The sequence below is a fragment of the Streptomyces sp. A012304 genome, from assembly GCF_026008495.1.
Classification (GTDB): Bacteria; Actinomycetota; Actinomycetes; order Streptomycetales; family Streptomycetaceae; genus Streptomyces.
Window position 1 is genome coordinate 57,672 of sequence record NZ_BQUN01000098.1, and the last position, 56,686, is coordinate 114,357.

Below are 56,686 nucleotides of genomic sequence, written 5' to 3' on the forward strand. Positions count from 1 at the left end.
TCCGCATGGTCCCGGACGGCCTGCTCTGCGGCTGCGGCAGCCAGGGCTGCTGGGAGCAGTACGCCTCCGGCCGCGCCCTCGTCCGGTACGCCAAACAGCGCGCCAACGCCACCCCGGAGCGCGCCGAGATCCTGCTGGGCCTCGGCGACGGCACCCCCGACGGCATCGAGGGCAAGCACATCTCCATGGCCGCCCGCCAGGGCGACCCGGTCGCCGTCGACTCCTACCGCGAGCTCGCCCGCTGGGCCGGGGCCGGCCTCGCCGACCTCGCCTCCCTCTTCGACCCGTCCGCCTTCATCGTCGGCGGCGGCCTCTCCGACGAGGGCGACCTGGTCCTCGACCCGATCCGCAAGTCGTACAAGCGCTGGCTGGTCGGTGGCAACTGGCGCCCGGTCGCGGACGTGATCGCCGCGCAGCTCGGCAACAAGGCGGGCCTGGTGGGCGCGGCCGACCTGGCCCGCGAACCCGACCCGATCATGTGATCGAAGGGGCGCGGGGGAGCGCGCGACAAGCCGCCCACAACCGGCAGTCGCGTACAAACCTCGCGCCCCCTGTCAGGGGCGTACATTGACCCCCATGACGCCGCTCCCCAACTCCCGCACCGAGCCCGACGGTTCGGCCGTCGTCCGCGTCCTGAGCTACAACATCCGCTCGATGCGCGACGACACCTCCGCCCTCGCCCGCGTCATCACCTCCTGCGCACCCGATCTGGTGCTCGTCCAGGAAGCCCCCCGTTTCTTCCGCTGGCGCAAGAAGCTCGCCCGACTCGCGGCCGCCTCCGGGCAGGTGATCCTCACCGGTGGGGGCACGGCCGCCGGTCCCGCCGTGCTCTGCTCGCTGCGGGCGACCGTCGAGCGTGCCGAGGACGTGCTGCTGCCCCTCACACCGGGGCTGCACCGCCGGGGGTTCGCCACCGCCGTCGTCCGCTTCGCCGGGGTCCGCCTCGGCGTCGTCAGCTGCCATCTGAGCCTGGACCGGGCCGAGCGGTACGAGCAGGGCGGCATGCTCCTCGACCGGCTCGCCGGGATGGGGGTCGACCACGCCGTGGCGGGCGGCGACATCAACGAGGGGCCGGCCGGACGCACCTTCGCCCGTCTGGCCGCCGCCCTCCAGGACTGCCGGGCGACCGCTCCCTGGGGCGCCGACCTCACCTTTCCGTCCTCCGGCCCGGACCGCCGGATCGACGCGATCTTCGCGACGAAGGGGGTGGAGGTCCTGGGCTGCGGAGTCCCGGCCGGGCAGCCCGGGATCACCCGGTCCGACCTCGGGGCGGCCACGGACCACCTGCCGGTACTGGCCGCCCTCAGAGTGCCCGTGGGGTAGGGCGCTGCGCGGAGGGCCCCCGTGCGGACGGCCCGGTGCGGGCCGCCGTCAGACCACCGCGCCCCGGCCCGGGTCGTCGTCGTCCTCGTCGTCCGGGCGCATGCGCGTCACCAGGGTGACGAAGCCGCCGAGGAAACCGCCGATGCCGACGGTCGCCAGCCACCACGTCATCTCCCAGCCGAGCACCACCGCCAGCAGGAGCAGCACGGGACCGCCGAGCACCCCGAGCCAGGCGAACTTGGCGGTCGTGTCGGCGGGCGGCAGCGGCGGCGGCTCCGGCGGGACGAAGTGGCCCTCGTCGCCGTCGTCGAAGTCCGTCTCGGACGGCTCGGGCGGCGAGTAGTCACGCGGGCCGACGCCGGGCGCGAAGGAGACGGAGCTGCCGAGCGGCTTGACCGGCTTCTTCTCCTCCGGGTCCCCGGAGTCCTCGGCCGGTCCGGACCCGGCGGCCCCCTCGTCGTTGGTGTCGGCCTCCAGCAGCGCCAGGTCCTCGACCGACTTGAACGGCTTGGCGCCGGGCGGGTCCGCCGGCTCCTCGCCGTACCCCGCGACGATCGCCGCCCACGCGGCCTCCTCGTCGAAGGGCACGCTCTGTTCCTCGGGCTCGTCGCGGTGCTCGCGATGCGCGCGGATCTCCCGGTCCTCCCGGTCCTGGTGGTGCCCCCGGTCCTCGCGGTCCTCGCGGTCCTCCCGGTCCTCGCGGTCCTCCCGCTCCTCGCGGTCCTCGCGCTCGGAGTCGTGCTCAGCCACCTGCCGTCGTCCCTTCCTTGCCGACACTGGGTGCGAGCCGGCCGATGAACGCGAGACTCTCCGCGAAGATCCGGTCCGCGTCGTGGTCCAACGTCGCCACGTGGTAGCTCTGTTCCAGCAGGATCTCGGTCACGTCCGTCGACGACACCCGGCCGAGGGTCCGCTCGGAGTCCACCGCCGGAACCACATGGTCGCGCGTGCTGCGCAGCAGCAACAACGGCTGGGTCACCTGCGGCAGCTCACTGTCGACCAGCCGAAGGAAGGCCCGCAGCGAGTACGCCGCGTGCAGCGGCACCCGCTCGTACCCGGTCTCCAGGGCGCCCTCCAGCGCGATGTCGCTCACGATGCCCTTCGTGGACCGCAGGACATGGCGGGCCACCGGAAGGGCGTAGGCGGCCAGGCCGTGCACCTTGTTCGCCGGGTTCACCACCACGACGCCCTCGACGTCCCGCGCGTGCTTCGCGGCGAGCCGCAGTGCCAGGGCGCCGCCCATCGACAGCCCGGCCACGAACACGCGCGCGCACCGCTGGCGCAGGGCGCGCAGCTCACGGTCCACCTCCGCGTACCAGTCGGGCCAGCCGGTGACCGCCAGGTCCTCCCAGCGCGTGCCGTGCCCCGGCAGCAGCGGGAGGGACACGGTCAGGCCGTGTTCGGCCAGGTACCGCGCCCAGGGGCGCAGCGACTGGGGGGAACCGGTGAAGCCGTGGCAGAGGAGGACCCCGACCTCGCCGCCCTCATGGCGGTACGGCTCGGCTCCAGGAAGGACCGGCACCTTCGGTCTCCTGTCTTCGTCATGTCTCGATGGGAGGGACGTGTGGTTCACGGTACGCGACGGCACTGACACCGACCAGGGCCGTCGGAGCCTTCGGCGCCGCTCCGGGTTAAGGTCTGATCGACACATAGGAGGCACTCGGTTGTTGTACGGCGCGATGAAGGTTTCCGTCGGCGGGCCACTGAAGATGATCTTCAGGCCCTGGGTGGAAGGCCTGGAGAACGTTCCCGCCGAGGGCCCCGCGATCCTGGCGAGCAACCACCTCTCCTTCTCCGACTCGTTCTTCCTGCCCGCGGTCCTCGACCGCAAGGTCACCTTCATCGCGAAGGCCGAGTACTTCACCACGCCCGGTGTGAAGGGCCGGCTGACGGCGGCCTTCTTCAAGGGCGTCGGCCAGCTCCCCGTGGACCGCTCCGGCGCGCGCGGCGCGGGCGAGGCCGCGATCAAGAGCGGTATAGAGGTGCTGGAGCGGGGTGAGCTGTTCGGCATCTACCCGGAGGGCACCCGCTCGCCCGACGGCCGGCTCTACCGTGGCAAGCCCGGCGGCCTCGCGCGCGTGGCCCTGGCCACCGGCGCGCCCGTGATACCCGTCGCCATGATCGACACCGAGAAGATCCAGCCGCCCGGCAAGGTGATGCCGAAGGTCATGCGGCCCGGCATCCGCATCGGCGAGCCGCTGGACTTCAGCCGCTACCAGGGCATGGACCACGACCGCTTCGTGCTGCGCGCCCTGACCGACGAGGTCATGTACGAGATCATGAAACTCTCGGGCCAGGAGTACGTCGACATGTACGCGACCGCCGCCAAGCGGCAGATCGCGGAGGCGGCGAAGGCCGAGAAGGAGGCGGGCAGGGCCGCCCGGGAGGCGGAGAAGGCCGCGCAGGCGGCGCTCGCCAAGGCGGAGAAGGACCAGGCCGACAAGGAGAGGTCCGAGTCCTAGACGGGCGGGGACGGGGATCAGGGGGGGCGGGGTACATGGCCAGGCGCGAGAAGGTCATGCGGATGTCGGTCGAGCTGCCGCTGTGGCGTGCGCTGACCGCCTACCGGGTGCTGACCATGCTGTACGCGGTCGGCCTGTTCGTTGCCGCCTACGACGACTACGACCGGCCCGGTGTCGCCGTGGCCTACTACGTCGTCCTGTGCGGATGGACGCTCGCCACCCTGCCCCGCGTACAGAACGCGACCGCCTGCACCAAGCGCTTCCTCGCCATCGACCTCGCCGTCGCGCTCACCGGCATCGTCCTGACCCCGCTGGTCGTCAACGACGAGCACATCCTGGCCGGCGGCCCCACCCTGCCGTCGATATGGACGGCGGGTTCGGTCCTGGCGTACGCCATCAAGGGCGGCTGGCGCTGGGCCGCGTTCGCCTCCACGCCGGTCGCCGTCGCCAACCTGATCGAGCGCGGCCACCCCGCCCGCGACACCGTCCACAACGTGATCCTCGTCTGGGTCGCCTCCATCGCCATCGGCTATGTCGTCGAGGTGGCACGCGCCTCCGAGCGCACCCTCGCCCGCGCCCTGGAGATCGAGGCCGCGACCCGGGAGCGGGAGCGGCTGGCCCGGGACATCCACGACAGCGTGCTCCAGGTGCTGGCCATGGTGCAGCGGCGCGGCGCGGTCCTCGGCGGCGAGGCGGCCGAGCTCGGCCGGATGGCCGGCGAGCAGGAGGTGGCCCTGCGCACCCTGGTCTCCGGCGGGCTGCTGCCGGTCTCCCGGGTGTCGGAGGACGCCGCCGAGGGCGCCGTCGTGCGCGCGGTGGAGGAGACCGACGAGGACGACCCGGACGGGCCGGCGGACCTGCGTCCGCTGCTCGCGCCGTTCGCCGCCGCCCGGGTCAGCCTCGCCGAGCCCGGCGCCCCGGTGCTGCTGCCCCCCGCCGCCGCCCGTGAGCTGGCCGCGGCGGTCGGGGCCGCGCTGGACAACGTGCGCCGGCACGCCGGGGAGGAGGCCCGGGCCTGGATCCTGGTCGAGGACGAGCCCGACGCGGTGATCGTCACCGTGCGGGACGACGGGCCCGGCATCCCGGAGGGGCGGCTCGCCCAGGCCGAGGGTGAGGGGCGGCTCGGGGTCGCCCTGTCGATCCGGGGCCGGCTGCGCGACCTCGGCGGCAGCGCCGAACTGATCTCGACGCCGGGCCAGGGCACGGAGGTCGAGCTGACCGTACCGAAGGACGACGCGAAGCGGGGGAAGGCAGGACTGCGATGAACGAGGAACAGGTGGGGACAGCGGGGACGCGCGGCCCGATCAAGGTGATGGTGGTCGACGACCACCCCATGTGGCGGGACGCGGTCGCCCGGGACCTGGCCGAGTCCGGCCTCGACGTGGTCGCCACCGCGGGCGACGGCGAGCAGGCCGTGCGCCGCGCCAGGGCCACCACGCCCGATGTGCTCGTGCTCGACCTGAACCTGCCCGCCAAGCCGGGCGTGCAGGTCTGCAAGGAGGTCGTCGCCGCGAACCCCGCCGTGCGCGTGCTGGTGCTCTCCGCGAGCGGTGAGCACGCCGACGTCCTGGAGGCCGTGAAGTCCGGCGCCACCGGCTACCTGCTGAAGTCGGCCTCCACCGAGGAACTGCTCGACGCGGTGCGCCGTACGGCCGTCGGCGACCCGGTGTTCACCCCGGGCCTGGCCGGTCTGGTCCTCGGCGAGTACCGCCGCCTGGCCTCCGAGCCGGCGCCCGCCGCCGACACCGACGAACCCGGCGCGCCCCGGCTGACGGACCGGGAGACCGAGGTGCTGCGCCTGGTCGCCAAGGGCCTGAGCTACAAGCAGATCGCCGAACGGCTGGTCATCTCCCACCGCACGGTCCAGAACCACGTCCAGAACACGCTCGGCAAGCTCCAGCTGCACAACCGGGTGGAACTGGTCCGGTACGCGATAGAGCGCGGCCTCGACGACGAGTAACACCCCAGCCGTTCACCGGAATTGTGCCGACCCGCCCATATCGGTGTGAGCTGGATCACGATTACCGTGTGTCTTCGTCGGACCACTGCGGCGAAGGGACATGTCCATGCGCGTCGGAGTACTGACCGGAGGCGGCGACTGCCCCGGCCTCAACGCCGTCATCCGGGCCGTCGTCCGCAAAGGAGTGCAGGAGTACGGCCACGACTTCGTCGGCTACCGGGACGGCTGGCGGGGTCCGCTCGAGGGGACGTCGGTCCCGCTCGACATCCCGGCCGTGCGCGGCATCCTGCCCCGCGGCGGCACCGTCCTCGGCTCCTCGCGGACCAACCCGCTCAAGGTCGAGGACGGCATCCGCCGCATCAGGAAGAACCTGGCCCGGCAGCAGATCGACGCGCTCGTCGCGATCGGCGGCGAGGACACGCTCGGCGTCGCCGCCCGCCTGTCCGACGAGCACGGCGTGCCCTGTGTGGGCGTGCCGAAGACCATCGACAACGACCTGTCCGCCACCGACTACACCTTCGGCTTCGACACCGCGGTCGGCATCGCCACCGAGGCCATCGACCGCCTGCACACCACCGCCGAGTCACATATGCGCGTCCTCGTCGTCGAGGTGATGGGCCGGCACGCCGGCTGGATCGCCCTGCACTCGGGCCTGGCCGGCGGTGCCAACGTCATCCTCATCCCCGAGCAGCGCTTCGACGTCGAGCAGGTGTGCGCCTGGGTGACCTCCCGGTTCCGGGCGTCGTACGCGCCGATCGTGGTGGTCGCGGAGGGCGCGATGCCGAAGGACGGCGACATGGTCCTCAAGGACGAGTCGCTGGACGCCTTCGGGCACGTCCGGCTCTCCGGCGTCGGCGAGTGGCTGGCCAAGCAGATCGAGAAGCGCACCGGCAAGGAGGCCCGCACCACGGTGCTCGGCCATGTGCAGCGCGGCGGCACCCCGAGCGCCTTCGACCGCTGGCTCGCCACCCGCTTCGGCCTGCATGCGATCGACGCCGTCCACGAGCGCGACTTCGGCACGATGGTCGCGCTGCGCGGAACGGACATCGTCCGCGTACCGCTCGCCCGGGCCACGGCCCGGCTCAAGACCGTGGACCCGAGGCTGTACGCGGAGGTCGGCGTGTTCTTCGGCTGACGGCGCCCCTCAATCCGACAACGTGCCGGCGCCGAGCAGGGAACCGACCAGCTCCCGCACCACGGCCGCCCCGTTCAGAGTCAGCACCGACTCCGGATGGAACTGCACCCCCGCGAAGCCCGGGCCGCGCAGCGCGTGCACCTCCCCGTTCGCGGCCCGGCTCACCTCGATGCCGTGCGCGGCCAGCTCGGCCAGGGCGTCGTCGTCGCAGCGCGCCGTGAAGCTGTTGTAGAAGCCGACGGTCTCCTCCCGCCCGAACAGGTCGATCACCGTCTGCGCCCCCTGGTACGGCACCTCCTTGCGGACGATGTCCAGCCCCAGCTCCGTCGCGATCAGCTCGTGCCCGAGGCAGACGCCCAGCACGCCCTGCCGGTGCTCCCGGACGATCCGCGCCGTCAGCTCCCGCAGGAACCGCATCTTCGGATCGGCGAGGTCGGACGGGTCACCGGGACCCGGCCCGAGGACGATCACCCCCTCGTGCGCGAGCACCGCCTCCCGCAGCCCCGGCTCGTCGTACCGCCGTACGGTGACCGTGAGCCCCGACGACCGCAGGACGTGCGCGAGCATCGCCGTGAAGGTGTCCTCGCCGTCCACCACCAGGGCGTGCCCGGTCAGCTCCCGCGAGCGCTCCTGCATCCGCAGCCAGAACGGCGCCAGCGACGCCCTGCGCCCATCCAGCGCCGCCCGCACCCGGGGGTCGTCGGCCAGCCGCGGGCGGGTGTGGTGCGCACGGGGCCCGCCCGGCCGTACGCCGAGCGCCGCCAGCACGCCCGCCGCCTTCGCGTGCGTCTCCGCGACCTCGCCCGCCGGGTCCGAGCCGCGCACCAGCGTGGCGCCGACCGGCACCCGCAGCCGTCCGGCCGCGTCGATGTCGGCGGTGCGGATGAGGATGGGGGAGTCGAGGGTCTGCGCCCCGCCCGAGTCGGTGCCGAGCAGCGCCAGCGCACCGGCGTAGTAGCCGCGCCCGCCGACCTCGTGCCGCTCGATGACCCGGCAGGCGTTCTGCACCGGCGAACCGGTGACGGTCGCGGCGAACATGGTCTCCCGCAGGACCTCCCGCATGTCCAGCGAGGACTTGCCGCGCAGCTCGTACTCGGTGTGCGCGAGGTGCGCCATCTCCTTCAGCCGCGGCCCGACCACCACCCCGCCCATGTCGCCGACGGTGCACATCATCTTGAGCTCCTCGTCGACGACCATCGACAGCTCCTCGATCTCCTTGCCGTCGGCGAGGAAGTCCAGCAGGTGCTCCGGTGTCGGCCCGCCGTCCGGATAGCGGTAGGTGCCGCTGATCGGGTTCATGACGACGGTGCCGCCGGACATCCGCACATGCACCTCAGGGCTCGCCCCGACCAGCGTGCGCTCCCCGGTGTGCACCACGAACGTCCAGTACGCGCCCCGCTCACCCTCCAGCAGCCGCCGGAACAGCGCCAGCGCGTCGGCCCGCCCGAACCCGTGGATCCGCCCCTGGTACGTCCGCCGGACGACGAAGTTGGCACCCTCGCCGCGTCCGATCTCGTCCCGCAGCACCCGGCCGACGATCCGCGCGTACTCCTCGTCGTCGACGTCGAAGCCGCCGCCGTCGACGCGCACGTCATGGGCGGGCAGTTGCTCCAGCGCCGCGGCGAGCGGGATCTCGTACCGCTCCTCGGGGGTCAGGACGGCCAGCGGTGTGCCGTCGTCGCGGACGTCGAAGCCGCGCTCGCGGATCTGGCGGAACGGCACGAGCGCGAGGCCCTCGTCGGGCAGGTCGGCGAGGCGGTCGCGGGTCGTGACCGGGCCGAGGAGCACCTCGACCGTGTGCTCGTCGTGGCCGGGCGTGCGGCGGCGGAGCAGGGCGAAGGGGCGGGGGTCGTGCAGCAGGTCGTACAGACGCATGGGGTCCGTGTCCTTCTCGATGAGGAGGAACGACCCCGACGAACGCCGAAGGCCGCCCCTCGGGCGGCCTTCGCGAAGTCGTACGTACGCGCAGTCAGTGGGCCGCCGGATGAGCGGTCCACCACCAGTTCTGGGTCGAATGCGCGAACATGCGACGCACATTACCCCACAGGCCCCACGTCCACAGGTGAGCGGCGCTCTGTCTCACCTGTCGAGCGACGGGAAAATCCCGCGACACGACCCCGTAACCTGGGTGCGTGACCGTGAACGCTAAGACCAGCGCGAATGCTGGCAACACCTGGCGAGACCTGCCCGCGGCGCAGCAGCCCGAGTACCCCGACCCCGAGGCTCTGCGCGCCGTCATCGCGGAGCTCGAGTCGTATCCGCCGCTCGTTTTCGCGGGCGAGTGCGACCAGCTGCGCGCCCGGATGGCGGCCGTCGCCAAGGGCGAGGCGTTCCTCCTGCAGGGCGGCGACTGTGCCGAGGCCTTCGACGCGGTGTCCGCCGACCACATTCGCAACAAGCTGAAGACCCTCCTCCAGATGGGCGCCGTGCTGACGTACGCCGCCTCCGTGCCGGTGGTGAAGGTCGGCCGGATCGCCGGCCAGTACTCCAAGCCCCGCTCCAAGCCGACCGAGACCCGCGACGGCGTGACGCTCCCGACCTACCGGGGCGACTCCGTCAACGGCTTCGAGTTCACCGAGGCGGCCCGGGTCCCGGACCCCGAGCGCCTGAAGCGGATGTACCACGCGTCCGCCTCGACGCTGAACCTGGTGCGCGCCTTCACCACCGGCGGTTACGCCGACCTGCGCCAGGTGCACGCCTGGAACCAGGACTTCGTGAAGTCCTCCCCGTCCGGCCAGCGCTACGAGCAGCTCGCGCGTGAGATCGACAGCGCGCTGAACTTCATGCACGCCTGCGGGACCGACCCGGAGGAGTTCAAGACCGTCGAGTTCTACTCCTCGCACGAGGCGCTGCTGCTCGACTACGAGTCCGCCCTGACCAGGGTCGACTCCCGCACCGGCCGGCTGTACGACGTGTCGGCGCACATGGTGTGGATCGGTGAGCGCACCCGGCAGCTGGACCACGCCCATGTCGAGTTCGCCTCGAAGATCCGCAACCCGATCGGCATCAAGCTCGGCCCGACGACGACGGCCGAGGAGGCGCTGCAGTACATCGAGCGCCTCGACCCCGACCGGGAGCCGGGCCGGCTGACCTTCATCGTCCGTATGGGCGCCGACAAGGTCCGCGACAAGCTGCCCGAGCTGGTCGAGAAGGTCACCGCGTCGGGTGCGACGGTGGCCTGGGTGACCGACCCGATGCACGGCAACACCTTCGAGGCGGCCTCGGGTCACAAGACCCGCCGTTTCGACGACGTGCTCGACGAGGTCAAGGGCTTCTTCGAGGTCCACAAGGCCCTCGGCACCCACCCCGGCGGCATCCACGTGGAGCTGACCGGTGACGACGTCACCGAATGCGTGGGCGGCGGCGACGAGATCTTCGTCGACGACCTGCACCAGCGCTACGAGACGGCCTGCGACCCTCGGCTCAACCGCAGCCAGTCGCTCGACCTGGCCTTCCTCGTCGCGGAGATGTACCGGGATCAGTAACCGCTGGTAACGGCTGTGGGGCGCGGATCACATACGATCCGCGCCCCTCTCCACTTTTGCGGGTTCTGTGCGACGGGTAAGGTTAGGTTAGCCTCACCGATCAACGGGGTGGCCATACTTGTCGCTCCCGTCGGAGGTGAATCCGCGTGTACGTCTGCAGCTGCTTCGGAGTGACCGAAGCGCAGGTCAAGCAGCACGCGGACAACGGTGCGTGCACGCCCCGCCAGATAGCCTCCGCCTGCAAGGCGGGCACGGACTGCGGGTCGTGCGTACGCCGTATCCAGGCGATCCTCGGCCGGGGTGCCTGCCCGCGCCGTGAGCTGGCCGACCAGGGCCGGCCCGTCCTCTCCGAGCTGGACGAAGCCGCGTAGTCCCGCGACCCGGCTCGCCCCCGCTCAGCTCTCCGGCTGCTCGATCAGCTGGGCGATGTACAGCGCCTCGCCGAGTTTCTCCAGCAGCTCCAGCTGGGTGTCGAGGTAGTCGATGTGGTGCTCTTCGTCCTCGAGGATCGACTCGAAGATGTTCGCGGACGTGATGTCGCCCTTCTCGCGCATCACCTTGATCCCGCGCTTGAGGCGGTCGATCGCCTCCACCTCGATCTGCCGGTCGGCCTCGAACATCTCCCTGACCGTCTGGCCCACGCGCACATGGAACAGCCGCTGGTAGTTCGGCAGGCCCTCCAGGAACAGGATCCGGTCGGTGAGCACCTCCGCGTGCTTCATCTCGTCGAACGACTCGTGCCGCGTGTACTTGGCGAGCTTCGTCCAGCCGTAGTTCTCCTGCATCTTGGCGTGCAGGAAGTACTGGTTGATCGCGGTGAGCTCGCCGGTGAGCTGCTCGTTGAGGAATTCGATGACCTCGGGATCGCCCTGCATCGCAGAGGCTCCTTCCACGTGGGGAATCGGGGAGGTTGCCGCCGCATGATTTCACCGGCGCCGAAGATCGTCCAGTAAGTGCGTACTTAGTAAGTTAGTCCATGCTTAGTGGCAGTTGCCCGTTTCGGGACATGCCCGGTCATGTGCATCGCCCCGGGTCTGTCAGGATGGAGTCATGGGTCATCCGGTGGAGCGAGCAACAGGAGAAGCAGCAGCGTCCGAGCTTCCGCCGGGGCAGCGACTGCAGCGGGGCTGGCCCGTCACGCACTACGGCCCGGTGCCCAAATTCCGGCCCGAACGCTGGGACTTCAGGGTATTCGGCGCCACCGCCGACGGCGAGAAGCACAGCTGGACCCACGCGGAATTCACAAGCCTCCCCCACACCACCGTCGTGGCCGATCTGCACTGCGTGACGAAGTTCAGCATGCTCGGCGCCGAGTGGGGTGGGATCCCGGCCCGCACCATCCTGGAGATCGCTCCGCCCGCGGACGACGTCACCCATGTGATGGTGTGGGCGGAGTACGGCTTCAGCTCCAATCTGCGCCTGTCCGACTTCACCTCCGAGCGCACCCTCTTCGCCACCCACAAGGACGGCGAACTGCTCACCGCCGAGCACGGCTTCCCGCTCCGCCTGGTCGTCCCCCACCTCTACGCCTGGAAGGGGCCGAAGTGGGTCCGGGGTGTGGAGTACATGACCGCCGATCGCCGCGGCTTCTGGGAGGAGCGCGGCTACCACAACATCGGCGACCCCTGGAGGGAACAGCGCTACTCGTACCAGGAGGAGCCCGGGGAGGGCCCCGAGCTCTGACTCCCGCTGTCCGCGCCGCTCTGCCCGGTTCTATCCGTCCCGGAGTTTCTTCAGCCGCTCCACGTCCGCCGAGTGCCCCTCCTTGCCGCCGGGCGTCTCGATGATCAGCGGGACTCCCGCGGTCGCCGGGTGGGTCATCAGGGCGCGGAACGGGTCCTCACCGATATGGCCGGCGCCGATGTTCTCGTGCCGGTCCTTGTGGGCGCCGACCACGTCCTTGGAGTCGTTGGCGTGGATCAGCTTCAGCCGCCCCTCACCGACGGTGTCCACCAGCAGGTCCAGGGTCCGGTGCATGCCGGACGGGCCGGTCAGGTCGTGCCCGGCGGCGAAGACATGGCAGGTGTCCAGGCAGACGCCGAGCTTGGGATGCGCGTCCAGCGCCTCGAAGTACGGGCCGAAGTCCCAGGTCCGGGAGCACAGGGAGGCGCCCTGCCCGGCCGTGGACTCCAGCAGCAGGAACGGATCGTCGTCGTGGGTCAGCTCGTCCAGCAGCGGCAGCAGGTACTCCCGGACCTGCTTCAGCGCCACCGACCGCTCCCGCCCGCCCGTCGCGCTCCCGGTGTGCACCACCACGCCCAGCGCGCCGATCGCCCGCCCCCGCCGCAGCGAGTGCCGCAGCGACTCCACCGACCGCTCCACCGTCGCCTCGGTGTGCGAGCCGAAGTTGATCAGATACGGCGCGTGCACGTACGCCGGGATCGACTGCGCCGCGCACGCCTCCCGGAACGCCTCGTCCTGCCGCGGATTCCCGGCGGGGGTGGCCCAGCCGCGCGGGTTGGCGACGAAGACCTGGACCGTCTCGGCCTTGAGGTCGCGCGCGTACGACAGCCCCACGGAGTGCAGACCGCCGGCCACGGGGACATGGCCGCCGACGGGGTTGCGGGAGGGGAAGGGGTGCTCAGGACTCACCCGTTCAGGGTGTCATGGCCGCGAGGGTGCCCGGTCACCGGATGGTGATCGTGATCGTCGACCCCTTGGGCGCCGTCTCGCCGCCCTCCACGGACTGGCCCTCCACGGTGTCGCCGAACAGCCCGAGCAGTCCGCGGTCCTCCTTGACCTTGAAGCCGGCCTCCTCCAGCAGCTTCTTGGCGTCGTCGACGCTCGCCCCGACCACGTCCGGGACCTCGGCCGTCTCCGGGCCCTTGGACAGCGTCAGCGTCACCGTGTCCCCGGCGGCGGCCTGCTGGTCCGGACCCGGCGACTGGGCGGCGACCTGCCCCTTGTCGAACTCGGAGTTGACCTCCTGCGCGGAGACCGTCACCTTGAGGCCGGCCTCCACCAGCTCGGCCCGGGCGTCGTCGAGGTCGTCGCCGGTGACGTCCGGGACGTCCACCGGCCGGCCCTTGCTGACGATCAGGGCGACCGCCGTGCCCGCGCGCCGCTCCGTGCCCGCCTCGGGGTTGCTGCTGATCACGGCACCCTTGGCGACGTCCTGGCTGAACGCCTCGGTGACCAGGCCCGGCGAGAGGGCGTCCTCCTTCAGCTGCGCCTTGGCCTTGGCCAGCGGGGTGCCCTTCAGATAGGGCACCTTCACCGTCTCGGGGCCGTCGGAGATGACAAGGGTCACCGCGTCGTGCTTGCGGATGCGGCTGCCCGGCTCGGGGTCGGTGCTGATGACCGTGCCCCGCTGCACGGTGTCGCTGTAGGCGTGCTCGATCCCGCCGAGCTCCAGCCCGGCCGCCGCCAGCCGCTTCTCGGCCTGCGCCTGGGTCTGCGTCAGCACCGCCGGCACCTTGGTGAACTGGCCGGAGTTGATGTACCAGACGCCCGCGCCGACGCCGAGCGCCAGCAGGACGGCGGCGACGATCGCGAGCAGCCCGCGGCGGGGCCGCGCCGACGAGCGGCGCCGGGACGGCACGGGAGGCTCCGCCTCGAACCGGGAGGTCCGGTGCAGCGGTGCCCGGTCGTCGTCCTCCTCGTCCTCGTTGACGGGCAGCGGCCGGGGCACGGTCAGCGAGCGCGGAATCACACTGGTGCGGTCCTCGGCGTTGTCGTGCGCCGCGGAGAGCGCCTGCGGCGGCAGCGCGTCCAGCTGCTCCTCGCCGAGCGCGCCCCGCGCCCGGCGCGCCTGGGCGAGCAGCGCCACGGCGTCGTGCGGGCGGACGTCCGGGGTGCGGGCGGTGGCCGAGGCGACCAGCTCGTCCAGCTCGTACGGCAGACCGGGCACGACGGCGGACGGCGGGGGCATGTCCTCGTGGAGGTGCTTGTAGAGCACGATCGCGGGGTTGTCGCCCTCGTGCGGCTTGTCGCCGGTGAGCATCTCGTAGAGCATCACCCCGCACGCGTACACGTCCACGCGCGCGTCGGCGGCGCCCTGCTGTTCTATCTGCTCCGGGGCCAGGTAGGAGACGGTGCCCAGCACGGCCCCGGTGGTGTTGGTGACGGTGTCCACGGACCGTACGAGCCCGAAGTCGGCGACCTTGACCCGCCCGTCGTCCCCTATCAGCACGTTCTCGGGCTTCATGTCCCGGTGCACGAAACCGGCGCGGTGCGCGGCACCTAGCGCGGCGAGCACCGGCTCCAGGATGTCCAGCGCGGCCCGCGGTTGCAGCGCCCCGCGCTCGCGCAGCACGTCACGCAGGGTGCAGCCGGCGACGTACTCCATGGCCAGGTACACGTACGACCCGTCGGTGCCCTGGTCGAAGACCTGCACGACATTGGGGTGCGCCAGGCGGGCGACGGACTTCGCCTCCCGGATGAAACGTTCGACGAACGAGGCGTCGGCCGCGAGCGTCGGATGCATCACCTTGAGCGCGAGGACGCGGTCGAGGCGGGTGTCCACGGCCCGGTAGACCGTGGCCATCCCGCCGACCGCGATCCGCGCCTCCACGCGATAACGCCCGTCGAGCACCTGCCCGACCAGAGGGTCCTGAAGGGTCGTGTCCACGCGGCGAGTCTACGAGCCACCGCCGACACCCCCACCGCTCCCACCACAGTTGGAGCGGGACTGAAGCGGAGCTGTGACGCAGGGCACGGGGCGAAGCGCGGCGGTGGAACGGCAGGGGGGGGCCGTCCGCGGTCAGAAGGCAGGGCGCTCGGGGTCCAGCGCCGCACGGCCCTCCGCGGGAGACGACGCCTCGGCGAAGTACCTCCGGGGGATCCGGCCCGCCAGCCGGGCCAGCCGCCCCGCCTCGACCCCGAACCGCATGGCCGACGCCATCCGCTCAGGGTCCGCCGCCCGCGTCACCGCCGACGCCAGCATCACCCCGTCGCACCCCAGCTCCATCGCCAGCGCCACGTCCGACGCCGTACCGGCCCCCGCGTCCAGGATCACCGGCACGCGCGCGTGCTCCACGATCAGCTCGAAGTTGTGCGGGTTGCGGATCCCGAGCCCCGACCCGATCGGCGACCCCAGCGGCATGACCGCCGCGCAGCCCACGTCCTCCAGCTTCCGCGCCAGCACCGGATCGTCGTTGGTGTACGGCAGCACCGTGAACCCGTCGTCGACCAGCGTCTCCGCAGCGTCCAGCAGCTCGACCGGGTCCGGCAGCAGCGTCCGCTCGTCGGCGATGACCTCCAGCTTGACCAGGTCGGTCTCCAGCGCCTCCCGCGCCAGCCGCGCCGTCAGCACCGCCTCCCCGGCCGTGAAGCACCCCGCCGTGTTCGGCAGCACCCGGATGCCCAGCCGGCGCAGCACCGACAGCACCGACCCGCGCACCGAGGGATCGACCCGCCGCATCGCGACCGTCGTCAGCTCGGTCCCGGAGGCGACCAGCGCCCGCTCCAGCGTCTCCAGGCTGGGCGCACCGCCCGTACCCATGATCAGGCGGGACGAGAACGTCGTACCGCCGAGGACGAAGGGATCGTCGGCCATGGCTCAGCCTCCCTGGACGGCGGTGAGGACTTCCACGCGGTCGCCCTCGCTGAGGGCCGTGGCGGACCACCGCGCGCGCGGGACGACGGTTTCGTTGAGCGCGGCGGCCACCCCGGAGGGCGCGGCGGTCAGGGACCGGACGACGGCGTCGAGGGCGGTACCGGCCGCCACCTGGCGCCGCTCACCGTTGACGGAGATGTTCATGCGGGCTGCTCCGAGAGTGCGGCGGCGGCGAAGCGCCGGGGCGTGAAGGGACGGGCCTCGTCGGGGAGTTCACCGGTGGCCAGGACATGGGCCATCGCGTCACCGGTCACGGGGGTGAGCAGCACACCGTTGCGGTAGTGGCCGGTCGCCAGCAGCAGCCCCTCCAGCTCGGTCGGGCCGAGCAGCGGCGCGTTGTCCGGCGACCCCGGACGCAGGCCCGCTCGGGTCTCGGCCAGCGGCAGCTCGGTGATGCCGGGGACCAGCTCGTGCGCGTCGCGCAGCAGCTCGTAGACGCCGCCCGCCGTCACGGTGGTGTCCCAGCCCAGTTCCTCGCTGGTCGCGCCGACGACCAGCTCGCCGTTCTCCCGGGGCACCATGTAGACCTGGCCGCCGCGCACGACGGCCCGTACGGTGCGGCTCAGGAACGGCGCGTACCGCTGCGGCACGGTCAGCCGCAGCACCTGCCCCTTCACCGGCCGTACCGGCGGCAGCACCTCGTCCGGGACGCCCGCGAGCCGCCCGCTGAGGCTGCCGGCCGCGAGCACCACCTGCCCCGCCGACGGCGCCGTGCCCGCGCGCGTGAGGACCCCCACGGCCCGGCCGGCGACCATCGACAGCCGCTCGGCCCACGTGCGGTGGAAGACGACGCCCGCCCGCTCGCACGCGGCCACCAGCGCCCCCGCCAGCCGGCGCGGATCGATCTGGTGGTCGCCGTCCACCCGCAGCCCGCCGCGCACCCCGGGAGCGAGCATCGGCTCGAGCCGTCGGCACTCCCGCCCGGACAGCCACTCCGACTCCAGCCCCGACCGCTGTTGCAGGGCGTGCAGGTCACGCAGGTGCGCGCGGTCGTCGGCGTCCAGCGCGACCGCGAGCGTGCCGCAGCGCCGGTAGCCGAGATCGTGGCCCGTGACCTCGGTCAGCTCGGCCACGAAGTCCGGGTAGCGGCGCGCCGAGGCGAGGTTGAGCCCGAGCAGCGTCTGCTCGCCGTGGTGGAGTTCGGTGACGGCGGCCAGCATCCCGGCCGCCACCCGCGCGGCCCCGCCGCCCGGTTCGGGGTCCACCACCGCTGTGGTGAACCCGCGCTGCGCGGCCCGCCACGCCGTGACCAGGCCGATGATCCCGCCCCCGACGACGAGGACGTCTGACGTACGTGAGGACATGGGCGTCCAGCCCCTCCCTTCGCCGGCATGACCCGGATCAGGTTCGTACGGTCGGAGGCCGCCAGCCTCCCTCTCAGCCCGGTGCGTCCGGGCTCCCGCGAGTGCTCTACGTTGGCCACCCTAGCCCTTGGTTCCGCGCCTCTGTAAGGGAGCCTTGCCCGTGGCCCGTTCGCTCGACGGTCTCGTCCTCGTCCCTGTCGCCGACCAGGCGCCAGGCCAGGTCGGCACCCGCACCCGCTTCACGTACCACGAGCGGGACGGTGTGATCTGGGCCGACTACGCGGGCGGCGACGTCGTACGCGGGCACCTGGTGGGTACCCGGGAGGGGGACCGGCTGGACTTCCGGTACGTCCAGCTCGGGCCCGACGGGACGACGTCCGGCGGGCACTGCGTGTCGACGGTCGTGGAACTGCCCGACGGCCGGGTGCGCCTGGACGAGACGTGGGAGTGGGAGTCGCGGCCCGGCCACGGGACCAGCGTTGTGGAGCAGGTCACGGAGCACGACGGCTGACTGACAATCCGTCAGTTGTCTATGGTGATCAGGTGAGCGAGCAGACCCAGGAAGCAGGCAGGTCACCCGGGCGGCGCGTGGTCGTCGCGGGCGCGGGCATGGCCGGGGTGCAGACCGCGGTCGCCCTGCGCGAGCTGGGCTTCGACGGCACGGTGACCGTGATCGGAGCCGAACCCCACCAGCCCTACGACCGGCCCCCGCTGTCCAAAGCCGTCCTGCTCGGCAAGGCCGAGGGCTCCGCCTTCGACGTCGACTTCGAGGGCCTCGGCATCGAGCTTCACCTCGGCCGCGAGGTCGTCGGCCTGCGCCCCGCCGACCACCTGCTGGACACCGAGTCCGGGCCCGTCCCGTACGACGTCCTGGTCGTCGCCACCGGCGCCGAGCCGATCCGGCTGCCCGGCTCCGAGGGCGTGCCCGGCGTCCACCTGCTGCGCACCCTCGACGACGCCGAACGGCTGCGGCCCGTGCTCGCCCGCCAGCACGACATCGTGGTCGTCGGCGCCGGCTGGATCGGCGCCGAGTTCGCCACGGCCGCCCGCGAGGCCGGCTGCGCGGTCACCGTCGTCGAGGCCGCCGACCGGCCGCTGGCCGGCGCGCTGCCCGCCGAGGTCGCCGCCCCGATGGCCGCCTGGTACGCCGACAGCGGCGCCGTGCTGCGCACCGACGCGCGCGTGGCCCGTGTCGAGCCCGGCGCGGTCATCCTCTCCGACGGCTCGCTGCTGCCCGCGGGCGCCGTCGTCGTCGGCATCGGCGCCCGCCCCGCCACGGCCTGGCTGGCCGGCTCCGGCGTCCGGCTGGGCGCCGAGGGCGAGGTCGTGGCCGACGCCCATCTGCGCACCTCGGTGCCGGACGTGTACGCGGTCGGCGACTGCGCCTCCTTCCCCTCGGGGCGCTACGGCGAGCGGCTCCTCGTCCACCACTGGGACAACGCCCTCCAGGGCCCGCGCACGGTCGCCGCGAACATCCTCGCCGAGACCACCGGGGCGCCGCCCGCCGTCTACGACCCGGTGCCCTACTTCTGGTCCGAGCAGTTCGGCCGCTTCGTGCAGTACGCCGGCCACCACATCGGCGCCGACACGACCCTGTGGCGCGGCGACCCCTCGGGGCCGGCCTGGACGGTCTGCTGGCTGCGCGGGGACCGCCTGGTCGCCCTGCTGGCGGTGGGCCGCCCCCGGGACCTCGCGCAGGGCCGCCGGCTGATCGAGGCGGGCACCCCGATGGACCCGCGGCTCCTCGTGGACCCGGCCAGACCCCTGAAGGCGGCGACGGCGCAGCGTCCCACCGGGTGACGCCCACACCTGGGCCGCGGCGGTGTCGTCCGGGGCGCGCGGGGCCGCGTCCGGGGCGCCCGGCTTCCGAGTGTCAGTGGCAGATGGCAGGCTTGTTCTCGTGACCGAGATTGACGCAAAGATCGATGCTCTCGTCCCCGCCTGGCTCACCCTGCCCGACATCGCCGAACAGCTCGGTGTCGAGGTGACGCGCGTCCGGCAGCTGGTCAAGGAGGGCCAGCTCATCGCCGTACGCCGTGGCGAGAACCGCGCGCTGCACGTCCCCGCCGCCTTCATCGACGGGGACAAGGTCGTCAAGGGCCTGTCCGGGACCCTGACCCTGCTGCGGGACGACGGCTTCACGGACGAAGAGATGCTGGAATGGCTCTTCACCCCCGACCCCTCCCTCCCCGGCACTCCGGCTCAGGCCCTGAGCGAGAATCGCGGCACAGAGGTGAAGCGCCGCGCCCAGGCGCTCGCCGTCTGACCCGCACCACCGACAACCACCCGGTGTACGGCCGCGGCGCGCCGCGGCCGTACACCACCGCCCCGGGGGGACCCACGCATGCCCGACACCGCCCGTGCCCGTCTCGCCGACGCGCGCCTGTACCTCTGCACGGACGCCCGTAAGCGCCAGGGCGACCTCCCGGAGTTCCTGGACGCGGTCCTCGCGGGCGGCGTCGACATCGTCCAGCTGCGCGACAAGGGCATGGAGGCCGCCGAGGAGCTGGACCACCTGAAGGTGTTCGCCGACGCCTGCGCCCGGCACGGCAGGCTCCTCGCGGTCAACGACCGCGCCGACGTGGCGCACGCCGCCGGTTCCGACGTCCTGCACCTCGGCCAGGGCGACCTGCCGGTCCCCGCGGCCCGCGCCGTCCTGGGCGAGGACGTCCTGATCGGCCGCTCCACGCACACCGAGGCGGAGGCGGCCGCCGCGGCCGTCCAGGAGGGCGTGGACTACTTCTGCACCGGCCCGTGCTGGCCCACCCCCACCAAGCCCGGCCGTCCCGCCCCCGGACTCGGCCTGGTCCGCTTCACGGCGTCCCTCGGCACCGACCGTCCCTGGTTCGCCATCGGCGGCATCGACCTCGGCAACCTCGACGAGGTGCTGGAGGCCGGTGCCCGCCGCGTCGTGGTGGTCCGGGCGATCACCGAGGCCGACGACCCGGGCGCCGCGGCGGCCGAGCTCGCCAAGCGGCTCAGTCCGTGAGCGGAGCCGACCGGGCGTGAGCCGGGCGTCCAAGGAGTGGACAGCAAGCCGACAATTCGGGCAAATATCCGAGATCTGGTTGGGGGACCGCCGACCCCTGGCTAACCTGCGGGTATGGCCCTCGGAACCGCATCCACCAGGACCGACCGTGCCCGCACGGTCCGCGACATCCTGGCCGCCGGCAAGACGACGTACTCGTTCGAGTTCTACGCGCCGAAGACCCCCCAGGGTGAGCGGAGTCTGTGGAATGCCCTGCGCAGGGTCGAGGCGGTGGCCCCCGACTTCGTCTCCGTGACCTACGGCGCCGGCGGCTCCACCCGGGCCACCACGGTCAAGGAGACGCAGCAGATCGTCGCCGACACCACCCTCACCCCGGTCGCGCACCTCACGGCCGTCGACCACTCCATCGCCGAGCTGCGCAACATCATCGGCCAGTACGCCGACGCAGGGATCCGCAACATGCTCGCCGTGCGTGGCGACCCGCCCGGCGACCCGATGGGCGAGTGGGTGCCGCATCCGCGGGGCCTGACCTACGCCGCCGAGCTCGTCCGGCTCATCAAGGAGTCGGGCGACTTCTGTGTCGGTGTCGCCGCCTTCCCCGAGATGCACCCGCGCTCCAGCGACTGGGACAGGGACGTCGCGCACTTCGTGGACAAGTGCCGGGCGGGCGCCGACTACGCCATCACACAGATGTTCTTCCAGCCCGAGTCCTATCTGCGGCTGCGCGACCGGGTGGTGGCGGCGGGCTGCGCGACCCCGGTCATTCCCGAGGTCCTGCCGGTCACCAGCGTGAAGATGCTCGAGCGGCTGCCCCAGCTCAGCAACGCCCACTTCCCGCCCGAGCTGAAAGAGCGGATCCTCACAGCCAAAGACGATCCGGCCGCTGTACGCTCCATTGGCATCGACTTCGCCACGGAGTTCTGCGCTCGGCTGCTCGCCGAGGGAGTGCCCGGACTGCACTTCATCACGCTCAACAACTCCACGGCGACGCTGGAAATCTACGAGAACCTGGGCCTGCACCACCCGCCGCAGGCCTAGACCGGTCGCACGGACATACGACACACTGCGTAGCGGCCACTGGGAGAGGGGCGTACATGGGCTGGACGGTCCTCTACATCGCGTTCGGCATCGTCGCGTTGTGGCTGCTCGGCGAGGTGCTGTTGCAGTACAAGGCGCGCCTGCGCTGGCGGCTGCTGGCGTTCGCCGGCTTCGTCGGTGTCGTGCTCGGTGTCCTGATTCCGTCGGTCCCGGTCATCGCGCTGGGCGCCGCCGCCTTCGCGGTCGGCCAGACCTACGTCACGCTGTCCTTCCGTCGCGGCTTCGCGGCGGGCTGGGCCGTCAGCCGCCCCGGTGCCGACGCCCTCAAACGCCGTCGGGGCAAGGCCGAACGCCAGGACCCGGCCCTGGAGGTCTCCGGTCTGGAGGCCTCCGGCAGCGGATTCGCCGACGACGCCCCCGACGCCTTCGGCCCGGACACCGCCACTCCGTTCGCGGCCGACCTGCCGTCCTACGAACCGGACAAGGACGTCTTCGACGACGACCGCGACGACGTCTTCACCCCGGCGCAGCGCACCGGCACCCCCGCGGAGACCACCGCCGTCTACGAGCCGCAGCCCCTGCCCGACGACACCGGCTCCTACGGCATATACGGCGACGACTCCGCGTACGCCCCCGCCGGCCAGCCCCACGACCAGTACGCGACGGCCGCCCAGGGCGCGGACCAGGGCTACGGGTACGACGGCTACTCCGGCTACAGCCAGCAGCAGTACGGCTACGACGCCTCGGGCGAGCAGCAGTACGCCGCCTACTCCGACCCGTACATCGGCACCCAGACCTACGGCGGCGGCTCCGACTACGGGCAGCAGTACGGCCAGCAGGGCTACGGGCAGGACCAGTACGCCACCGGCGGCTACGGCGAGACCCCGGCCGGCGGGGTCTGGGTCCCGCAGCAGCGCACCACCGACGACTTCGGCAACGACCTCCCGCACGAGCAGCCGTACCCCTACCAGGGCGGCGACGGGCAGCAGGGGCACGGGGCCGACGACCAGTACCGCTTCTGACGGACCGTGCGGCGGCGCCCCGGGCTCACTGCGAGCCGCGGAACTCCGGTCCCTCCACGATCAGCCCGGCCACCAGCGCGCCCGACATGCCCGCGTGCGGCAGACCGCCGCCCGGATGGGACCAGCCGCCCACACTGAACAGCCCGGGCAGGCCGGTGGAGTTCGACGGATGCAGCAGCCGGCCCCCGGCCGCGGCCAGCGCCGGCGCCGGCACGGACCCTCCCGGGGCGCCGGTCTCCCGCGCGATGTCGCCGGGGGCGCGCACCTCATGCCACAGCAGACGCTCCCGCAGGTCGGGAAGGACGCGCTCCGCGACGGAGACCACCGCGTCCACCCGGTCGGCCGGTATCCGCGCCCCGGCCGGCACGACCGCGCTGAGCGTGACCGCCTCATGGCCGGTGTCCGGGACCAGCCGCGGATCGTCGGGCCGCAGCACCGTGACCGTCGGTGCCGCCGCCCCCGCCGGTGCCGCGCCGAACAGGCCCTCCAGCTCGCCCTCGCGGTCCTGGGTGTGCACCACCGTGCGGTGCGCGGTCCCCTCCGGCCGGGCGCCGCGCAGGGCGAGCAGCACCGTCAGCCGGCTCGGCAGCCCCTGCTGTGGCGCCACCTCGCCCTCGCCGCGCGCCCCGGCCCGACCTCCCAAGGTGCCGGGGGCGACCACGAAGTCGGCCTCTGCCACCGCGCCGTCCGCGAACTCCACGCCCGCCGCCCGGCCGTCCTTCTCCAGGACCCGCACGGCCTCGGCGCCGAAGACGAACTCGACCCGGCGCGCCAGACAGCGCTCGTACACCGCGCGGGCCAGCTCCCGCATCCCACCACGCACGCACCACACCCCGAAGGCGTGCTCCATGTACGGCAGCACGGCGGCGCTCGCCGGAGCGGTGCGGGGATCCAGGCCGTACGCGAGCGCGTGGCTCTCCAGGAGCGCGGCGAGCCGCGGGTCGCGCAGCTCCCAGGCGCCGATCTCGGCGAGTGTCCCGGCCCGGCGGGTGCGCAGCAGCCGCTTGTGCGGCACCGACGGGTAGGGCTCACGCTCGGCCAGCACCGACCAGTTGGGCCACAGGGGTTCCTCCAGGAGCGGCCGGCGCGTCCGGTCCCAGGCCTCCCGGGCCCGGACCAGGACGTCCCCCCAGCGCTGCCCGGCGCCGGCTCCGAGCGCCTCGTCCAGGGCCGCGACGACCCCCGCACGGGAGGCGTTCGGCAGGGACACCTCGGTGCCGTCCGCGAACACATGGTGTGACGACGGGTCGACCTGGACCAGCTCGACGCACTCCTCCAGCGGCTCCTTGCCCGTCTTGATGAACAGATCGCGCCAGACCGCGGGCAGGGGCAGCAGGCCGGGTCCCGTGTCGAAGGCGAAGCCCTCCCGCTCGAAGCGGCGCACCGCACCGCCGTACGTCTCCGTACGCTCGTACACCGCCACCCGGTGGCCCGCGACGGCCAGCCGGGCGGCGGCCGCCAGCGCGCCCATCCCGGCGCCGATCACCGCAATCCGTGCCATGCCTGCGACTTTATCGGCCGCCACTGACAGTGACGCCGCCAGCCCGGCGGCGGGCGGCGGGACCGACGTCCTGGGGGAGAGCGCGGACACCCTGAGTACCTGTACCTAAGCGGCCAGATGAGTACGCGCGCGGATGGGGAGGTGCCCGCGCGAACGGGAGAGTGGAGGCACGGGAAGGGGCGCGGCACCGGCACCGCCGACACGGGGCGGCGGAACGGCGCCGGCTCTGGACCGCTCCTTCCGCCGGCCCGGTCGGCGGAAGCGAGACACGGGGGGAACCCTGGGGGGAACGACCGGACGGGGGACCGACGGGGGAACGGGGGAAACGGGGGATCAGGGAACGGGGGAGCACGCGGAAGCGCCGGCTCGGGGTGGCCCACGGGGGACGTGGCCACCGCGGACCGGCGCTTCCGCACGCGGCGGGGCGGGCTCGGCGTATCGCTCGCCATGGTGGATCGACTCCGGCGCTTTCGCGCACGCGCGGGGCGGGTCGTTCGCCCGCCCGGGTGCTCAGGGGCGGCCGCTCACCCGGCCCTGCAACAGCCGGGACAGCGCCGCGTGCACGTCGTCCAGGGACCGTTCCGGCTGGAAGGCCTGCCAGTCCAGGGCGGCCACCAGGACCATGCCGACCAGCGCCGCGGCGGTCAGCTGGACGTCGATCTCGTCGCTGAACTCGCCACCTTCGATGCCCTCGCGCAGCACCCCCTCGACGACGGCCACCGCCTCCTGCCGCACCATCATCAGCGTGGACTGCCAGGCCCGGTTGGTGCGCCACAGCTCGGCCACGTACAGCTGGGTGAAGGCCGGGTAGCGGTCGATGAAGACCAGGCCCGCGCGGATCATCGCGTCAAGGGCGTCGACCTTGCTGCCGCCCTCGCGTGCCGTGCGCTCGGCCGCCTCCCTCAGCGAGGCGGTCAGAAGGCCCACGCCGTGCCGCAGCAGCTCCTCGAAGAGGACCGACTTGCTCGCGAAGTTGTAGTAGACCGTGCCCTTCGCGACGCCCGCCCGCTCGGCGATCTCGTCCACCGTGGTGGCGGAGAAACCCTGCTCGGCGATGAGCGTGACGGCCGCCTCGTAGAGCTTCTGCCGGGTGGCCTCGCGGCGGGTGCGGCCGCCCGACGTGGTGGTGCTGTCCATGCCCCTGATTCTCACAGCAACCGGGCGGCCCGAAGACCGCTTCGGCGCTCCCGGCGCCCGCCTCCCGATGGCCGGCGCCCGCACCCGACCCGAACGCTCGATCGAAGCAAAAGCCCAGGTCAGATCGGATTGTCAGTGGCATACCTCACGATGGGCACATACGGCACCCCCGTGTCGGGGCGTGCCGTCACCCAGACGACAGGAGGTTCGTCATGGCCAGCACCCACGCAGCAGCCGCCCGCCGGCGCCGCGCCACCGGCCCTGCCCCCTCACTGACCGGCCCGGCGAGCGACGTGCACCCCGTCCTGCGCCGGGCCACCGCCCCGCCCGCCGCCCTCGACCTGCTCGCCCAGGCCCGCGCCGGACTGGACGAGGCCGCCGTCCTCGAAACCCCCAACGAGCGGTACGCCACGGCCCACCTCGCCGCCCTGCGCACCGCCGCCGCCGTGCTCGCCGCGCGCGGCCGCCCCGAGACCAACCCCCGACGCCGGGCACGCATCCGCAGCGCCTGGGAAGTGCTCCCCGAGATCGCGCCCGAGCTCACCGAGTGGAGCGCGCTCTTCGCCTCCGGCGCCCGGCGTCGCGCCCGGGCCGAGGCGGGCATCCAGGGCGCCGCCAGCCGCCGGGACGCCGACGACCTGATACGCGACGTGGCGATGTTCATCCGCCTGGTGGAGCGCATGCTGGTCCTCCAGCCGGTCCTGCCCCAGCCACGCCAGGACGGCGACGAGCCGGACGGGCCCGGCGCGGGGAGCGGCATGCCGGACGCGGGATGAGAGGCGTGGAGCGAGGAGGGGCGCGGGGCGCGTTTCCTCCCTCCGACCCCGGCCACCGCGATGACCGGCCGCCGCGCCGGAGGCAATAGGGTGGAGAGCGCCTGAAGCCTTCCCTCTCCCGCACCCCGGGCCGGGGAGGCAGCCCGTTCGCTCCGCCGCGCAAGAGGCGGTGCCGCGCCGAGGAGTCAACTGCCGTGTCGGACCCGATGCGCCCGCCCGTCTCCCATCACCACCCTCAGACGACGTCGCTGGGCGCCGACCCCTCCCGCCCCCGCTCCTCCCTGCGTACCGCCGTGGTCTGGGAGGTCCTCCAGGACGCCCTCGACCGCAGGGTCAAGGCCACCGGCCGGGAGTCGCTGGACGTCCTCGACAGCGGCGGCGGCAGCGGCAACTTCGCGGTGCCCGTCGCCCGCCTCGGGCACCGCGTCACCGTCGTCGACCCGAGCCCCAACGCGCTGTTCGCCCTGGAGCGCCGCGCCGCCGAGGCCGGTGTCGCCGACCGGGTCCAGGGCGTCCAGGGCGACGCCCACGGCCTCTTCGACGTGGTCGAGCGCGGCGGCTACGACGCGGTCCTGTGCCACGGCGTCCTGGAGTACGTCGACGACCCGGCCGAAGGCGTCCTCAACGCGGTGGCCGCGCTGCGCGGCGAGGGCGTCCTCAGCCTGCTCGCCGCCGGTCTCGGCGGAGCCGTCGTCGCGCGCGCCCTCGCCGGCCACTTCAAGGAGGCCCGCCAGGCCCTCACCGACCCCGACGGCCGCTGGGGCGCGGGCGACCCGGTGCCGCGGCGCTTCACCGCCCAGCAGCTCACCGGGCTGGTCGAGGGCGCCGGCCTGAGGGTCGGTTCCGTCCACGGCGTACGGGTCTTCGCCGACCTGGTCCCCGGGGTCCTCGTGGACACCGAGCCCGGCGCCCTGGAGGCCCTGCTCGCGCTGGAGGAGGCCGCCGCCGAACTCCCCGCCTTCCACTCCGTGGCCACCCAGCTTCATGTGCTCGGTGAGACCCGGGGGACCGGCGAGGCCTGAGCGCCCTCCCGGGGTGTGTCGCTGATCAGGGACTTGGCTCTGGATGGAGTACGCCACAGGCCCCCCGTTCGGGCGTTGTGCGCCGTATGATCGAGGGAGACCGCTCCGGCATGACGGGTCGGCCGCTGGGGAATGGAAACCTCAGCGGACCGGGACGGCCATGACGGGCTCCGGTTGGCCAATTGGCGTAGAGGGGCGGGTTTCACGGGGGCGATTCCCTGCCTATCCTGAAGGGACCCCCCGGGTCGCCCCGGCGACTGCACGATGAGGAGGACTCCGTGCCGCTCTCGGAGCACGAGCAGCGCATGCTCGAGCAGATGGAGCGAGCGCTGTACGCCGAAGATCCCAAGTTCGCGTCGGCGCTTGAGGGAAGCGGGCTGCGTACGTACACCCGACGGCGGGTCTACCAGGCAGTCGCGGGCTTCCTCGTGGGTATCGCGCTCCTCATGGCCGGTATGGTCGCCAAGCAGGTCTGGCTCAGCGTGGTGGGTTTCCTCGTCATGCTGGGGTGTGCGGTGCTCGCGGTGACCGGTTGGCGCAAGGCTCCCAAGCCGGGTGAACAGCCGGCGGGTGCCCCGCACGCGCGCGGTCAGGGACGGCCGAAGCGCTCCATGATGGACCGTATCGAGCAGCGCTGGCAGCGCCGCCGTGACGAACAGGGCGGCCACGACCGCTGACGCCCGTCACCGGCTCCTGGCAGCACCGCGCCACTCACTGACATCCGTGAGGGGGTGACCACCGCAGAGGTGGTCACCCCCTCATTCATGTCCCGCGCCCCGGCACACAGCGGGTCGGCCCCTGGCCCCGGGATCTCTCCCGGGGCCAGGGGCCGACCCGTGTGCCCGCCTTGCCTCAGCCGGGCGGTCAGCCGCCCGTCTGACCGGACGGCCGGCGCACCAGGGCCGCCAGGCGGGCCGCACCGGCCGCCTTCAGCGCCGCCCAGCGGTCGGAGAGGTCCCAGACGGCGCGGACGGCTGAACGTGGCGCGACGACCGCCCGCAGCCGGGTACGCCGGTTGACCCGGGCCCGCAGGGCCGCACGCACCGTACGCACCTCCTGGGCGAGCCCGGCCTCCGCCCGCGGCTGCGGTGCGAACAGCACCTGCTCCACGGCGCTCGCCACCCGGTGCACCGAGCCGGCCGGCGCCTCGTCCAGCTCACCGAGCCGGACGATCCGCTCGGCCGCCCGCCGGGGCGTGAGCGCCTCGTCCGGGGGGATGCCGTAGTCCCAGGCCGTGTCGGTGAGCTCACGCCACACCGCCAGGACATGAGCGACGGCCGCCTCGGTGATCTCCTGCGACGGCACGTCCAGCAGCACCGCCGGCTGCCCGCCGTCGGTGTCCCCGCGCCGGCCAGGGCCCGCCCCGGGCACCGGGGCCCCGGAGTGCTGCGCCGAGGCCAGCCGCACCGAACGCCGTCTGAGCCGCCACAGCATCGGCAGCAGGGGCAGCACCAGCGCCGCCGCCCCCAGCACCGTCCATCCGGCGATCTGATACCAGGGGGTGCCACCGCCGCCCTGCTCCAGCGGGATCAGCGGCAGCGCGCTGACACAGCCCTCGACCTTCTTGTCGTCCGCCGAGCAGCTCGTGCTCGCCGACGGCTGCGCCGACGGGGCCGCGTCCGCGGAGCGCGAGGCCTGCGGCAGCTCGGGAACGGTGCTGCCCGAGGTGTCCGGCAGCGTGTACGTGGGCGTCGTGCCCCGGGTCGGGGTCGGTTCGAAGCGGGTCCAGCCCACGCCCTCGAAGTACAGCTCCGGCCAGGCGTGCGCGTCCTTCAGGGTCACCGCCACCGAACCGTCCGCCTGCGGGGAGCCCGGCGCGAAGCCCACCGCGACCCGGGCCGGGATGCCCAGCGTGCGGGCCATCGCCGCCATCGCGAACGAGAAGTGGACGCAGAAGCCCTGCTTGTCCCGCAGGAACCGGGCGATCGCGTCCCGGCCGCTGCCGACCTGCACCTCGGTGTCGTACTCGAAGCCGCCCGTCACCGCGAAGTAGTCCTGGAGGGCGACCGCCCGCTCGTAGTCGTTCGTCGCGTTCTTGGTGATCTCGCGGGCCGACCGCGCCACCACCGGCGGCAGCGAGTCCGGCACCTCGGTCCAGTCGTCGAGCAGCGACTCGGGAGCCTTCCCGGCGGAGGCCAGCTGCCGAGCCGTCGGCTGCACATCGAGGCTGTTGACCTCGTACGTCTTGCCGCGGGTGTTCTGGCCGTGGTCACCGACGAGGGTCATGCCGACCGGCTCGTACCGCCAGCGGCCGCTGACCTTCACACCACTCGGCGGGTACGGCATCGGCAGCCAGTCCTGGGCGTACCAGTCGGCGGCCGAGATCCGGGTCCTGACCTGCGAGCGCTTGACCTCCGCGCCCAGGCCGGCGGGCGTGGGGAACTCGTCCGGCACGGCGACGATCTGGCGCTTGGACGGCTTCCACGTGGTGCCGTCGAAGTCGTCCAGGGAGACGATCCGCAGATACAGGTCCGAGATGTCGGTGGTGCTGGTGCGCAGGGTCAGGACCGTGCGGTCCTCGTCCACGTTCAGACTGTCGCGCAGCGACACCAGGGGGTTCACCGCGGAGATCGTGCCCCCGCTGCCGTTGCCCGCGCCGACGCCGGTGCCGGCGCCGTCCAGCAGGCCGCCCTGGATCGCGGGCAGCGGCAGCAGCGGCACCACCAGGGCCACGCCCAGGGCGACCGCGCCTATTCGCCGCCCGGTGCGCACCGGGGCGACCGGACCCGCCGGGCCGCCCGGGCCGCGCGGGGCGCCGCCGAAGACCCGCCCCCACTGCGAGAGCCGCTCCCGGCCCTCGGCGAGCAGCAGCATCAGATAGCCGGCGGCGGCGACCAGGAACCACAGCCAGTCCGCGGCCCCGTCGGCGAGCCCGGCGGCGACCGAGTACAGCGCGAGCAGCGGCAGCCCGGCCGGGGCCGCGTTGCGGAAGGTCACCGCGAGGGTGTCCACCGCGAGGCCGATCACCAGCACGCCGCCGATCATCATCAGCCGGATGCCGTCGGACAGCGGGGCCGGGATCGCGTACCGCTCCACGTCGTCCACGCCCGCCTGGAGCAGGTCGCCGAAGTGCTGGAAGGCCTGCGGACCCGGAATCAGCCCCACCAGGGCGTGCTCCCGGGCGAAGACCAGGGTCAGCAGCATCAGCGTGACCAGCGCCTGGGCCAGCACGGTCAGCGGCCGGGCCAGCGGCACCCGCCGGGCCGCCGCGCCCACCCCGGACTGGACCGCCAGCAGGAACGTCGCCTGGAGGATCCAGGTGGCCGGGTCGACCAGCGGCAGCAGGGCACAGGAGGCCATCACCGTGGCCGCCGCCGAACACAGCGTCAGTCGGGCCCGACCGCTCACGCTCCCACCTCCCCGCCGCTCGTCCCGCCCGCCGTCACGACGCCGCCGCGCTCGCGGTCGGCCCGGCGCCACAGCTCGTTCAGCGAAGCGCCCCGCGGCACGCTCAGGGCCGTCCAGCCCGCCTCGCGCAGCATCCGCAGCCGCTCCTCCTGCCTGCTCATCGGTCCGGGCACCTCGTTCGGTTCACGGCTCCAGCTGTCGGCGTCCAGCAGGAAGGCGACCGCGCCCCCGCTGCGCTGGCGCATCTTCGCGGCGACCGTGGCCTGCTCCTCGTCGAGGTCACCGAGGAAGGCCACCAGCAGCCCCTCGTTGCCCCCGCGCAGCACGTCGTACGCGCGCGACAGGCCGGTGCCCTCGGAGTGGTCGATCACCGCGAGGGTGTCCATCATCAGCCCGGCCGCGTCCGCCGTCTCCTGGCTGGCCCCGGCGAACCCGTCGGCGCCCTCGCCGGGCACCGAGTTGCCCGTGTCGGTCAGCAGCCGCACGGAGAAGCCACGCTCCAGCATGTGCACCAGCACGGACGCGGTGGCCGAGACCGCCCACTCGAACGCCGAGTCCGGGCCCGCGCCGTGGTAGGCCAGGCCGCGCGTGTCCAGCAGCACCGTGCAGCGGGAGCGCTGGGGCTGTTCCTCGCGGCGCACCATCAGCTCGCCGTAGCGGGCGGTGGAGCGCCAGTGCACCCGGCGCAGGTCGTCGCCGTAGCGGTACCCGCGCGGGATCACGTCGTCCTCGCCGGCCAGCGCCAGCGAGCGCTGCCGTCCGTCGCCGTACCCCTTGGCCTCGCCGCTCAGCCGGACCGGCGGCAGCGCCTCCACCCGCGGGATGACCGTCAGCGTGTCGTACGAGGAGAAGGAGCGGGTCAGTTCGCACATGCCGAACGGGTCGTTCAGCCGCAGCTGGAGCGGGCCCAGCGGGTAGCGGCCGCGCAGGTCGGAGCGGACCCGGTAGGACACCTCGCGGCGGCCGCCCGCCTCCACCCGGTCCAGGACGAAGCGGGGGCGCGGGCCCAGCACGTACGGCACCCGGTCCTGGAGCATCAGCAGGCCCGTGGGCAGCCGCGAGACGTTGTCCATCCGCAGATGGACGCGGGCCTCGCCGCCGGCGGGCACGCGCGCGGGGGAGAGCCGGCGGCTGCCGGCCACCCGGTAGCGGGTGCGGTAGACGACGGCCGCGCAGACCAGCGGCAGCGCGGCCAGCAGCAGTCCGACCCGCAGCAGATCGGGCTGCCCGAGGACGTACGCGCAGACCGCGGCCGCGACGCCGGCGGCCAGGAAGGAGCGGCCGCGGGTGGTCAGACCGGCCAGGGCGGTGCGCACGGCTCCCTTCTCGCCGCGGGGCCGCTCGCCGCCGGTCTCGGCGGGTCCGGACCCACCGGTGGCCATCACAGCCTCCGCGGCGGCTGCTGGCCGTAGCCCTGCGTGCCGGAGCCCAGGCCGTAGCCGCGCTGCTGGGGCGCCGCGGGCACCGGGGTGCGCTGGAGGATCTCCTCGACGACCTGCTCCGAGGTGCGGCGGTTGAGCTGGGCCTGCGCGGTGGGCAGCAGACGGTGGGCCAGGACGGCCACGGCGAGGTTCTGCACGTCGTCCGGCAGCGCGAAGTCCCGGCCGCCGAGGGCGGCGGACGCCTTCGCCGCGCGCAGCAGGTGCAGCGTCGCGCGCGGGGAGGCACCGAGTCTGAGGTCCGGGTGGGTGCGCGTGGCGGCGACCAGGTCGACCGCGTACCGGCGGACCGCCTCGGCGACGTGGACGCCGCGGACGGCGTCGATCAGCTTCACGATCTCGTGCGCGTGCGCCACCGGCTGGAGGTCGTCCAGGGGGCTGACGCCGCCGTGGACGTCGAGCATCTGCAGCTCGGCCTCCGGGCTCGGGTAGCCGATGGAGACCCTGGCCATGAAGCGGTCGCGCTGCGCCTCGGGCAGCGGGTAGGTGCCCTCCATCTCCACCGGGTTCTGGGTGGCCACCACCATGAAGGGGCTGGGCAGCTCGTACGACTGCCCGTCGATGGTGACCTGGCGCTCCTCCATCGACTCCAGCAGTGCCGACTGCGTCTTCGGTGAGGCGCGGTTGATCTCGTCGCCGATCACGATCTGCGCGAAGATCGCGCCCGGCTTGAACTCGAAGTCGCGGCGCTGCTGGTCCCAGATGGACACACCCGTGATGTCCGACGGCAGCAGGTCGGGCGTGAACTGGATGCGTCGCACCGAACAGTCGATGGACCGCGCCAGCGCCTTCGCGAGCATCGTCTTGCCGACGCCCGGGACATCCTCGATCAGAAGATGCCCCTCGGCGAGCAGCACGGTCAGCGAAAGCCGTACGACCTCGGGCTTGCCCTCGATCACTCCTTCCACCGAACTGCGGACGCGCTCCACAGTGGCAGTCAGATCCGTCAGGCTCGCTCGCTCGTCATAGGTCGTCACCCGGCCCTCCTCGGCCCGTACTTTCTTCCGGGCCGACGCTTCCTGCGCTGCGGACCGGCCCACCCCGAATCACGGACGCCGCACACGAAAAACTCAGCGGCGTCACACCCGCATTCTTGCTGCCGTTACCGATTCGTGTCACTCGCCTGTGGACAACTGTCCGCGATATGTCGGGGTTATGGCCTTTTGGGTGCCCGGGGGCCGGAAATTAACAGCGAAACGACAGCGACGGCGAAAGGTCACGCCGGGTCGACCTCGCGCAGCAGGCCCGTCTTCACGTCGAAGACGAAGCCGCGCACGTCGTCGGTGTGCAGCAGGAACGGCGAGGTGCGCACCCGCTGCATCGACTGCCGCACGTCCTGGTCGACGTCCCTGAAGGCCTCCACCGCCCACGAGGGACGCTGGCCGACCTCCATCTCCAGCTCGGTGCGGAAGTCCTCGGTGAGTGCCTCCAGGCCGCAGCCGGTGTGGTGGATGAGGACCACGCTGCGCGTGCCGAGCTTGCGCTGGCTGATGGTGAGCGAGCGGATCACGTCGTCGGTCACCACGCCGCCCGCGTTGCGGATCGTGTGGCAGTCGCCGAGCTCCAGGCCGAGCGCGGCGTGCAGGTCCAGACGGGCGTCCATGCAGGCCACGACGGCGACGTGCAGGACGGGGCGGGCGTCCATGCCCGGGTCGGTGAACGCGGCGGCGTAGCGCTCGTTGGCCTCGACCAGACGGTCGGTCACCGTGTCGCCGTGCATGGCGCCCGCGGACTCGGTGGGTACGGATGCGGAAGTCGTCATAACCATGACATTACTGGTCACCGCCGATCCGGTCCTGTTGTGAGATGGGAAAAAGAGCGCCATCACGTCCCCTTTGTGAGCTAAGCCACAGGAGTGGGGAACGGGCGCCCGAGCGGGTGGTTCCCGCCCGTCCGCCGCTTCGCGCGGGGCCCGGGCACGACGCGCAGGCCGGTTGATTGACCGCGAGACAGGGTGGACTAAAGTGACGCGAAGCGGGAGGCGACACTCTCCCCGCTGGACTGAATTCCCCGTGAGACCCCGGCACGGCTGCCGGAATCTCCCCGCGTGCGCGGCGCGTACGTACGGCTCGGCCTCCTCCCGCTCCCGGCCGGCTGACGCTTCCGGCGCCGGCGGGCCTCCCCTTCACGAGCGGGCGGGGACCCGGCGGTGCGTACGGCCCGCCGGATCTGAGAGGGCCCCTTGAGCGCGAGTCGACATGTCCCGGTGATGCTCCAGCGGTGCCTGGACCTGTTGGCCCCCGCTCTGGAGCGGCCCGGGGCGGTCGTCGTGGACTGCACGCTCGGCCTCGGCGGGCACAGCGAGGCGCTGCTGACGCGGTTCCCCGAGGCGCGCCTCGTCGCCCTCGACCGCGACAAGGAGGCGCTGCGGCTCTCCGGTGAGCGCCTCGCACCCTTCGGCGAGCGCGCCACCCTCGTCCACGCGGTCTACGACGAGCTGCCGCACGTCCTGGACCGGCTCGGCATCCCGCGCGTGCAGGGCGTGCTGTTCGACCTCGGGGTCTCCTCCATGCAGCTCGACGAGGCCGACCGGGGCTTCGCCTACGCCCAGGACGCCCCCCTCGACATGCGCATGGACCAGACGACCGGGATCAGCGCCGCCGAGGTCCTCAACACCTACCCGGCGGGCGAACTGGTGCGCATCCTGCGCGCCTACGGCGAGGAGAAGCAGGCCAAGCGGATCGTCTCCGCGATCGTGCGGGAACGCGAGAAGGAGCCGTTCAGCCACAGCGCGCGGCTCGTCGAGCTGATCCGCGACGCCCTTCCGCAGGCCGCCAAGCGCACCGGCGGCAACCCGGCCAAGCGCACCTTCCAGGCCCTGCGCATCGAGGTCAACGGTGAACTCGCCGTCCTGGAGCGGGCGATCCCGGCCGCGGTGAAGGCCCTCGGCGTCGGCGGGCGGATCGCCGTGCTGTCGTACCACTCGCTGGAGGACCGGCTGGTCAAGCAGGTGTTCGCGGCCGGCGCCGCCACGACCGCGCCCCCCGGGCTGCCGGTCGTCCCCGAGCGCTACCAGCCCCGGCTCAAGCTGCTCACGCGCGGTGCCGAACTTCCCACCGAGGAAGAGGTCGCCGAGAACCGGCGGGCCGCCCCGGCGCGGCTGCGCGGGGCCGAGCGCATCAGGGAGGACGTCGAGTGAGAGACGCGCGGCGGGCGTTTCGGGGACACCCCCGGCCAGGTCGGTCCACAACTCCAACCCAGGGGAGGGCGAGTGAGTAGGAAACCCGAACTGAAGGGGAGGGCCGCCCGGCTCGCGCGTCTCTTCCCGGCGGGCCCGCGCCAGGCGGCTCGCACCCCCTTCGTCCTCCTCGTCGTCCTGCTCCTCGGCGGCGGCCTCATCGGCCTGCTCGTGCTGAACTCCGCGCTCAGCGAAGGCTCGTTCAAGATGGACGACCTCCAGCGGGACACCAAGAACCTCACCGACGAGGAGCAGGCGCTCCAGCGGGACATCGACTCCTACTCCGCCCCGGACGCCCTCCAGCGCCGCGCCCGCGAACTCGGCATGGTCCCCGGCGGCGACCCGGCCTTCCTCGACCCCGACGGCACCGTGAAGGGCGTCCCGTCGGCCGCCGCCGAGCGCTCCGCGGCCGACAGCGTCGTACGCCCGCCCGAGGCCCTCGAGACGGCCCCGCCCGCCCCCCTTCCCCCGACCCCCGGCAGGTGACGGAAGTGTCCGACAGGGAACCGCCCCGTCGACGGGTACCCGGCCCGGCCCGGGGCTCCCGGCCGGTGGCCCAGCGACGGCCCGGGCCCGGTGGCCGGCCGGTGCGGAGGCCGACGGCCCGGCCCGTCCCGCCCCAGGTCATCCGGCTCGGCAGCCCCCGGCCCCGGCTGCGCATGGTCGGGCTCGCGCTGACGCTCGTGCTGATCGCCTTCGTCGTCCGCCTGCTCCAGGTGCAGGCCGTCGACGCGAGCACGTACGCCGCCAAGGCGGAGCAGAACCGGTACGTCGGGCAGGTGCTGGCGGCCGAGCGCGGGGAGATCACCGACCGGGCCGGCATCGCCCTCGCGAGCAGTGAGGACGCCTACGACATCACGGCCGACCCGACGATGTTCGCCCGCAAGCAGCTGAAGATCGGCGACGGGCCGGAACAGGCGGCCGCGCTCCTCGCGCCGATCCTCGGGCAGGAGCAGTCCGACCTGGTCGCGAAGCTGCGGCCCAAGAACCCCGACACCCGCTACACCAAGCTCGCCAGCCGGCAGACGCCGCAGGTCTGGAAGCAGATCAAGGACCTGAAGTCCGCGCTCGCCACCAAGGCCCGGACGGACTCCGCCACGGTCAACGTCCTCGCGGGTGTCTTCTCCGTCCCCAGCAGCAAGCGCGTGTACCCCAACGGCGACCTCGCCGCCGGGATACTGGGCTGGGTCAATGCCGAGGGCAAGGGCGGCGGCGGCGTCGAGCAGCAGCTGAACGCGACCCTGGCCGGCAAGGACGGCAAGATCCGCTACGCCCAGTCCGGCGGCCGCCAGGTGCCCACCGCGGGCTCCACCGAGACCCCGGCCGTCCCCGGCTCCGACGTCGAGCTGACGATCGACCGGGACATCCAGTGGGCCGCGCAGAACGCCATCACCGAGCAGGTGAGGGCGTCCAAGGCCGACCGCGGCTACGTCATCGTCCAGGACACCCGCACCGGCGAGATCCTCGCCATGGCCAACTCGCCCGGCTTCGACCCCAACGACCTGTCGAAGGCCGACTCCTCGGCCATGGGCAACGCGGCCCTCCAGGACGCCTACGAGCCCGGCTCCACCGCCAAGGTCATGTCGATGGCCGCCGTCCTGGAGGAGAACGTCGCCACCCCCCTGACGCGCGTCACCGTGCCCAACCGGCTGCACCGCGGCGACCGGCTCTTCCAGGACGACATCGACCACCCCACCTGGTACCTCACGCTCAACGGAGTCCTCGCGAAGTCCAGCAACATCGGCACCATCCTGGCCACCGGCCAGCTCGGCAAGACCCAGGCCCAGGCCAACCAGGTCCTCTACTCCTACCTGCGCAAGTTCGGCATCGGCAGCCCCACCGGGCTCGGCTTCCCCGGCGAGACGAAGGGCATCCTCGCGCCGCCCGCCACGTGGTCGACCTCGCAGCAGTACACGATTCCTTTCGGCCAGGGCGTCTCCGTCAACGCGCTCCAGGCGGCCTCCGTCTACTCGACGATCGCCAACGGCGGCGTCCGCGTCGAGCCCACCCTGATCCGCGGCACCCAGGGCCCCGACGGGCGCTTCATCCCGGCCACCGCGCCCCAGAAGACGCGGGTGATCAGCCAGAAGACGGCCAAGACCCTCGCCCGGATGCTGGAGTCGGTCGTGGACGACGAGGAGGGCACCGGCACCAAGGCACGTATCCCCGGCTACCGCGTGGCGGGCAAGACCGGCACCGCGAACCGAGTGGATCCGGCCACCGGCAAGTACCGTGGCTACACCTCGTCCTTCGCCGGTTTCGCGCCCGCCGACAAGCCGCGCGTGACGGTCTACTGCGCGATCCAGAACGCCACCACGGGCAGCTACTTCGGCGGCCAGATCTGCGGCCCGGTCTTCAAGCAGGTCATGGAGTTCGCCCTGAAGAGCCTCCAGGTCCCGCCGACCGGGGCGAAGGCCGCGAACCTTCCGGTCTCCTTCGCCCCCTGAGCCCCCGCCCCCGACCCCAGGCCCGCAGTGTTCAGCGCCGAACCAGCCAGGAAACCAACCCGTGACCATGATCACCCCCGATCCCGGGAACCGTGCCCCAGCCGGGTCCCCGCCCGCGCCCTCACTTCGCCCCCGGGCGGGTACGCCCGGTACGCTCACCGCCGTGCCACACGCTGATCAGTCCCAAACCACCCAGAAGGGCGCACCCGTGTCTCATCCGGGACCGCCCAGGCCGGTCCGGGTCTCCGCCACACCCCTCGCGGAGCTCGCCGGCCAGCTGGGTGCGCACGCGCCGGAGCGCGCCGCCGAGGTCACGGGCATCACCCACGACTCGCGTGCCGTCCGCCCCGGCGACCTGTACGCCGCCCTTCCGGGCGCCCGCCTGCACGGCGCCGATTTCGCCGCCCAGGCCGCCGGCCTCGGCGCGGCCGCCGTGCTGACCGACCCGACCGGCGCCGAGCGCGCCGCCGCGACCGGCCTGCCGGTCCTGGTCGTCGACGACCCGCGCGGGCGGATGGGCGAGCTGGCGGCCACGATCTACGGCCACCCCGGCGGCGACCTGCTCCAGATCGGCATCACCGGCACCTCCGGCAAGACCACCACCGCCTACCTCGTCGAGGGCGGCCTGAGGACCACCCGCGCCACCGGCCTCGTCGGCACGGTCGAGATGCGCATCGGCGACGAACGCATCAAGTCCGAGCGCACCACCCCCGAAGCCACCGACCTCCAGGCCCTGTTCGCCGTCATGCGCGAACGCGGCGTCGAGGCGGTCGCGATGGAGGTCTCCAGCCACGCCCTGGTCCTCGGCCGGGTCGACGGCTGTGTCTTCGACATCGCCGTCTTCACCAACCTCAGCCCGGAACACATGGAGTTCCACTCCGGCATGGAGGACTACTTCCGGGCCAAGGCGCAGCTGTTCACCCGGAAACGCAGCAAACTCGGCGTGGTCAACCTCGACGACGAGTACGGCCGCCGGCTGGCCCGGGAGGCCGAGGTCCCGGTGGTCACCTTCTCCGCAGAGGGCGACCCCGACGCCGACTGGCGCGCCGTGGATGTTTGGGTCGGCCCGATGGACTCGACGTTCACCGCCGTCGGCCCGCGGGGCGAGCGGATCTCCGCCAAGTCGCCGCTGCCCGGCCCGTTCAACGTGGCCAACACGCTCGCCGCGATCGTCGCCCTCGCCGCCGCCGGACTCGACGCGCAGACCGCCGCCGACGGCGTCGCCGCCGTACCGGGCGTGCCGGGCCGGCTGGAGCGCGTGGACGCCGGGCAGGACTTCCTCGCGGTCGTCGACTACGCGCACAAGACGGACGCGGTGGAGTCCGTCCTGAAGGCCCTGCGCAAGGTCACCAAGGGCCGGCTGCACGTCGTGCTCGGCTGCGGCGGCGACCGCGACGTCAGCAAGCGCGCCCCGATGGGCGCCGCCGCGGCCCGGCTCGCCGACACCGCCGTACTGACCTCCGACAACCCCCGCTCCGAGGACCCGCTCGCGATCCTCGCGACGATGCTCCAGGGCGCGGCCTCGGTGCCGGCCCACGAGCGCGGCGAGGTCCAGCTCTTCGAGGACCGCGCCGCCGCGATCGCCGCCGCCGTCGCCCGCGCGCACGCCGGGGACACCGTGCTGGTCGCGGGCAAGGGCCACGAGCAGGGCCAGGACATCGCCGGGGTGGTCCGTCCCTTCGACGACCGCCAGGTGCTTCGCGAAGCTATCCAGCAGACCCAGGGATGAACTTGTGATCGCCCTCTCCCTCGCCGAGATCGCAGCAGTCGTCGGCGGGCAGACGTACGACATACCGGATCCGTCCGCGCAGGTCACCGGACCGGTGGTCCGGGACTCCCGCGAGGCGGGCCCCGGCAGCCTCTTCGTCGCCTTCGTCGGCGAACGCGTGGACGGCCACGACTTCGCCGAGGCGGTCGTTGCGGCCGGCGCGGCGGCCGTGCTGGCGTCGCGGCCCGTCGGCGTGCCGGCGATCGTCGTGGACGACGTCCAGACGGCGCTCGGCGCCCTCGCGCGGCACGTCGTGCGCAAGCTCGGCACGACCCTCGTCGCCCTCACCGGCTCGGCCGGCAAGACCAGTACCAAGGACCTCATCGCCCAGGTGCTGCGGCGCAAGGCGCCGACGGTGTGGACGCCCGGCTCCCTCAACAACGAGATCGGGCTGCCGCTGACCGCTCTGTCCGCCACCGAGGAGACCAAGTTCCTCGTGCTGGAGATGGGCGCCCGCGGCATCGGCCACATCCGCTACCTCACCGAGCTGACGCCCCCGCGCATCGGCCTCGTCCTCAACGTCGGCAGCGCCCACATCGGCGAGTTCGGCGGCCGCGAGCAGATCGCGCAGGCGAAGGGCGAACTCGTCGAGAGCCTTCCGCCGGCGGATGAAGGCGGCGTCGCGATCCTCAACGCGGACGACCCGTTGGTACGGGCCATGGCCTCCCGTACGAAGGCGAAGGTGCTCCTTTTCGGAGAGTCCGACGAAGCGGACGTACGGGCCGAGAACGTGCGACTCACGGACAGCGGACAGCCCGCCTTCAGCCTTCACACACCCTCCGGGTGCAGCGACGTGACCATGCGCCTGTACGGTGAGCACCACGTGTCGAACGCGCTCGCAGCGGCCGCCGTCGCCCATGAGCTGGGCATGTCCGTAACTGAGATCGCCACCGCGCTCTCCGAGGCGGGCTCCCTCTCCCGCTGGCGGATGGAGGTCACCGAGCGCCCGGACGGCGTGACGATCGTCAACGACGCCTACAACGCGAACCCCGAGTCCATGCGTGCCGCTCTGCGCGCGCTGGCGGCCATGGGCACGGGGCGGCGGACCTGGGCGGTGCTCGGCAAGATGGCCGAGCTCGGGGACGAGGCGCTCGCCGAGCACGACGCGGTCGGACGGCTCGCCGTCCGGCTCAACGTCAGCAAGCTCGTCGCGGTCGGGGGCAGGGAAGCCGCCTGGCTGCAACTGGGCGCATATAACGAGGGTTCGTGGGGTGAGGAGTCGGTGCACGTGTCCGACGCACAGGCGGCGGTCGACCTGTTGCGCAGCGAGTTGCGCCCGGGAGACGTCGTACTCGTGAAGGCGTCCCGTTCGGTCGGCCTCGAGAGCGTCGCGCAGGCGCTGCTCGCGACCGGTGCCGAGGGTGAGGTCGCCGCCCGATGATGAAGCAGATCCTGTTCGCGGGAGTCATTGGCCTCTTCCTGACGCTGATCGGCACTCCGCTGCTGATCAAGCTGCTGGCCCGCAAGGGCTACGGCCAGTACATCCGCGACGACGGCCCGCGCGAGCACGCCAGCAAGCGCGGTACGCCCACGATGGGCGGTATCGCCTTCATCCTGGCGACCATCGCCGCGTACTTCCTCTCCAAGCTCATCACGGGCAAGCCGCCGACCTACTCCGGTCTGCTGGTGCTCGGCCTGATGTTCGGCATGGGCCTCGTCGGCTTCCTGGACGACTACATCAAGATCGTCAAGCGGCGTTCGCTGGGTCTGCGGGCCAAGGCGAAGATGGCCGGCCAGCTGCTCGGCGGCATCGCCTTCGCCGTGCTCTCGCTCCAGTTCGCGGACGCCCGCGGCAACACCCCGGCCTCCACGAAGCTGTCGTTCATCACGGACTTCGGCTGGACGATCGGCCCGGTGCTGTTCGTCGTCTGGGCGCTGTTCATGATCCTCGCCATGTCCAACGGCGTGAACCTGACGGACGGTCTGGACGGCCTCGCCACCGGCGCCTCCGTGCTGGTCTTCGGCGCCTACACCTTCATCGGCGTCTGGCAGTACCAGGAGTCCTGCGCCAACGGCGAGACGCTGACCAACCCCAACGCCTGCTACGAGGTGCGCGATCCGCTCGACCTCGCGGTCGTCTCCGCCGCGCTGATGGGGGCCTGCCTCGGCTTCCTGTGGTGGAACACCTCGCCGGCCAAGATCTTCATGGGGGACACCGGTTCGCTGGCGCTCGGCGGTGTGCTCGCCGGTCTCGCGATCTGCTCCCGCACCGAGCTGCTGCTGGCCATCCTGGGCGGCCTGTTCGTCCTCATCACCATGTCGGTGGTCATCCAGGTCGGCTCGTTCCGCCTGACCGGAAAGCGCGTCTTCCGGATGGCACCGCTCCAGCACCACTTCGAACTCAAGGGCTGGTCCGAAGTCCTTGTCGTGGTCCGCTTCTGGATCATCCAGGGCATCTGCGTCATCGTCGGACTGGGTCTCTTCTACGCGGGATGGGCAGCAGAAAAGTGACCGAATGGCAGGGGAAGAACGTCACCGTCGCCGGACTCGGCGTCTCCGGCGTCCCGGCGGCCAAGGTGCTGCACGGGCTCGGCGCGCGGGTCACCGTCGTCAACGACGGCGACGACGCACGCGCGCGTGAGCAGGCCGCCGAGCTGGAGGCGCTCGGCATCACCGTGCGCCTCGGTGACGGGGCGACCCTGCCCGAGGGCACCGAGCTGATCGTCACCGCTCCCGGCTGGAAGCCGGACAAGCCGCTGTTCACGGCGGCCGAGGCGGCCGGCGTGCCCGTGTGGGGCGACGTCGAACTCGCCTGGCACCTGCGCGGCCCCGACGCCGCGCCCTGGCTCGCCGTCACCGGCACCAACGGCAAGACCACGACCGTCCAGATGCTCGCCTCCATCCTCAAGGCGGCGGGCCTGCGCACGGCGGCCGTCGGCAACATCGGCGTCTCGCTGCTGGACGCGGTCCTCGGCGAGGAGCGGTACGACGTCCTCGCCGTGGAGCTCTCCAGCTACCAGCTGCACTGGGCGCCGTCCCTGCGCGCCCACTCCGCCGTCGTCCTCAACCTCGCCCCCGACCACCTCGACTGGCACGGCTCCATGGAGGCGTACGCCAAGGACAAGGGCCGCATCTACGAGGGCAATCGGGTCGCCTGCGTCTACAACGTCGCCGACAAGGCCACCGAGGACCTGGTGCGCGAGGCGGACGTCGAGGAGGGCTGCCGGGCCATCGGGTTCACGCTCGGCACGCCCGGCCCGTCCCAACTCGGCGTTGTGGACGGCATCCTGGTCGACCGCGCCTTCGTCGAGAACCGGCAGAAGAACGCCCAGGAGCTCGCCGAGGTCTCCGACATCACCCCGCCCGCCCCGCACAACGTCGCCAACGCCCTTGCCGCGGCGGCCCTCGCACGCGCCTTCGGGGTGCCCGCCAAGGCCGTACGGGACGGCCTGCGGGCCTTCACCCCGGACGCCCACCGCATCGCCCACGTGGCGGACGTGGACGGCGTCGCGTACGTCGACGACTCCAAGGCGACCAACACCCACGCGGCGGAGGCGTCGTTGGCGGCGTACGGTTCGATCGTGTGGATCGCGGGCGGCCTCGCCAAGGGCGCGACCTTCGACGAACTGGTCGCCAAGTCGGCCGAGCGGCTGCGCGGGGTCGTCCTCATCGGTGCCGATCGGGCGCTGATCCGGGACGCCCTCGCGCGACACGCCCCGGAAGTACCCGTCGTCGACCTCGACCGGACCGACACTGGGGCGATGCTCGCGGCGGTCCAGGAGGCCCGGCGCCTCGCCGTCGAAGGCGACACGGTGCTGCTCGCCCCGGCCTGCGCCTCCATGGACATGTTCGCCAACTACAACCAGCGCGGTGACGCGTTCGCGGAGGCCGTTCGCGAACTCGGAGCCTGACCCGGCCGCCTGCCGGGCGGACCTTGGGAGGGACGCGTGGGACCGTCGACGTTCAGCGGAGGCCTCGGTGCCCGGTAGCCGTACGGGCCGGCCGCCCGTGCAGCGGCCCGTCCGACGGCCCGCCGCCCGGCCTCAGCGCGACAACCCGCTCCTGCGGCTCCACACCCGCGCGCGCAAGGCCTGGGACCGGCCGCTGACCGCCTACTACCTGATCCTCGGCGGCAGCGCGCTGATCACCGTGCTGGGTCTGGTGATGGTCTACTCGGCCTCGCAGATCACCGCGTTGCAGATGTCGCTGCCGGGGTCGTTCTTCTTCCGCAAGCAGTTCCTGGCCGCCGTCATCGGCGGGGTGCTGCTGCTGATCGCCTCCCGGATGCCGGTGAAGCTGCACCGGGCGCTGGCCTACCCGATCCTGGCGGGCGCCGTCTGTCTGATGGCGCTGGTGCAGGTGCCGGGGATAGGCATGGCGGTCAACGGCAACCAGAACTGGATCTCGCTCGGCGGCTCCTTCCAGATCCAGCCCAGCGAGTTCGGCAAGCTCGCCCTGGTGCTGTGGGGCGCCGACCTGCTCGCCCGCAAGCAGGACAAGAGGCTGCTGGCGCAGTGGAAGCACATGCTGGTGCCGCTGGTGCCGGTCGCCTTCATGCTGCTCGGGCTGATCATGCTCGGCGGCGACATGGGCACGGCGATCATCCTGACGGCGATCCTGTTCGGCCTGCTGTGGACGGCGGGCGCGCCCACCCGGCTCTTCGTCGGCGTGCTCTCGATCGCCGCCGCGATCGGTGTGATCCTGATCAGGACCAGCCCCAACCGGATGGCCCGCCTCCAGTGCATCGGCGCCACCGACCCCGGACCGGGCGACGCCTGCTGGCAGGCCGTGCACGGGATCTACGCCCTGGCCTCCGGCGGGATCTTCGGCTCCGGGCTCGGTGCGAGTGTGGAGAAATGGGGCCAACTCCCCGAAGCGCACACCGACTTCATCTTCGCCGTCACCGGTGAGGAACTGGGCCTCGCGGGGACGCTGTCGGTGCTCGCCCTCTTCGCGGCTCTAGGCTATGCGGGTATCCGCGTGGCCGGACGCACGGAGGACCCCTTCGTGAGGTATGCCGCGGGAGGTGTGACCACCTGGATCACGGCCCAGGCCGTGATCAACATCGGTGCGGTGCTCGGTCTGCTGCCGATCGCCGGCGTCCCCCTCCCGCTGTTCTCCTACGGGGGATCCGCCCTGCTGCCGACCATGTTCGCCATCGGGCTGCTGATCGCCTTCGCGCGCGACGAGCCCGCTGCGCGGGCGGCGCTTGCGATGCGGCACCCCCGCTTTGGTAGAAAGCGGGGGGCTGGGGGCTTCGTGCCTGATCGGAGTCCCCGGAGATGGAACACGATGAGACGGCGTGCCTCGGCGGCGCGCCCGTCCGGAGAGCGGTGAATTTCGGTGCATGTCGTACTCGCTGGTGGGGGGACCGCCGGCCACATCGAGCCCGCGCTCGCCCTCGCGGACGCCCTGCGCAGGCAGGACCCGACCGTGGGCATCACGGCCCTGGGCACGGAGCGCGGCCTGGAGACCACGCTCGTTCCCCAGCGGGGTTACGAGCTGGCGCTGATCCCGGCGGTGCCGCTGCCACGCAAGCCCACCCCCGAGCTGATCACCGTCCCGGGCCGGCTGCGCGGCACGATCAAGGCGACCGAGCAGATCCTGGAGCGCACCAAGGCCGACGCCGTCGTCGGCTTCGGCGGGTACGTGGCCCTGCCCGGCTACCTCGCCGCCAAGCGCCTGGGCGTGCCGATCATCGTCCACGAGGCCAACGCCCGCCCCGGCCTGGCCAACAAGATCGGCTCCCGGTACGCCGCCCAGGTCGCTGTCTCCACGCCCGACAGCAAGCTGCGCAACGCCCGATACATCGGCATCCCGCTGCGCCGCTCCATCGCGACCCTGGACCGCGCCGCCGCCCGTCCCGAGGCCCGCGCGATGTTCGGCCTCGACCCGAACCTGCCCACGCTGCTCGTCTCCGGCGGTTCGCAGGGCGCCCGCCGCCTCAACGAGGTGGTCCAGCAGGTCGCCCCGTGGCTCCAGCAGGCCGGCATCCAGATCCTGCACGCGGTCGGCCCGAAGAACGAACTGCCGCATGTCCAGCAGATGCCGGGAATGCCCCCGTACATCCCGGTACCGTACCTGGACCGGATGGACCTCGCGTACGCCGCCGCCGACATGATGCTCTGCCGCGCGGGCGCGATGACCGTCGCCGAGCTCTCCGCCGTCGGGCTCCCGGCCGCCTACGTCCCGCTGCCCATCGGCAACGGTGAACAGCGGCTGAACGCCCAGCCGGTGGTCAAGGCCGGCGGCGGACTGCTGGTCGACGACGCGGAACTGACCCCCGAGTGGGTCCGGGAGAACGTCCTGCCCGTGCTGGCCGACCCGCACCGGCTGTACGAGATGTCCCGCGCCGCCGGTGAGTTCGGCCGCCGGGACGCGGACGACCTGCTCGTCCGCATGGTGTACGAGGCGATCGCCGCCCACCGTGCACACCACTAGGCACGTTTGAACGAAGGGCAGGGAGCGTGGCCGGATCCGCCACCGCCGAGCGCGGTGCACGCCAGCAGGAGTCGTCCGGCCCGCCCCTGGTCCGCCGGTGGGGTCCGCGCCGACTTCGTATGATCATCATCCTCGCGCTGGCCGTCGTCCTTCTCGGCACGGGCGTCGTCTGGGTGTTGTACGGCTCGCAGTGGCTGCGCGTGGAGCGGGTCTCCGTCTCCGGCACGCGCGTGCTGACCCCGGACCAGGTGCGCGAGGCGGCGGACGTCCCGGTCGGGTCGCCGTTGGTCTCCGTCGACACCGGCGCGATCGCGGCACGGCTGCGCGCGAGGCTTCCCCGCGTCGACTCGGTCGACGTGGTCCGTTCCTGGCCCGGCGAAATCGGCCTGAAAGTGACCGAGCGCAAGCCCGTTCTGCTGGTTCAAAAGGGGCGCAACTTCGTGGAAGTGGACGACAAAGGCGTCCGGTTCGGCACGGTTTCCCAAGCCCCTCAGGGCGTGCCGCTGCTGGAATTCGCACTCGCCCCGTCGAGTTCGGCCTCCGCCAGCCTGCGGCGCTTCGGCGAGGACCGGCTGGTCCGGGAGGCGGTGAAGGTCGTCGGTGACCTTCCGTCCGCCGTCGCCAGGCACACCCGGAGCCTCAAGATCCGTTCCTACGACGACATCTCGCTGGAGTGGGACGACGGCCGCACGGTCGCGTGGGGGAGCGCCGAGAAGGGCGTCGCGAAGGCCCGTACGCTCGCCGCTCTGCTGAAAGCCTCCCCCGGCGCACGGCACTTCGATGTCAGCGTTCCCACGGCCCCGGCGTCAGCGGGGAGTTGACGCACATCCGCGCAGGCCAGCACCCTGGTTGGGCAGCGACACGGCTGATCACATAGGGTGAAAAGAAAAACGGGAGGTTCGGCGTGTTCGTTGAACGGGCGCCACTTGTCGACTTAGTGTCCTGTTCAGAAGACTCCAAGGAACAGACACACTGGTAACCCTAAACTTCAGCGTTAGGGTTCGGGTCGGCGAAACGGACCGTCCCATTCGGCATCAGTCGCCGGAGCGCGGAGCGCAGGAGCGCCTCGCGGGCCGACGACACGTAACTCGAGGCGAGAGGCCTTCGACGTGGCAGCACCGCAGAACTACCTCGCAGTCATCAAAGTCATCGGTGTCGGCGGCGGTGGTGTCAATGCCATCAACCGGATGATCGAGGTCGGTCTCAAGGGCGTCGAGTTCATCGCCATCAACACCGACGCGCAGGCGCTGTTGATGAGCGACGCCGACGTCAAGCTCGACGTCGGCCGCGAACTCACCCGCGGACTCGGCGCCGGAGCCAACCCGGCCGTCGGCCGCAAGGCCGCCGAGGACCACCGCGAGGAGATCGAGGAGGTCCTCAAGGGGGCCGACATGGTCTTCGTGACGGCCGGTGAAGGCGGCGGCACCGGCACCGGCGGCGCGCCCGTCGTGGCCAACATCGCACGCTCCCTGGGCGCCCTCACCATCGGCGTGGTCACGCGCCCGTTCACCTTCGAGGGACGGCGCCGCGCCAACCAGGCCGAGGACGGCATCGCCGAACTCCGCGAAGAGGTCGACACCCTCATCGTCATCCCGAACGACCGGCTGCTGTCCATCTCGGACCGCCAGGTCTCCGTCCTGGACGCCTTCAAGTCGGCCGACCAGGTCCTCCTCTCCGGTGTCCAGGGCATCACCGACCTCATCACCACCCCCGGCCTCATCAACCTCGACTTCGCCGACGTCAAGTCGGTCATGTCCGAGGCCGGCTCCGCCCTCATGGGCATCGGCTCGGCCCGCGGCGACGACCGCGCGGTGGCCGCCGCCGAGATGGCGATCTCCTCCCCGCTCCTCGAGGCCTCCATCGACGGCGCCCGCGGCGTGCTGCTCTCCATCTCCGGCGGCTCCGACCTCGGTCTGTTCGAGATCAACGAGGCCGCCCAGCTGGTCAGCGAGGCCGCCCACCCCGAGGCCAACATCATCTTCGGCGCGGTCATCGACGACGCCCTCGGCGACGAGGTCCGCGTCACCGTGATCGCGGCCGGCTTCGACGGCGGTCAGCCGCCGGCCCGCCGGGACAACGTCCTCGGTTCGGCCTCCGCCTCAACCTCCCGCCGCGAGGAGCCCGCCCCGGCGCGGCAGCCCGAGAGCCGCCCCTCCTTCGGGGCCCTCGGCAGCGTCACGCCGAAGGAGGAGCCGGAGCCGGCGCCCGAGCCGGTGGCCGACCTCCCGGCCTCCCCGGCGGTCCCGCCGTCGCGGACCTTCTCGGACAGCGCGGCCGAGGAGCTGGATGTGCCGGACTTCCTGAAGTGATAGGACAGCGCGGACACGTGAGCGGCGCGCACTTCGCCTTCACCGATCGGTGGGGCGGGGTGAGCGCCGCTCCGTATGAGGAGCTCAACCTCGGCGGCGCGGTCGGCGACGACCCCGACGCCGTACGGACCAACCGCGAGCTGGCGGCCAAGACACTCGGACTCGACCCCGCGCTGGTCGTCTGGATGAACCAGGTGCACGGCGACGGCGTGGCCGAGGTCGACGGACCCTGGGGCGAGCGTCCGGTGCCCGAGGTCGACGCGATCGTCACCACCCGACGGCAGCTCGCCCTCGCGGTGCTGACCGCCGACTGCACACCCGTCCTGCTCGCCGACCCGGTCGCCGGAGTCGCCGCCGCGGCCCACGCCGGCCGGCCCGGCATGGTCGCCGGGGTCGTCCCCGCCGCCGTGGAGGCGATGGTAAAGCTCGGCGCCGAGCCGTCCCGGATCGTCGCCCGCACCGGGCCCGCCGTCTGCGGCCGGTGCTACGAGGTGCCGGACGCGATGCGCGCCGAGGTGGCCGCCGTCGAGCCGGCGGCGTACGCCGAGACGAGTTGGGGCACGCCGGCGGTCGATGTGACCGCGGGGGTGCACGCGCAGCTCGAGCGGCTCGGGGTGCACGACCGGGAGCAGTCGCCGGTGTGCACGCGGGAGTCGCAGGACCACTTCTCGTACCGCCGCGACCGCACCACCGGGCGACTCGCGGGATATGTCTGGCTGGACTGATGGGGCATGACGGACCGTAAGGGCGAACTCGCCGGGAATCTGGCGAAGGTGGAGGAGCGCATCGCCGCGGCGTGCGCGGCCGCCGGACGCAAGCGCGAGGAAGTGACCCTCATCGTGGTCACCAAGACCTACCCGGCGAGCGATGTGCGGATCCTGTCGGAGCTCGGCGTGCGCCACGTCGCCGAGAACCGTGACCAGGACGCGGCGCCGAAGGCCGCGGCTTGCTCGGATCTGTCCCTTTCCTGGCACTTCGTGGGTCAGTTGCAGACCAACAAGGTGCGATCGGTGGTCGGTTACGCGGATGTCGTGCAGTCCGTCGACCGTTCCCGGCTGGTGACGGCCCTGTCGAAGGAGGCCGTCCGGGTCGGGCGCGAGGTCGGCTGCCTGATCCAGGTCGCGCTCGACGCGGGCGAGAGCGCGCGGGGCGAGCGGGGTGGCGTGGCGCCCGGCGGGATCGAGGAGTTGGCCGCGCTCGTCGCCGGCTCGCCGGGGCTGCGGCTTGACGGACTGATGACCGTCGCACCTCTGACCGGGGAGTACGCGGGCCGCCAACGGGCCGCGTTCGGGCGGTTGATGGATTTGTCGACTGACCTGCGCCGAGCCCATCCGGCTGCGAACATGGTCTCGGCAGGGATGAGTGCGGACCTCGAGGAGGCCGTGGCGGCCGGGGCGACACATGTGCGCGTCGGCACTGCGGTACTCGGAGTCCGCCCCAGGCTCGGGTAACGTCGCCAGGAAGTCGGACCACAGCAGAAAATATGGTCATTGCCGTCGAAAGGCGGGCGGGAGGACCACGTGGATCGCGGGACTTGGCAGTCGTCAGCCGATCCACCACAGAGCGGAGGACTCAGAGCATGGCCGGCGCGATGCGCAAGATGGCGGTCTACCTCGGCCTCGTGGAGGACGATGGGTACGACGGCCGGGGATTCGACCCCGATGACGACTTCGAACCCGAGCTCGACCCGGAGCCCGAGCGCGACCACCGACGGCACGAGCCGTCACACCAGTCGCATGGCGCACACCAGTCCCAAAGGGACGAAGAGGTGCGTATCGTACAGCCGCCCGCGCCTCGCGAGCCGGTGGCCAGATCCGCTTCGCTCGGCGCGGAATCCGGCCGTCCGGCGCGCATCGCGCCCGTGGCATCCATCACACAAGAACGTCAGTCCCTGGAGAAGAACGCACCGGTGATCATGCCCAAGGTCGTGTCCGAACGAGAGCCGTACCGGATCACCACGCTCCACCCCCGGACCTACAACGAGGCCCGTACCATCGGGGAACACTTCCGTGAGGGCACCCCGGTGATCATGAATCTGACTGAGATGGATGACACAGACGCGAAGCGACTTGTCGACTTTGCGGCCGGTTTGGTGTTTGGTCTTCACGGCAGCATCGAGCGGGTGACGCAGAAGGTGTTCCTGTTGTCGCCTGCTAACGTCGATGTCACGGCGGAGGACAAGGCCCGCATCGCAGAGGGCGGGTTCTTCAACCAGAGCTGAGACGTAACACCGGAAACAGCGGTACACAGCAGTACACACAGAGCACGGGAAACAGGGGAGAGGGAAGCACCGAACATGGGCGTGGTCCTTGATGTCGTCTACATCGCGCTGATGGTCTTCCTCATCGTGCTCATCTTCCGGTTGGTCATGGACTACGTCTTCCAGTTCGCCCGCTCATGGCAGCCCGGCAAGGCGATGGTGGTCGTTCTGGAGGCCACCTACACTGTCACCGATCCACCGCTCAAGCTTCTGCGGCGGGTCATCCCGCCGCTACGTCTCGGGGGCGTGGCGCTCGACCTGTCCTTCTTCGTACTGATGATCATCGTCTACATCCTGATCTCGATCGTGAGCCGGCTGTGAGCGATGTGAACTACCGTCTTGCCGAATGCCGACGACTACGTTGAGGTGAAGAGATGCCGTTGACCCCCGAGGACGTGCGGAACAAGCAGTTCACGACCGTCCGCCTCCGAGAAGGCTATGACGAGGACGAGGTCGATGCCTTCCTCGATGAGGTCGAAGCCGAACTGACGCGCCTGCTCCGGGAGAACGAGGACCTGCGCGCCAAACTGGCCGCGGCCACGCGTGCTGCTGCCCAGAACCAGCAGAACATGCGCAAGCCTCCGGAGCCGCAGGACCAGCAGCAAGGCGGTATGCAGCAGCAGGGCGGTATGCAGCAGGGCGGTATGCAGCAGGGTATGCCGCAGCAGCAGGGCATGCCGCAGCAGGGTATGCCGCAGCAGGGCATGCGAGGTCCGGGCGCTCCGGTGCCCGCCGGCATATCGGGCCCGCCGCAGCAGCAGATGGGTGGCCCCATGGGTGGTCCGCCCCAGCTGCCGAGCGGTGCCCCGCAGCTGCCCGCCGGCCCCGGCGGCCAGGGCCCGCAGGGTCCCGGTCCGATGGGTCAGGGCCCCATGGGTCAGGGGCCGATGGGCGGCCAGCCGCCCATGCAGCAGCAGATGGGTGGCCCGATGGGCGGCCCCATGGGTGGCCCGATGGGCGGCCCCGGTCAGGGCCCCGGTGGCGACAGCGCCGCCCGTGTCCTCTCGCTGGCCCAGCAGACCGCCGACCAGGCGATCGCCGAGGCCCGTTCCGAGGCCAACAAGATCGTCGGCGAGGCGCGCAGCCGCGCCGAGGGTCTGGAGCGTGACGCCCGTGCCAAGGCCGACGCGCTGGAGCGGGACGCGCAGGAGAAGCACCGCGTCGCGATGGGCTCCCTGGAGTCCGCCCGCGCCACGCTGGAGCGCAAGGTCGAGGACCTGCGCGGCTTCGAGCGCGAGTACCGCACCCGCCTGAAGTCGTACCTGGAGTCGCAGCTGCGTCAGCTGGAGACCCAGGCCGACGACTCCCTGGCTCCGCCGCGCACCCCGGCCACGGCCTCCCTGCCGCCGTCCCCGGCGCCCTCCATGGCACCGGCCGGCGCCAGCGCCCCGTCCTACGGCGGCAACCAGGGCATGGGCGGCGCCCCGAGCCCGGCGGCCCCGTCCTACGGCGGCCAGCAGCAGATGTCGCCGGCGATGACCCAGCCGATGGCTCCGGTCCGGCCGCAGGGCCCGTCGCCGATGGGCCAGGCCCCCTCGCCGATGCGCGGTTTCCTCATCGACGAGGATGACAACTGACGGCCAGTAGTACGCCTTAGGCGTCGGCAGCGTTCAAAAGGGCGGGCCCCGGATTCGATCCGGGGTCCCGCCCTTTTTACGCGTGTTGACGACGGTGACGGTGGGACCCGCGGGCCTGTGGTCGGTTGCGGCCGTCCCACGCCTCACCCCCGTGCCTCATGCCACGCCTTGCGCAGGCGGAAGGTCAGGGTGAGGCTCTCGTCCGTGAACGGGGGGCCGTAGGTGTCGTCCGCGTCGCCCTGGGTGAAGTCCGTGGCGAGGACCTCGTCGGCGATCAGGGCGGTGTGCGCGGTCAGCGCGTCGACGGTGGCCGGGTCGGTCGCCGTCCAGCGCAGGGCGATCCGGTCGACCACGTCCAATCCGCTGTTCTTGCGGGCTTCCTGGATCAGACGGATCGCGTCACGGGCCAGGCCCGCGCGGTGCAGCTCCTCGGTGATCGCCAGGTCGAGGGCTACCGTCGCGCCGGAGTCGGAGGCCACCGACCAGCCCTCGCGCGGGGTCTCAGTGATGATCACCTCCTCCGGTGCGAGGGTGATCGTCTCGCCGTCGACCTCGACCGTCGCCGTGCCCTCGCGCAGGGCCAGGGAGAGCGCGGCCGCGTCGGCGGCGGCCACGGCCTTCGCCACGTCCTGGACGCGCTTGCCGAACCGCTTGCCCAGGACGCGGAAGTTCGCCTTCGCGGTGGTGTCCACCAGGCTGCCGCCGACCTCGCTCAGCGACGCCAGCGACTCGACGTTCAGCTCCTGCGCGATCTGCGTGCGCAGCTCGGGGGAGAGGGCGTCGAAGCCGGTGGCCCCGATCAGGGCGCGGCGCAGCGGCCGGCGGGTCTTCACACCCGACTCCGCGCGCGTGGCGCGGCCCAGCTCGACCAGCCGGCGGACCAGGGCCATCTGCCGCGACAGCTCCGGGTCGACCGCCGAGAGGTCCGGCTCCGGCCAGGACGCCAGGTGCACGGACTCCGGGGCGCCCGGGGTGACCGGAACCACCAGGTCCTGCCAGACCCGCTCGGTGAGGAACGGGATCAGCGGGGCCATCAGCCTGGTCACCGTCTCCACGACCTCGTGCAGGGTGCGCAGCGCGGCCTCGTCGCCCCGCCAGAAGCGGCGGCGCGAGCGGCGGACGTACCAGTTGGACAGGTCGTCGACGAAGGCCGAGAGCAGCTTTCCGGCGCGCTGGGTGTCGTAGGCCTCCAGGGAGGCGGTCACCTGCTCGGTGAGCGCGTGCAGCTCGCTCAGCAGCCAGCGGTCCAGGAGCGGGCGTTCGGCGGGGGCCGGGTCGCTCCCCGAGGGCGCCCAGTGCGAGGTACGGGCGTACAGGGCCTGGAAGGCGACCGTGTTCCAGTAGGTCAGGAGCGTCTTGCGGACGACCTCCTGGATCGCGCCGTGGCCGACGCGGCGAGCCGTCCAGGGGGAGCCGCCGGCCGCCATGAACCAGCGGACGGCGTCGGCGCCGTGCTGGTCCATGAGCGGGATCGGCTGGAGGATGTTGCCCAGGTGCTTGGACATCTTGCGGCCGTCCTCGGCGAGGATGTGTCCGAGGCAGACCACGTTCTCGTAGGACGACCTGTCGAAGACCAGGGTGCCGACGGCCATGAGCGTGTAGAACCAGCCGCGGGTCTGGTCGATGGCCTCGGAGATGAACTGCGCCGGGTAGCGGCGCTCGAACAGCTCCTTGTTCCGGTACGGGTAGCCCCACTGCGCGAACGGCATCGAACCCGAGTCGTACCAGGCGTCGATCACCTCCGGCACGCGCGTGGACGTCCTCCCGCAGCCGTCGTGCGGGCAGGTGAAGGTGACGGCGTCGATGTACGGGCGGTGCGGGTCCAGCCCGGACTGGTCGGTGCCGGTCAGCCCGGTCAGCTCCGCGCGTGAGCCGACGACGGTGAGATGGCCGTCCTCGCAGCGCCAGATCGGCAGCGGGGTGCCCCAGTAGCGGCTGCGGGACAGCGCCCAGTCGATGTTGTTGTTCAGCCAGTCGCCGAAGCGGCCGTGCTTGACCGTCCCGGGGAACCAGTTGGTCCTCTCGTTCTCCTGGAGGAGGCGGTCCTTGACGGCCGTGGTGCGGATGTACCAGGACGGCTGCGCGTAGTACAGGAGCGCGGTGTGGCAGCGCCAGCAGTGCGGGTAGCTGTGCTCGTACGGGAGGTGCCGGAGGAGGAGGCCGCGCTGCTGGAGGTCATCGGTGAGTCGTTCGTCCGCCTTCTTGAAGAAGACGCCGCCGACCAGGGGGACGTCCTCGGCGAAGGTGCCGTTTTGGCGGACCGGGTTCACCAGCGGCAGGCCGTAGGAACGGCAGACCCTCAGGTCGTCCTCGCCGAAGGCGGGGGACTGGTGGACCAGGCCCGTGCCGTCCTCGGTGGTGACGTAGTCGGCGTTGACGACGAAGTGCGCCTCGGCGGGGAACTCCACCAGCTCGAACGGACGTTGATAGGACCAGCGTTCCATCTCGGCGCCGGTGAAGGTCTCGCCGGTGGTCACCCAGCCCTCGCCGAGCGCCCGCGCGACGAGCGGTTCGGCGACGACGAGCTTCTCCTCGCCGTCGGTCGCGACGACGTAGGTGATCCCGGGATGGGCGGCGACGGCCGTGTTGGAGACCAGTGTCCAAGGGGTCGTCGTCCAGACCAGGAGGGCGGCCTGCCCGGCGAGCGGACCGGAGGTGAGCGGGAAACGGACGTACACGGACGGGTCGACGACCGTCTCGTAGCCCTGCGCCAGCTCGTGGTCGGACAGGCCGGTGCCGCAGCGGGGGCACCAGGGGGCGACGCGGTGGTCCTGGACCAGCAGACCCTTGGTGAAGATCTCCTTCAGCGACCACCAGACCGAATCGATGTACTCCGGATCCATGGTCCGGTAGGCGTCGTCGAGGTCGACCCAGTAGCCCATGCGGGTCGTGAGTTCGGCGAAGGCGTCGGTGTGCCGGGTGACGGACGCGCGGCACCTGGCGTTGAACGCGGCGATGCCGTACGCCTCGATGTCCTGCTTGCCGGAGAAGCCCAGTTCCTTCTCCACCGCCAGTTCCACCGGCAGGCCGTGGCAGTCCCAGCCGGCCTTGCGAACCACATGGTGGCCGCGCATCGTGCGGAAACGGGGGAAGACGTCCTTGAAGACGCGCGCCTCGATGTGGTGGGCGCCCGGCATGCCGTTGGCGGTGGGCGGGCCCTCGTAGAACACCCACTCGGGGCGGCCCTCGGACTGCTCCAGGCTCTTGGCGAAGATCTTCCTCGCGCGCCAGAAGCCGAGCACCCCGTGCTCCAGGGCGGGCAGGTCGATCTGGGCGGGCACCTGGCGGTATCGCGTCATGGGCCTTCCGCGGCCGGATGCGCCGGCGAGCCCCCTCGTCGGGGACGCGGGGCCGGATCTCCTCGCCCCTGCCTGTCGGCCGCGGCATTCCTCCGCTCTGCCCAGTCTACGGCGCGACACGCGGATGTGGCCGACCGTCGGCGCGGCCCCGGAGGCCGGCGGGGCGGGCCGACCTGGGGTGACCCGAATGGTGAGGGGCGGGGGCTCGGATTCCGGGACGCCGGGCCAGGCGGATTACCCGGCGGGGAGCTGGGCACAACGCATGCAGGCTTGCCGCGCGTCATGCGCGAGGCGGGCGAATCGGGCGGTGTGCCCCGTTGCCGCGGGACTCGAGTCGATTTATCGTCCCAGCACGATTCGCGCGCAAGATCACAATATGTGAAGGGGCCGCGGCCATGGTGGCGAAGAAGACCGCCGTACAGCAGTCGGCGTCCGGCAGGTCCATGCGTGCCTCCGGCGGTGCGGCCGAGGGCCTCGCCGGTGCCGAGGTCGACTCCGGCGTCGATTCCAGGGTCGGCGCCAAGGTCGACGCCAAGGCGACGGCTTCTTCGAGGAAGGCAGCCGCCGAGAAGAAGACGCCCGTCAAGAAGGCCGTGACGAAGAAGGCGGCCGCCGTGAAGGAGACGGCCGCCGTGAAGGGGGCGGCCGCCGTGAAGGGGGCGGTCGTCGGGAAGAAGGCGGCGGCCGCGAAGAAGCAGGCGAAGAAGGCCGTGACCTCGGGGAAGGCCGCGCAGAGCACGGCCACCAAGGCCACGGCCAAGAAGAGCACCAAGAAGACGAGCACCGCGCAGAACAGCACGGCCAAAAAGGTGGGCGCGGCCTCGGCCGCGGAGCAGACGGGAGCCACGACGGTGGTTGCGAAGAAGACTCCTGGCACGGCCACGGCGGCGAAGACCGCCGTTCCCAAGGCACGGCTCGCCGCGGTGGAGCCCGGCGAGCTGGCGGTGCGCCCCGGTGAGGAGCCCTGGACCCCGGAAGAGGTCGCGGAGGCCCGCGCGGAGCTGGAGTCCGAGCAGAACCGGCTGCGCGCGGAGCTGGCCTCGTCCGATGCGGCCCTGGCGGGCCTGATGCGGGACTCGGGGGACGGCGCCGGCGACGACCAGGCCGACACGGGGACGAAGAACATCACCCGGGAGCACGAACTGGCGCTGGCCGCCAACGCGCGCGAGATGCTGATCCAGACGGAACACGCCCTGGAGCGGCTGGACGCCGGCACCTACGGCCTGTGCGAGCACTGCGGAAAGCCCATCGGCAAGGCCCGGATGCAGGCCTTCCCGCGGGCCACGCTGTGCGTGGAGTGCAAGCAGAAGCAGGAGCGGCGGTACTGATCACCCGGCCGGCCGGGGGTGTGCCGTACCCTCGTCCTCAGTCAGGTACCTAGGTTGAGGGACTTACGTGGCAGAGGCGGAGCGCATCATCGGTACTCCGGACACCCCCGAGGCGGCGGGAGCCGGGCCGGAGCCGTCCGAGGAGCACACCGGGCAGCCGGCGTCGGGCGAGTCGTCCGGCGCGGACGCGCCGGCGGCGGACCCGGCCGAGCGGCCCCGCGGCAGGCGCCGGGTCGCCGTGCTGTTCTCGGTCGCGGCGGTCGCGTACGTCCTCGACCTGGTCAGCAAGATGATCGTGGTCGCGAAGCTGGAGCACCACGAGCCGATCGAGATCATCGGTGACTGGCTGCGGTTCGAGGCGATCCGCAACGCGGGCGCGGCCTTCGGCTTCGGCGAGGCCTTCACCGTGATCTTCACGGTGATCGCGGCGGCCGTGATCGTGGTGATCGCCCGGCTCGCCCGCAAGCTGTACAGCCTGCCCTGGGCGATCGCGCTCGGTCTGCTGCTGGGGGGTGCGCTCGGCAACCTCACCGACCGGATCTTCCGCTCGCCGGGCGTCTTCGAGGGCGCGGTCGTGGACTTCATCGCGCCGAAGCACTTCGCGGTCTTCAACCTGGCGGACTCGGCGATCGTGTGCGGCG

At 72.1% G+C, this 56,686-nt stretch carries 53 protein-coding genes and 1 riboswitch (2 of these 54 only partly in view); of the genes, 36 read left to right on the forward strand and 17 right to left on the reverse strand.

Annotation, left to right across the window (positions count from 1 at the left end; genetic code table 11):
- Both ALMP_RS23205 and ALMP_RS23210 read left to right on the forward strand, forming a co-directional pair.
- Positions 1-482 carry the 3' portion of an ROK family glucokinase gene (locus ALMP_RS23205; RefSeq protein WP_264931319.1) on the forward strand. The gene continues 472 nt to the left of window position 1, outside the view, so 482 of the gene's 954 nt are visible here — the last part of the coding sequence; the start codon falls outside the window, past its left edge; its stop codon occupies positions 480-482.
- A 94-nt stretch (positions 483-576) separates the two neighbouring features.
- Positions 577-1,323 carry an endonuclease/exonuclease/phosphatase family protein gene (locus tag ALMP_RS23210; protein WP_264931320.1) on the forward strand — a complete coding sequence of 249 codons (747 nt, stop codon included), beginning with the start codon at positions 577-579 and terminating at the stop codon, positions 1,321-1,323.
- Between the two features lie 48 nt (positions 1,324-1,371).
- On the opposite strand, the gene ALMP_RS23215 is transcribed toward ALMP_RS23210, so the two are convergent.
- Entirely contained in the window at positions 1,372-2,073 is a 702-nt protein-coding gene (locus tag ALMP_RS23215; protein ID WP_264931322.1) for a hypothetical protein, read from the reverse strand.
- Complete coding sequence (locus tag ALMP_RS23220) at positions 2,066-2,845, reverse strand: carboxylesterase (RefSeq protein ID WP_264931324.1); 780 nt, start codon at positions 2,843-2,845, stop codon at positions 2,066-2,068. Before ALMP_RS23220 ends, ALMP_RS23215 begins: the two co-directional genes overlap by 8 nt.
- A gap of 157 nt (positions 2,846-3,002) precedes the next feature.
- Between ALMP_RS23220 and ALMP_RS23225 the strand changes: the two genes are divergently transcribed.
- The 4 genes from ALMP_RS23225 to ALMP_RS23240 all read left to right on the forward strand — a co-directional run bounded on the left by ALMP_RS23225 (position 3,003) and on the right by ALMP_RS23240 (position 6,880).
- On the forward strand, positions 3,003-3,785 hold the full coding sequence (locus ALMP_RS23225) for a 1-acyl-sn-glycerol-3-phosphate acyltransferase (protein WP_264931325.1): 783 nt from the start codon (positions 3,003-3,005) through the stop codon (positions 3,783-3,785).
- Between the two features lie 35 nt (positions 3,786-3,820).
- The gene (gene macS, locus ALMP_RS23230) at positions 3,821-5,050 is read left to right on the forward strand and encodes a MacS family sensor histidine kinase (RefSeq protein ID WP_264931326.1); all 1,230 of its coding nucleotides are present in this window, start codon (positions 3,821-3,823) and stop codon (positions 5,048-5,050) included.
- Positions 5,047-5,745 (forward strand): response regulator transcription factor, encoded by a 699-nt coding sequence (locus ALMP_RS23235; protein WP_264931328.1) that lies wholly within the window; start codon positions 5,047-5,049, stop codon positions 5,743-5,745. Before macS ends, ALMP_RS23235 begins: the two co-directional genes overlap by 4 nt.
- A gap of 106 nt (positions 5,746-5,851) precedes the next feature.
- Positions 5,852-6,880: a 6-phosphofructokinase gene (locus tag ALMP_RS23240; RefSeq protein ID WP_264931330.1), complete on the forward strand. Its 1,029-nt coding sequence runs from the start codon at positions 5,852-5,854 to the stop codon at positions 6,878-6,880.
- 9 nt (positions 6,881-6,889) lie between these two features.
- Here the strand turns inward: ALMP_RS23240 and ALMP_RS23245 are convergent, their stop codons facing one another.
- Both ALMP_RS23245 and ALMP_RS44430 read right to left on the reverse strand, forming a co-directional pair.
- Positions 6,890-8,755: an anthranilate synthase family protein gene (locus tag ALMP_RS23245; RefSeq protein WP_264931332.1), complete on the reverse strand. Its 1,866-nt coding sequence runs from the start codon at positions 8,753-8,755 to the stop codon at positions 6,890-6,892.
- A 94-nt stretch (positions 8,756-8,849) separates the two neighbouring features.
- On the reverse strand, positions 8,850-9,119 hold the full coding sequence (locus ALMP_RS44430) for a trp operon leader peptide (protein ID WP_375803522.1): 270 nt from the start codon (positions 9,117-9,119) through the stop codon (positions 8,850-8,852).
- On the opposite strand from ALMP_RS44430, the gene ALMP_RS23250 reads away from it, so the two are divergent.
- Both ALMP_RS23250 and ALMP_RS23255 read left to right on the forward strand, forming a co-directional pair.
- Positions 9,013-10,365: a class II 3-deoxy-7-phosphoheptulonate synthase gene (locus ALMP_RS23250; RefSeq protein WP_264931334.1), complete on the forward strand. Its 1,353-nt coding sequence runs from the start codon at positions 9,013-9,015 to the stop codon at positions 10,363-10,365. The two genes, ALMP_RS44430 and ALMP_RS23250, sit on opposite strands and share 107 nt — an antisense overlap.
- A gap of 146 nt (positions 10,366-10,511) precedes the next feature.
- The gene (locus ALMP_RS23255; RefSeq protein WP_264931337.1) at positions 10,512-10,736 is read left to right on the forward strand and encodes a bacterioferritin-associated ferredoxin; all 225 of its coding nucleotides are present in this window, start codon (positions 10,512-10,514) and stop codon (positions 10,734-10,736) included.
- Positions 10,737-10,760: 24 nt separating this feature from the next.
- Here the strand turns inward: ALMP_RS23255 and bfr are convergent, their stop codons facing one another.
- The gene (bfr, locus tag ALMP_RS23260; RefSeq protein ID WP_264931339.1) at positions 10,761-11,240 is read right to left on the reverse strand and encodes a bacterioferritin; all 480 of its coding nucleotides are present in this window, start codon (positions 11,238-11,240) and stop codon (positions 10,761-10,763) included.
- A 175-nt stretch (positions 11,241-11,415) separates the two neighbouring features.
- Between bfr and ALMP_RS23265 the strand changes: the two genes are divergently transcribed.
- The gene (locus ALMP_RS23265) at positions 11,416-12,048 is read left to right on the forward strand and encodes a sulfite oxidase-like oxidoreductase (protein ID WP_264931341.1); all 633 of its coding nucleotides are present in this window, start codon (positions 11,416-11,418) and stop codon (positions 12,046-12,048) included.
- 30 nt (positions 12,049-12,078) lie between these two features.
- Here ALMP_RS23265 and ALMP_RS23270 read toward each other — a convergent pair whose 3' ends face one another.
- The 5 genes from ALMP_RS23270 to thiO form a co-directional block, all read right to left on the reverse strand.
- Positions 12,079-12,957 (reverse strand): deoxyribonuclease IV, encoded by an 879-nt coding sequence (locus tag ALMP_RS23270; protein WP_264931343.1) that lies wholly within the window; start codon positions 12,955-12,957, stop codon positions 12,079-12,081.
- A 34-nt stretch (positions 12,958-12,991) separates the two neighbouring features.
- Positions 12,992-14,935: a Stk1 family PASTA domain-containing Ser/Thr kinase gene (pknB, locus tag ALMP_RS23275; protein ID WP_264931345.1), complete on the reverse strand. Its 1,944-nt coding sequence runs from the start codon at positions 14,933-14,935 to the stop codon at positions 12,992-12,994.
- Positions 14,936-15,067: 132 nt separating this feature from the next.
- On the reverse strand, positions 15,068-15,862 hold the full coding sequence (locus tag ALMP_RS23280; RefSeq protein WP_264931347.1) for a thiazole synthase: 795 nt from the start codon (positions 15,860-15,862) through the stop codon (positions 15,068-15,070).
- Between the two features lie 3 nt (positions 15,863-15,865).
- Positions 15,866-16,066 carry a sulfur carrier protein ThiS gene (gene thiS / locus ALMP_RS23285; protein WP_264931349.1) on the reverse strand — a complete coding sequence of 67 codons (201 nt, stop codon included), beginning with the start codon at positions 16,064-16,066 and terminating at the stop codon, positions 15,866-15,868.
- Positions 16,063-17,226: a glycine oxidase ThiO gene (thiO, locus tag ALMP_RS23290; protein WP_264931351.1), complete on the reverse strand. Its 1,164-nt coding sequence runs from the start codon at positions 17,224-17,226 to the stop codon at positions 16,063-16,065. The genes thiS and thiO overlap by 4 nt, the downstream gene beginning before the upstream one ends.
- Positions 17,224-17,335: riboswitch (TPP riboswitch) on the reverse strand. It overlaps the preceding gene by 3 nt.
- A 51-nt stretch (positions 17,336-17,386) precedes the next feature.
- Between thiO and ALMP_RS23295 the strand changes: the two genes are divergently transcribed.
- The 6 genes from ALMP_RS23295 to ALMP_RS23320 all read left to right on the forward strand — a co-directional run bounded on the left by ALMP_RS23295 (position 17,387) and on the right by ALMP_RS23320 (position 22,275).
- Complete coding sequence (locus ALMP_RS23295) at positions 17,387-17,737, forward strand: hypothetical protein (RefSeq protein ID WP_264931353.1); 351 nt, start codon at positions 17,387-17,389, stop codon at positions 17,735-17,737.
- Positions 17,738-17,769: 32 nt separating this feature from the next.
- Positions 17,770-19,026: an NAD(P)/FAD-dependent oxidoreductase gene (locus tag ALMP_RS23300; RefSeq protein WP_264931354.1), complete on the forward strand. Its 1,257-nt coding sequence runs from the start codon at positions 17,770-17,772 to the stop codon at positions 19,024-19,026.
- A 100-nt stretch (positions 19,027-19,126) separates the two neighbouring features.
- Positions 19,127-19,492, forward strand: a complete 366-nt coding sequence (locus tag ALMP_RS23305) for an Rv2175c family DNA-binding protein (protein WP_053671919.1) — start codon at positions 19,127-19,129, stop codon at positions 19,490-19,492.
- A gap of 78 nt (positions 19,493-19,570) precedes the next feature.
- Positions 19,571-20,215: a thiamine phosphate synthase gene (gene thiE / locus ALMP_RS23310; RefSeq protein WP_264931356.1), complete on the forward strand. Its 645-nt coding sequence runs from the start codon at positions 19,571-19,573 to the stop codon at positions 20,213-20,215.
- A gap of 114 nt (positions 20,216-20,329) precedes the next feature.
- Positions 20,330-21,253 (forward strand): methylenetetrahydrofolate reductase [NAD(P)H], encoded by a 924-nt coding sequence (gene metF, locus ALMP_RS23315; RefSeq protein WP_264931357.1) that lies wholly within the window; start codon positions 20,330-20,332, stop codon positions 21,251-21,253.
- A gap of 56 nt (positions 21,254-21,309) precedes the next feature.
- Positions 21,310-22,275 carry a hypothetical protein gene (locus ALMP_RS23320; protein WP_264931359.1) on the forward strand — a complete coding sequence of 322 codons (966 nt, stop codon included), beginning with the start codon at positions 21,310-21,312 and terminating at the stop codon, positions 22,273-22,275.
- A 25-nt stretch (positions 22,276-22,300) separates the two neighbouring features.
- Here the strand turns inward: ALMP_RS23320 and ALMP_RS23325 are convergent, their stop codons facing one another.
- Together ALMP_RS23325 and ALMP_RS23330 are read right to left on the reverse strand one after the other, a co-directional pair.
- The gene (locus ALMP_RS23325) at positions 22,301-23,776 is read right to left on the reverse strand and encodes an NAD(P)/FAD-dependent oxidoreductase (protein ID WP_264931361.1); all 1,476 of its coding nucleotides are present in this window, start codon (positions 23,774-23,776) and stop codon (positions 22,301-22,303) included.
- Positions 23,777-24,286: 510 nt separating this feature from the next.
- On the reverse strand, positions 24,287-24,913 hold the full coding sequence (locus tag ALMP_RS23330) for a TetR/AcrR family transcriptional regulator (RefSeq protein WP_264931363.1): 627 nt from the start codon (positions 24,911-24,913) through the stop codon (positions 24,287-24,289).
- A gap of 212 nt (positions 24,914-25,125) precedes the next feature.
- Here ALMP_RS23330 and ALMP_RS23335 point away from each other — a divergent pair, with 212 nt between their 5' ends.
- The 3 genes from ALMP_RS23335 to ALMP_RS23345 all read left to right on the forward strand — a co-directional run bounded on the left by ALMP_RS23335 (position 25,126) and on the right by ALMP_RS23345 (position 27,388).
- Positions 25,126-25,689: an SAV_6107 family HEPN domain-containing protein gene (locus tag ALMP_RS23335; RefSeq protein ID WP_264931365.1), complete on the forward strand. Its 564-nt coding sequence runs from the start codon at positions 25,126-25,128 to the stop codon at positions 25,687-25,689.
- Between the two features lie 194 nt (positions 25,690-25,883).
- Positions 25,884-26,711 carry a methyltransferase gene (locus ALMP_RS23340; protein ID WP_264931366.1) on the forward strand — a complete coding sequence of 276 codons (828 nt, stop codon included), beginning with the start codon at positions 25,884-25,886 and terminating at the stop codon, positions 26,709-26,711.
- Between the two features lie 278 nt (positions 26,712-26,989).
- Positions 26,990-27,388: a DUF3040 domain-containing protein gene (locus tag ALMP_RS23345; protein WP_264931368.1), complete on the forward strand. Its 399-nt coding sequence runs from the start codon at positions 26,990-26,992 to the stop codon at positions 27,386-27,388.
- Positions 27,389-27,575: 187 nt separating this feature from the next.
- On the opposite strand, the gene ALMP_RS23350 is transcribed toward ALMP_RS23345, so the two are convergent.
- The 4 genes from ALMP_RS23350 to ALMP_RS23365 all read right to left on the reverse strand — a co-directional run bounded on the left by ALMP_RS23350 (position 27,576) and on the right by ALMP_RS23365 (position 33,323).
- Positions 27,576-30,059 (reverse strand): DUF3488 and transglutaminase-like domain-containing protein, encoded by a 2,484-nt coding sequence (locus ALMP_RS23350; RefSeq protein ID WP_264931370.1) that lies wholly within the window; start codon positions 30,057-30,059, stop codon positions 27,576-27,578.
- Positions 30,056-31,441, reverse strand: coding sequence for a DUF58 domain-containing protein (locus ALMP_RS23355; RefSeq protein ID WP_264931372.1), 1,386 nt, complete (start codon positions 31,439-31,441; stop codon positions 30,056-30,058). The genes ALMP_RS23350 and ALMP_RS23355 overlap by 4 nt, the downstream gene beginning before the upstream one ends.
- Entirely contained in the window at positions 31,441-32,475 is a 1,035-nt protein-coding gene (locus ALMP_RS23360) for a MoxR family ATPase (RefSeq protein WP_264931374.1), read from the reverse strand. The genes ALMP_RS23355 and ALMP_RS23360 overlap by 1 nt, the downstream gene beginning before the upstream one ends.
- Positions 32,476-32,714: 239 nt before the next feature.
- Positions 32,715-33,323 carry a carbonic anhydrase gene (locus ALMP_RS23365; protein WP_264931376.1) on the reverse strand — a complete coding sequence of 203 codons (609 nt, stop codon included), beginning with the start codon at positions 33,321-33,323 and terminating at the stop codon, positions 32,715-32,717.
- Positions 33,324-33,680: 357 nt separating this feature from the next.
- Between ALMP_RS23365 and rsmH the strand changes: the two genes are divergently transcribed.
- The 16 genes from rsmH to ALMP_RS23445 all read left to right on the forward strand — a co-directional run bounded on the left by rsmH (position 33,681) and on the right by ALMP_RS23445 (position 51,418).
- Complete coding sequence (gene rsmH / locus ALMP_RS23370; RefSeq protein ID WP_264931378.1) at positions 33,681-34,637, forward strand: 16S rRNA (cytosine(1402)-N(4))-methyltransferase RsmH; 957 nt, start codon at positions 33,681-33,683, stop codon at positions 34,635-34,637.
- Between the two features lie 72 nt (positions 34,638-34,709).
- Positions 34,710-35,162 (forward strand): septum formation initiator family protein, encoded by a 453-nt coding sequence (locus ALMP_RS23375; protein WP_264931379.1) that lies wholly within the window; start codon positions 34,710-34,712, stop codon positions 35,160-35,162.
- 5 nt (positions 35,163-35,167) lie between these two features.
- Positions 35,168-37,123 (forward strand): peptidoglycan D,D-transpeptidase FtsI family protein, encoded by a 1,956-nt coding sequence (locus ALMP_RS23380; RefSeq protein WP_375803523.1) that lies wholly within the window; start codon positions 35,168-35,170, stop codon positions 37,121-37,123.
- 208 nt (positions 37,124-37,331) lie between these two features.
- Positions 37,332-38,852, forward strand: coding sequence for a UDP-N-acetylmuramoyl-L-alanyl-D-glutamate--2,6-diaminopimelate ligase (locus ALMP_RS23385; RefSeq protein WP_264931381.1), 1,521 nt, complete (start codon positions 37,332-37,334; stop codon positions 38,850-38,852).
- Positions 38,853-38,856: 4 nt separating this feature from the next.
- The gene (gene murF / locus ALMP_RS23390) at positions 38,857-40,272 is read left to right on the forward strand and encodes a UDP-N-acetylmuramoyl-tripeptide--D-alanyl-D-alanine ligase (RefSeq protein ID WP_264931383.1); all 1,416 of its coding nucleotides are present in this window, start codon (positions 38,857-38,859) and stop codon (positions 40,270-40,272) included.
- Complete coding sequence (gene mraY / locus ALMP_RS23395; protein WP_264931384.1) at positions 40,269-41,342, forward strand: phospho-N-acetylmuramoyl-pentapeptide-transferase; 1,074 nt, start codon at positions 40,269-40,271, stop codon at positions 41,340-41,342. Before murF ends, mraY begins: the two co-directional genes overlap by 4 nt.
- Entirely contained in the window at positions 41,324-42,742 is a 1,419-nt protein-coding gene (murD, locus tag ALMP_RS23400) for a UDP-N-acetylmuramoyl-L-alanine--D-glutamate ligase (protein ID WP_264931385.1), read from the forward strand. The genes mraY and murD overlap by 19 nt, the downstream gene beginning before the upstream one ends.
- Positions 42,743-42,809: 67 nt before the next feature.
- The gene (gene ftsW / locus ALMP_RS23405; protein WP_264931386.1) at positions 42,810-44,168 is read left to right on the forward strand and encodes a putative lipid II flippase FtsW; all 1,359 of its coding nucleotides are present in this window, start codon (positions 42,810-42,812) and stop codon (positions 44,166-44,168) included.
- Positions 44,169-44,174: 6 nt separating this feature from the next.
- Positions 44,175-45,272, forward strand: coding sequence for an undecaprenyldiphospho-muramoylpentapeptide beta-N-acetylglucosaminyltransferase (murG, locus tag ALMP_RS23410; RefSeq protein WP_264931387.1), 1,098 nt, complete (start codon positions 44,175-44,177; stop codon positions 45,270-45,272).
- A 26-nt stretch (positions 45,273-45,298) separates the two neighbouring features.
- Positions 45,299-46,093, forward strand: a complete 795-nt coding sequence (locus tag ALMP_RS23415; RefSeq protein WP_264931389.1) for a cell division protein FtsQ/DivIB — start codon at positions 45,299-45,301, stop codon at positions 46,091-46,093.
- Positions 46,094-46,381: 288 nt separating this feature from the next.
- Positions 46,382-47,581, forward strand: coding sequence for a cell division protein FtsZ (gene ftsZ / locus ALMP_RS23420; RefSeq protein WP_264931391.1), 1,200 nt, complete (start codon positions 46,382-46,384; stop codon positions 47,579-47,581).
- The gene (gene pgeF, locus ALMP_RS23425; RefSeq protein WP_264931394.1) at positions 47,578-48,306 is read left to right on the forward strand and encodes a peptidoglycan editing factor PgeF; all 729 of its coding nucleotides are present in this window, start codon (positions 47,578-47,580) and stop codon (positions 48,304-48,306) included. The genes ftsZ and pgeF overlap by 4 nt, the downstream gene beginning before the upstream one ends.
- A 6-nt stretch (positions 48,307-48,312) precedes the next feature.
- Positions 48,313-49,032: a YggS family pyridoxal phosphate-dependent enzyme gene (locus tag ALMP_RS23430; RefSeq protein ID WP_264931396.1), complete on the forward strand. Its 720-nt coding sequence runs from the start codon at positions 48,313-48,315 to the stop codon at positions 49,030-49,032.
- Between the two features lie 128 nt (positions 49,033-49,160).
- Complete coding sequence (locus tag ALMP_RS23435) at positions 49,161-49,802, forward strand: cell division protein SepF (RefSeq protein ID WP_020129926.1); 642 nt, start codon at positions 49,161-49,163, stop codon at positions 49,800-49,802.
- 75 nt (positions 49,803-49,877) lie between these two features.
- Complete coding sequence (locus tag ALMP_RS23440) at positions 49,878-50,162, forward strand: YggT family protein (protein WP_055633825.1); 285 nt, start codon at positions 49,878-49,880, stop codon at positions 50,160-50,162.
- Positions 50,163-50,215: 53 nt separating this feature from the next.
- Positions 50,216-51,418 carry a DivIVA domain-containing protein gene (locus tag ALMP_RS23445; RefSeq protein WP_264931402.1) on the forward strand — a complete coding sequence of 401 codons (1,203 nt, stop codon included), beginning with the start codon at positions 50,216-50,218 and terminating at the stop codon, positions 51,416-51,418.
- A gap of 143 nt (positions 51,419-51,561) precedes the next feature.
- On the opposite strand, the gene ileS is transcribed toward ALMP_RS23445, so the two are convergent.
- Entirely contained in the window at positions 51,562-54,717 is a 3,156-nt protein-coding gene (gene ileS, locus ALMP_RS23450; protein WP_264931403.1) for an isoleucine--tRNA ligase, read from the reverse strand.
- 395 nt (positions 54,718-55,112) lie between these two features.
- Between ileS and ALMP_RS23455 the strand changes: the two genes are divergently transcribed.
- The gene (locus tag ALMP_RS23455; protein ID WP_264931404.1) at positions 55,113-56,045 is read left to right on the forward strand and encodes a TraR/DksA family transcriptional regulator; all 933 of its coding nucleotides are present in this window, start codon (positions 55,113-55,115) and stop codon (positions 56,043-56,045) included.
- Positions 56,046-56,112: 67 nt separating this feature from the next.
- Positions 56,113-56,686: the 5' portion of a signal peptidase II gene (lspA, locus tag ALMP_RS23460; protein WP_264931405.1), read on the forward strand. It continues 65 nt past the right edge of the window; only the first 574 of its 639 coding nucleotides appear in the window; it begins with the start codon at positions 56,113-56,115; its stop codon lies beyond the right edge, outside the window.

Bases quoted from the DNA above. Each gene is read 5' to 3' on its own strand.
- ALMP_RS23210 (WP_264931320.1), top strand. From the start codon at position 577: ATGACGCCGCTCCCCAACTCCCGCACCGAGCCCGACGGTTCGGCCGTC.
- ALMP_RS23225 (WP_264931325.1), top strand. From the start codon at position 3,003: ATGAAGGTTTCCGTCGGCGGGCCACTGAAGATGATCTTCAGGCCCTGG.
- macS (WP_264931326.1), top strand. From the start codon at position 3,821: ATGGCCAGGCGCGAGAAGGTCATGCGGATGTCGGTCGAGCTGCCGCTG.
- ALMP_RS23235 (WP_264931328.1), top strand. From the start codon at position 5,047: ATGAACGAGGAACAGGTGGGGACAGCGGGGACGCGCGGCCCGATCAAG.
- ALMP_RS23240 (WP_264931330.1), top strand. From the start codon at position 5,852: ATGCGCGTCGGAGTACTGACCGGAGGCGGCGACTGCCCCGGCCTCAAC.
- ALMP_RS23245 (WP_264931332.1), bottom strand. From the start codon at position 8,755: ATGCGTCTGTACGACCTGCTGCACGACCCCCGCCCCTTCGCCCTGCTC.
- ALMP_RS44430 (WP_375803522.1), bottom strand. From the start codon at position 9,119: ATGACGGCGCGCAGAGCCTCGGGGTCGGGGTACTCGGGCTGCTGCGCC.
- bfr (WP_264931339.1), bottom strand. From the start codon at position 11,240: ATGCAGGGCGATCCCGAGGTCATCGAATTCCTCAACGAGCAGCTCACC.
- ALMP_RS23265 (WP_264931341.1), top strand. From the start codon at position 11,416: ATGGGTCATCCGGTGGAGCGAGCAACAGGAGAAGCAGCAGCGTCCGAG.
- ALMP_RS23280 (WP_264931347.1), bottom strand. From the start codon at position 15,862: ATGGCCGACGATCCCTTCGTCCTCGGCGGTACGACGTTCTCGTCCCGC.
- thiS (WP_264931349.1), bottom strand. From the start codon at position 16,066: ATGAACATCTCCGTCAACGGTGAGCGGCGCCAGGTGGCGGCCGGTACC.
- thiO (WP_264931351.1), bottom strand. From the start codon at position 17,226: ATGTCCTCACGTACGTCAGACGTCCTCGTCGTCGGGGGCGGGATCATC.
- thiE (WP_264931356.1), top strand. From the start codon at position 19,571: ATGCCCGACACCGCCCGTGCCCGTCTCGCCGACGCGCGCCTGTACCTC.
- metF (WP_264931357.1), top strand. From the start codon at position 20,330: ATGGCCCTCGGAACCGCATCCACCAGGACCGACCGTGCCCGCACGGTC.
- ALMP_RS23320 (WP_264931359.1), top strand. From the start codon at position 21,310: ATGGGCTGGACGGTCCTCTACATCGCGTTCGGCATCGTCGCGTTGTGG.
- ALMP_RS23325 (WP_264931361.1), bottom strand. From the start codon at position 23,776: ATGGCACGGATTGCGGTGATCGGCGCCGGGATGGGCGCGCTGGCGGCC.
- ALMP_RS23330 (WP_264931363.1), bottom strand. From the start codon at position 24,913: ATGGACAGCACCACCACGTCGGGCGGCCGCACCCGCCGCGAGGCCACC.
- ALMP_RS23335 (WP_264931365.1), top strand. From the start codon at position 25,126: ATGGCCAGCACCCACGCAGCAGCCGCCCGCCGGCGCCGCGCCACCGGC.
- ALMP_RS23355 (WP_264931372.1), bottom strand. From the start codon at position 31,441: ATGGCCACCGGTGGGTCCGGACCCGCCGAGACCGGCGGCGAGCGGCCC.
- ALMP_RS23365 (WP_264931376.1), bottom strand. From the start codon at position 33,323: ATGGCGCTCTTTTTCCCATCTCACAACAGGACCGGATCGGCGGTGACC.
- mraY (WP_264931384.1), top strand. From the start codon at position 40,269: ATGATGAAGCAGATCCTGTTCGCGGGAGTCATTGGCCTCTTCCTGACG.
- murD (WP_264931385.1), top strand. From the start codon at position 41,324: ATGGGCAGCAGAAAAGTGACCGAATGGCAGGGGAAGAACGTCACCGTC.
- ALMP_RS23430 (WP_264931396.1), top strand. From the start codon at position 48,313: ATGACGGACCGTAAGGGCGAACTCGCCGGGAATCTGGCGAAGGTGGAG.
- ALMP_RS23435 (WP_020129926.1), top strand. From the start codon at position 49,161: ATGGCCGGCGCGATGCGCAAGATGGCGGTCTACCTCGGCCTCGTGGAG.
- ALMP_RS23440 (WP_055633825.1), top strand. From the start codon at position 49,878: ATGGGCGTGGTCCTTGATGTCGTCTACATCGCGCTGATGGTCTTCCTC.
- ALMP_RS23445 (WP_264931402.1), top strand. From the start codon at position 50,216: ATGCCGTTGACCCCCGAGGACGTGCGGAACAAGCAGTTCACGACCGTC.
- ileS (WP_264931403.1), bottom strand. From the start codon at position 54,717: ATGACGCGATACCGCCAGGTGCCCGCCCAGATCGACCTGCCCGCCCTG.
- ALMP_RS23455 (WP_264931404.1), top strand. From the start codon at position 55,113: ATGGTGGCGAAGAAGACCGCCGTACAGCAGTCGGCGTCCGGCAGGTCC.